Origin of the sequence: Ilumatobacter sp., assembly GCF_965215205.1 — a bacterium.
In the GTDB taxonomy this organism is placed as follows: Bacteria; Actinomycetota; Acidimicrobiia; order Acidimicrobiales; family Ilumatobacteraceae; genus Ilumatobacter_A.
The window spans coordinates 3,667,832-3,724,377 of sequence record NZ_OZ244049.1 but is presented as its reverse complement, the minus strand read 5'-3'; the positions used below and the strand labels follow the sequence as shown (position 1 = coordinate 3,724,377).

General features: G+C 72.6%; 58 protein-coding genes (2 of these 58 running past the window's edge). 33 read left to right on the top strand and 25 right to left on the bottom strand.

Annotated features, from left to right (window positions below; translation table 11 throughout):
- The 10 genes from ACOOHC_RS17415 to clpS form a co-directional block, all read right to left on the bottom strand.
- Positions 1-247: the 5' portion of a hypothetical protein gene (locus ACOOHC_RS17415; RefSeq protein WP_420451662.1), read on the bottom strand. Its footprint begins 8 nt before the window's first position; 247 of the gene's 255 nt are visible here — the first part of the coding sequence; its start codon is at positions 245-247; its stop codon lies beyond the left edge, outside the window.
- Between the two features lie 116 nt (positions 248-363).
- Positions 364-1,254: a hypothetical protein gene (locus ACOOHC_RS17410; protein ID WP_420451661.1), complete on the bottom strand. Its 891-nt coding sequence runs from the start codon at positions 1,252-1,254 to the stop codon at positions 364-366.
- On the bottom strand, positions 1,251-2,108 hold the full coding sequence (locus ACOOHC_RS17405; RefSeq protein ID WP_420451660.1) for a type II secretion system F family protein: 858 nt from the start codon (positions 2,106-2,108) through the stop codon (positions 1,251-1,253). Before ACOOHC_RS17405 ends, ACOOHC_RS17410 begins: the two co-directional genes overlap by 4 nt.
- Positions 2,108-3,445 carry an ATPase, T2SS/T4P/T4SS family gene (locus ACOOHC_RS17400; protein WP_420451659.1) on the bottom strand — a complete coding sequence of 446 codons (1,338 nt, stop codon included), beginning with the start codon at positions 3,443-3,445 and terminating at the stop codon, positions 2,108-2,110. The genes ACOOHC_RS17405 and ACOOHC_RS17400 overlap by 1 nt, the downstream gene beginning before the upstream one ends.
- On the bottom strand, positions 3,442-4,212 hold the full coding sequence (locus ACOOHC_RS17395; protein ID WP_420451658.1) for a hypothetical protein: 771 nt from the start codon (positions 4,210-4,212) through the stop codon (positions 3,442-3,444). The genes ACOOHC_RS17400 and ACOOHC_RS17395 overlap by 4 nt, the downstream gene beginning before the upstream one ends.
- Positions 4,209-4,895 carry a hypothetical protein gene (locus ACOOHC_RS17390; RefSeq protein ID WP_420451657.1) on the bottom strand — a complete coding sequence of 229 codons (687 nt, stop codon included), beginning with the start codon at positions 4,893-4,895 and terminating at the stop codon, positions 4,209-4,211. Before ACOOHC_RS17390 ends, ACOOHC_RS17395 begins: the two co-directional genes overlap by 4 nt.
- A gap of 73 nt (positions 4,896-4,968) precedes the next feature.
- Entirely contained in the window at positions 4,969-6,159 is a 1,191-nt protein-coding gene (locus ACOOHC_RS17385) for a prepilin peptidase (RefSeq protein ID WP_420451656.1), read from the bottom strand.
- A gap of 62 nt (positions 6,160-6,221) precedes the next feature.
- A complete protein-coding gene (locus ACOOHC_RS17380) occupies positions 6,222-6,821 on the bottom strand; it encodes a prepilin peptidase (RefSeq protein WP_420451655.1) in 600 nt (199 codons plus the stop codon).
- A 217-nt stretch (positions 6,822-7,038) separates the two neighbouring features.
- Entirely contained in the window at positions 7,039-7,545 is a 507-nt protein-coding gene (locus tag ACOOHC_RS17375; RefSeq protein WP_420451654.1) for a DUF2017 family protein, read from the bottom strand.
- Positions 7,542-7,838 (bottom strand): ATP-dependent Clp protease adapter ClpS, encoded by a 297-nt coding sequence (gene clpS, locus ACOOHC_RS17370; RefSeq protein WP_420451653.1) that lies wholly within the window; start codon positions 7,836-7,838, stop codon positions 7,542-7,544. The genes ACOOHC_RS17375 and clpS overlap by 4 nt, the downstream gene beginning before the upstream one ends.
- A 146-nt stretch (positions 7,839-7,984) precedes the next feature.
- On the opposite strand from clpS, the gene ACOOHC_RS17365 reads away from it, so the two are divergent.
- The 13 genes from ACOOHC_RS17365 (at position 7,985) to ACOOHC_RS17305 (ending at position 22,136) form a co-directional block, all read left to right on the top strand.
- Positions 7,985-8,938 carry a heme o synthase gene (locus tag ACOOHC_RS17365; RefSeq protein ID WP_420451652.1) on the top strand — a complete coding sequence of 318 codons (954 nt, stop codon included), beginning with the start codon at positions 7,985-7,987 and terminating at the stop codon, positions 8,936-8,938.
- Between the two features lie 229 nt (positions 8,939-9,167).
- Entirely contained in the window at positions 9,168-10,838 is a 1,671-nt protein-coding gene (locus ACOOHC_RS17360; RefSeq protein ID WP_420451651.1) for a cbb3-type cytochrome c oxidase subunit I, read from the top strand.
- Positions 10,838-11,416, top strand: a complete 579-nt coding sequence (locus tag ACOOHC_RS17355) for a cytochrome c oxidase subunit 3 (RefSeq protein WP_420451650.1) — start codon at positions 10,838-10,840, stop codon at positions 11,414-11,416. The genes ACOOHC_RS17360 and ACOOHC_RS17355 overlap by 1 nt, the downstream gene beginning before the upstream one ends.
- 13 nt (positions 11,417-11,429) lie before the next feature.
- On the top strand, positions 11,430-12,686 hold the full coding sequence (locus tag ACOOHC_RS17350) for a hypothetical protein (protein WP_420451649.1): 1,257 nt from the start codon (positions 11,430-11,432) through the stop codon (positions 12,684-12,686).
- Between the two features lie 62 nt (positions 12,687-12,748).
- The gene (gene coxB / locus ACOOHC_RS17345) at positions 12,749-13,984 is read left to right on the top strand and encodes a cytochrome c oxidase subunit II (RefSeq protein WP_420451648.1); all 1,236 of its coding nucleotides are present in this window, start codon (positions 12,749-12,751) and stop codon (positions 13,982-13,984) included.
- A gap of 34 nt (positions 13,985-14,018) precedes the next feature.
- Complete coding sequence (gene ctaD / locus ACOOHC_RS17340; RefSeq protein WP_420451647.1) at positions 14,019-16,031, top strand: cytochrome c oxidase subunit I; 2,013 nt, start codon at positions 14,019-14,021, stop codon at positions 16,029-16,031.
- Positions 16,024-16,776 carry a cytochrome c oxidase subunit 3 gene (locus tag ACOOHC_RS17335; protein WP_420451646.1) on the top strand — a complete coding sequence of 251 codons (753 nt, stop codon included), beginning with the start codon at positions 16,024-16,026 and terminating at the stop codon, positions 16,774-16,776. The genes ctaD and ACOOHC_RS17335 overlap by 8 nt, the downstream gene beginning before the upstream one ends.
- A 10-nt stretch (positions 16,777-16,786) precedes the next feature.
- A complete protein-coding gene (locus ACOOHC_RS17330; protein WP_420451645.1) occupies positions 16,787-17,236 on the top strand; it encodes a cytochrome C oxidase subunit IV family protein in 450 nt (149 codons plus the stop codon).
- A 4-nt stretch (positions 17,237-17,240) separates the two neighbouring features.
- Positions 17,241-18,173, top strand: coding sequence for a cytochrome c oxidase assembly protein (locus ACOOHC_RS17325; RefSeq protein ID WP_420451644.1), 933 nt, complete (start codon positions 17,241-17,243; stop codon positions 18,171-18,173).
- A gap of 115 nt (positions 18,174-18,288) precedes the next feature.
- Positions 18,289-19,596 (top strand): serine--tRNA ligase, encoded by a 1,308-nt coding sequence (gene serS, locus ACOOHC_RS17320; RefSeq protein ID WP_420451643.1) that lies wholly within the window; start codon positions 18,289-18,291, stop codon positions 19,594-19,596.
- 45 nt (positions 19,597-19,641) lie between these two features.
- Positions 19,642-20,316 (top strand): pyridoxamine 5'-phosphate oxidase, encoded by a 675-nt coding sequence (gene pdxH / locus ACOOHC_RS17315; protein WP_420451642.1) that lies wholly within the window; start codon positions 19,642-19,644, stop codon positions 20,314-20,316.
- 84 nt (positions 20,317-20,400) lie between these two features.
- Positions 20,401-21,090 carry a response regulator transcription factor gene (locus tag ACOOHC_RS17310; RefSeq protein WP_420451641.1) on the top strand — a complete coding sequence of 230 codons (690 nt, stop codon included), beginning with the start codon at positions 20,401-20,403 and terminating at the stop codon, positions 21,088-21,090.
- Positions 21,091-21,143: 53 nt separating this feature from the next.
- Positions 21,144-22,136: an ATP-binding protein gene (locus ACOOHC_RS17305; protein WP_420451640.1), complete on the top strand. Its 993-nt coding sequence runs from the start codon at positions 21,144-21,146 to the stop codon at positions 22,134-22,136.
- Positions 22,137-22,198: 62 nt separating this feature from the next.
- On the opposite strand, the gene ACOOHC_RS17300 is transcribed toward ACOOHC_RS17305, so the two are convergent.
- Positions 22,199-22,813: a poly-gamma-glutamate hydrolase family protein gene (locus ACOOHC_RS17300; RefSeq protein WP_420451639.1), complete on the bottom strand. Its 615-nt coding sequence runs from the start codon at positions 22,811-22,813 to the stop codon at positions 22,199-22,201.
- 81 nt (positions 22,814-22,894) lie between these two features.
- Here ACOOHC_RS17300 and orn point away from each other — a divergent pair, with 81 nt between their 5' ends.
- The gene (orn, locus tag ACOOHC_RS17295; protein ID WP_420451638.1) at positions 22,895-23,536 is read left to right on the top strand and encodes an oligoribonuclease; all 642 of its coding nucleotides are present in this window, start codon (positions 22,895-22,897) and stop codon (positions 23,534-23,536) included.
- 60 nt (positions 23,537-23,596) lie between these two features.
- Positions 23,597-24,571 carry an NAD(P)H-quinone oxidoreductase gene (locus tag ACOOHC_RS17290; protein ID WP_420451637.1) on the top strand — a complete coding sequence of 325 codons (975 nt, stop codon included), beginning with the start codon at positions 23,597-23,599 and terminating at the stop codon, positions 24,569-24,571.
- A gap of 48 nt (positions 24,572-24,619) precedes the next feature.
- Here the strand turns inward: ACOOHC_RS17290 and ACOOHC_RS17285 are convergent, their stop codons facing one another.
- Genes ACOOHC_RS17285 through ACOOHC_RS17275 form a run of 3 tightly spaced genes read right to left on the bottom strand, consistent with a single transcriptional unit; the run spans position 24,620 to position 26,456 of the window.
- Positions 24,620-25,171 carry a copper resistance protein CopC gene (locus ACOOHC_RS17285; RefSeq protein ID WP_420451636.1) on the bottom strand — a complete coding sequence of 184 codons (552 nt, stop codon included), beginning with the start codon at positions 25,169-25,171 and terminating at the stop codon, positions 24,620-24,622.
- Positions 25,172-25,184: 13 nt separating this feature from the next.
- Positions 25,185-26,267 carry a glycosyltransferase gene (locus ACOOHC_RS17280; protein WP_420451635.1) on the bottom strand — a complete coding sequence of 361 codons (1,083 nt, stop codon included), beginning with the start codon at positions 26,265-26,267 and terminating at the stop codon, positions 25,185-25,187.
- A 15-nt stretch (positions 26,268-26,282) separates the two neighbouring features.
- Positions 26,283-26,456 carry a hypothetical protein gene (locus ACOOHC_RS17275; protein WP_420451634.1) on the bottom strand — a complete coding sequence of 58 codons (174 nt, stop codon included), beginning with the start codon at positions 26,454-26,456 and terminating at the stop codon, positions 26,283-26,285.
- Between the two features lie 175 nt (positions 26,457-26,631).
- Here ACOOHC_RS17275 and ACOOHC_RS17270 point away from each other — a divergent pair, with 175 nt between their 5' ends.
- From ACOOHC_RS17270 to ACOOHC_RS17250, 5 genes are all read left to right on the top strand, one after another.
- Positions 26,632-26,892 carry a hypothetical protein gene (locus tag ACOOHC_RS17270; RefSeq protein WP_420451633.1) on the top strand — a complete coding sequence of 87 codons (261 nt, stop codon included), beginning with the start codon at positions 26,632-26,634 and terminating at the stop codon, positions 26,890-26,892.
- A gap of 278 nt (positions 26,893-27,170) precedes the next feature.
- The gene (locus ACOOHC_RS17265) at positions 27,171-27,581 is read left to right on the top strand and encodes a WhiB family transcriptional regulator (RefSeq protein ID WP_420451632.1); all 411 of its coding nucleotides are present in this window, start codon (positions 27,171-27,173) and stop codon (positions 27,579-27,581) included.
- Positions 27,582-27,696: 115 nt separating this feature from the next.
- Positions 27,697-28,308, top strand: a complete 612-nt coding sequence (locus ACOOHC_RS17260; protein ID WP_420451631.1) for a TlpA family protein disulfide reductase — start codon at positions 27,697-27,699, stop codon at positions 28,306-28,308.
- Positions 28,305-29,336, top strand: a complete 1,032-nt coding sequence (locus ACOOHC_RS17255) for a cytochrome c biogenesis CcdA family protein (RefSeq protein ID WP_420451630.1) — start codon at positions 28,305-28,307, stop codon at positions 29,334-29,336. The genes ACOOHC_RS17260 and ACOOHC_RS17255 overlap by 4 nt, the downstream gene beginning before the upstream one ends.
- A gap of 305 nt (positions 29,337-29,641) precedes the next feature.
- Entirely contained in the window at positions 29,642-30,445 is an 804-nt protein-coding gene (locus ACOOHC_RS17250) for an NUDIX hydrolase (RefSeq protein ID WP_420451629.1), read from the top strand.
- 34 nt (positions 30,446-30,479) lie between these two features.
- On the opposite strand, the gene ACOOHC_RS17245 is transcribed toward ACOOHC_RS17250, so the two are convergent.
- The gene (locus ACOOHC_RS17245; protein ID WP_420451628.1) at positions 30,480-31,757 is read right to left on the bottom strand and encodes an Mrp/NBP35 family ATP-binding protein; all 1,278 of its coding nucleotides are present in this window, start codon (positions 31,755-31,757) and stop codon (positions 30,480-30,482) included.
- Positions 31,758-31,796: 39 nt separating this feature from the next.
- Here ACOOHC_RS17245 and ACOOHC_RS17240 point away from each other — a divergent pair, with 39 nt between their 5' ends.
- Positions 31,797-32,543 carry a helix-turn-helix transcriptional regulator gene (locus ACOOHC_RS17240; protein ID WP_420451627.1) on the top strand — a complete coding sequence of 249 codons (747 nt, stop codon included), beginning with the start codon at positions 31,797-31,799 and terminating at the stop codon, positions 32,541-32,543.
- Entirely contained in the window at positions 32,540-32,941 is a 402-nt protein-coding gene (gene erpA, locus ACOOHC_RS17235; protein ID WP_420453820.1) for an iron-sulfur cluster insertion protein ErpA, read from the top strand. The genes ACOOHC_RS17240 and erpA overlap by 4 nt, the downstream gene beginning before the upstream one ends.
- A 47-nt stretch (positions 32,942-32,988) precedes the next feature.
- Here erpA and ACOOHC_RS17230 read toward each other — a convergent pair whose 3' ends face one another.
- Positions 32,989-33,888, bottom strand: a complete 900-nt coding sequence (locus ACOOHC_RS17230; RefSeq protein WP_420451626.1) for a hypothetical protein — start codon at positions 33,886-33,888, stop codon at positions 32,989-32,991.
- A gap of 107 nt (positions 33,889-33,995) precedes the next feature.
- Between ACOOHC_RS17230 and ACOOHC_RS17225 the strand changes: the two genes are divergently transcribed.
- The 5 genes from ACOOHC_RS17225 (at position 33,996) to ACOOHC_RS17205 (ending at position 37,516) form a co-directional block, all read left to right on the top strand.
- The gene (locus ACOOHC_RS17225) at positions 33,996-34,352 is read left to right on the top strand and encodes a RidA family protein (RefSeq protein ID WP_420451625.1); all 357 of its coding nucleotides are present in this window, start codon (positions 33,996-33,998) and stop codon (positions 34,350-34,352) included.
- 88 nt (positions 34,353-34,440) lie between these two features.
- Positions 34,441-34,596, top strand: coding sequence for a hypothetical protein (locus ACOOHC_RS17220; RefSeq protein ID WP_420451624.1), 156 nt, complete (start codon positions 34,441-34,443; stop codon positions 34,594-34,596).
- 7 nt (positions 34,597-34,603) lie between these two features.
- Positions 34,604-35,989 (top strand): 8-oxoguanine deaminase, encoded by a 1,386-nt coding sequence (locus ACOOHC_RS17215; protein WP_420451623.1) that lies wholly within the window; start codon positions 34,604-34,606, stop codon positions 35,987-35,989.
- Between the two features lie 120 nt (positions 35,990-36,109).
- A complete protein-coding gene (locus tag ACOOHC_RS17210; protein WP_420451622.1) occupies positions 36,110-36,844 on the top strand; it encodes a GDSL-type esterase/lipase family protein in 735 nt (244 codons plus the stop codon).
- A 111-nt stretch (positions 36,845-36,955) separates the two neighbouring features.
- On the top strand, positions 36,956-37,516 hold the full coding sequence (locus ACOOHC_RS17205; RefSeq protein ID WP_420451621.1) for a hypothetical protein: 561 nt from the start codon (positions 36,956-36,958) through the stop codon (positions 37,514-37,516).
- Positions 37,517-37,561: 45 nt separating this feature from the next.
- Here ACOOHC_RS17205 and ACOOHC_RS17200 read toward each other — a convergent pair whose 3' ends face one another.
- The 3 genes from ACOOHC_RS17200 to glnII all read right to left on the bottom strand — a co-directional run bounded on the left by ACOOHC_RS17200 (position 37,562) and on the right by glnII (position 40,735).
- The gene (locus ACOOHC_RS17200) at positions 37,562-38,257 is read right to left on the bottom strand and encodes a winged helix-turn-helix domain-containing protein (RefSeq protein ID WP_420451620.1); all 696 of its coding nucleotides are present in this window, start codon (positions 38,255-38,257) and stop codon (positions 37,562-37,564) included.
- Positions 38,254-39,591 carry a type I glutamate--ammonia ligase gene (gene glnA, locus ACOOHC_RS17195; RefSeq protein ID WP_420453819.1) on the bottom strand — a complete coding sequence of 446 codons (1,338 nt, stop codon included), beginning with the start codon at positions 39,589-39,591 and terminating at the stop codon, positions 38,254-38,256. Before glnA ends, ACOOHC_RS17200 begins: the two co-directional genes overlap by 4 nt.
- Positions 39,592-39,721: 130 nt before the next feature.
- A complete protein-coding gene (gene glnII / locus ACOOHC_RS17190; RefSeq protein WP_420451619.1) occupies positions 39,722-40,735 on the bottom strand; it encodes a glutamine synthetase GlnII in 1,014 nt (337 codons plus the stop codon).
- A 226-nt stretch (positions 40,736-40,961) separates the two neighbouring features.
- On the opposite strand from glnII, the gene ACOOHC_RS17185 reads away from it, so the two are divergent.
- Positions 40,962-43,331, top strand: a complete 2,370-nt coding sequence (locus ACOOHC_RS17185) for a PQQ-dependent sugar dehydrogenase (protein ID WP_420451618.1) — start codon at positions 40,962-40,964, stop codon at positions 43,329-43,331.
- Positions 43,332-43,391: 60 nt separating this feature from the next.
- On the opposite strand, the gene ACOOHC_RS17180 is transcribed toward ACOOHC_RS17185, so the two are convergent.
- Positions 43,392-45,935, bottom strand: coding sequence for a penicillin acylase family protein (locus tag ACOOHC_RS17180; RefSeq protein WP_420451617.1), 2,544 nt, complete (start codon positions 45,933-45,935; stop codon positions 43,392-43,394).
- Between the two features lie 109 nt (positions 45,936-46,044).
- On the opposite strand from ACOOHC_RS17180, the gene ACOOHC_RS17175 reads away from it, so the two are divergent.
- Positions 46,045-47,763 (top strand): NAD+ synthase, encoded by a 1,719-nt coding sequence (locus ACOOHC_RS17175; RefSeq protein WP_420451616.1) that lies wholly within the window; start codon positions 46,045-46,047, stop codon positions 47,761-47,763.
- Positions 47,764-47,854: 91 nt separating this feature from the next.
- Here ACOOHC_RS17175 and ACOOHC_RS17170 read toward each other — a convergent pair whose 3' ends face one another.
- Positions 47,855-48,346, bottom strand: a complete 492-nt coding sequence (locus ACOOHC_RS17170; protein WP_420451615.1) for a PaaI family thioesterase — start codon at positions 48,344-48,346, stop codon at positions 47,855-47,857.
- A gap of 98 nt (positions 48,347-48,444) precedes the next feature.
- Here ACOOHC_RS17170 and ACOOHC_RS17165 point away from each other — a divergent pair, with 98 nt between their 5' ends.
- Positions 48,445-49,182 (top strand): NUDIX hydrolase, encoded by a 738-nt coding sequence (locus ACOOHC_RS17165; RefSeq protein ID WP_420451614.1) that lies wholly within the window; start codon positions 48,445-48,447, stop codon positions 49,180-49,182.
- 38 nt (positions 49,183-49,220) lie between these two features.
- On the opposite strand, the gene dut is transcribed toward ACOOHC_RS17165, so the two are convergent.
- Positions 49,221-49,658, bottom strand: coding sequence for a dUTP diphosphatase (dut, locus tag ACOOHC_RS17160; protein ID WP_420451613.1), 438 nt, complete (start codon positions 49,656-49,658; stop codon positions 49,221-49,223).
- A gap of 205 nt (positions 49,659-49,863) precedes the next feature.
- Between dut and selA the strand changes: the two genes are divergently transcribed.
- A complete protein-coding gene (selA, locus tag ACOOHC_RS17155; protein ID WP_420451612.1) occupies positions 49,864-51,171 on the top strand; it encodes an L-seryl-tRNA(Sec) selenium transferase in 1,308 nt (435 codons plus the stop codon).
- A 13-nt stretch (positions 51,172-51,184) separates the two neighbouring features.
- The gene (gene selB / locus ACOOHC_RS17150) at positions 51,185-52,903 is read left to right on the top strand and encodes a selenocysteine-specific translation elongation factor (RefSeq protein ID WP_420451611.1); all 1,719 of its coding nucleotides are present in this window, start codon (positions 51,185-51,187) and stop codon (positions 52,901-52,903) included.
- Here the strand turns inward: selB and ACOOHC_RS17145 are convergent.
- The 3 genes from ACOOHC_RS17145 to ACOOHC_RS17135 form a co-directional block, all read right to left on the bottom strand.
- Positions 52,889-53,161, bottom strand: coding sequence for a WhiB family transcriptional regulator (locus ACOOHC_RS17145; RefSeq protein WP_420451610.1), 273 nt, complete (start codon positions 53,159-53,161; stop codon positions 52,889-52,891). The genes selB and ACOOHC_RS17145 overlap by 15 nt on opposite strands.
- Positions 53,162-53,382: 221 nt before the next feature.
- Complete coding sequence (locus ACOOHC_RS17140) at positions 53,383-54,006, bottom strand: hypothetical protein (protein ID WP_420451609.1); 624 nt, start codon at positions 54,004-54,006, stop codon at positions 53,383-53,385.
- 325 nt (positions 54,007-54,331) lie between these two features.
- A complete protein-coding gene (locus ACOOHC_RS17135) occupies positions 54,332-55,699 on the bottom strand; it encodes an NfeD family protein (RefSeq protein WP_420451608.1) in 1,368 nt (455 codons plus the stop codon).
- A gap of 2 nt (positions 55,700-55,701) precedes the next feature.
- On the opposite strand from ACOOHC_RS17135, the gene ACOOHC_RS17130 reads away from it, so the two are divergent.
- A protein-coding gene (locus ACOOHC_RS17130; RefSeq protein ID WP_420451607.1) for an ArsA-related P-loop ATPase crosses the window boundary here: on the top strand, positions 55,702-56,546 show its 5' portion. It continues 94 nt past the right edge of the window; the window shows 845 of its 939 coding nt (coding positions 1-845); its start codon is at positions 55,702-55,704; its stop codon lies off the right edge, out of view.

Genomic DNA, 56,546 nt, shown 5'->3' with positions numbered 1-56,546 from the left:
TCGGCGCGATCGGGTCGGGGACGGAGTCCCGGGCGTCGTTGAACTGCTGGATGATGAACAGACCCGCTGCGATCGCGACGGCGACGGCGACGCCGAGGTAGATCAGCTTGGACGGCGCGTCCTCGACGCCGGAGTCGTCGCTCAGTCGGTCGTACAGCGCTCGCAGGTGCGGTCCGATGTCGAGGTAGGCGTGCGACGCCGCGACGACGGCGGCGAAGACCGCCGGCTTGATCGATGAGGTGGTCATGTGCTTCTCCTGTTCCGACGGAGGTCCGTCGTGGTGGTGGTGGTGGGCGGTGGTGGCGGTGGTGGGTGGTGGCGGTGGTGGGCGGCGGCGTCGGATCGGGTGGTGCGCGACATCGATCAGAACGCCTCGGTGATCTGGGTGACCACGGGGTAGGCGAGGAAGGCGACCATCCCGAAGACCATCCCCATCGTCGGCAGCGAGAGGTTCGCGTTGGCGGCATCGGCTCGGTCCGTGAGCTCGTCGAGCTGGCGTGCGCGCATGGCGGCGGCCTCGGTGCGCACGGTCGCCGCCACCGAGACCCCGACGCCCGCCTGGCGCTGCAACGACGTGGTCAGCCCACGCAGCTCGGGGAGGTCGTAGGTCTGCGACATCGCGGCGAGGGCGTCCCACACCGTGATGCCCATCGGTCGAGCGGTCTCCACGGTGCGGCGCAGCAGGTCGAAGCCGTCCCCGTCGCCGGCGTCGGCGGCGAAGTCGATCGCGTCCTCGACCGATCGGTTCGTCGTCAGCGCCACGGCCAGCAGCTGGACGAAGTCGTTGACGACGCGCCGTAGCTCCCGACGGCGGCGTTCGGCCCGGGCGCGCACGTCGGCGACGATCCGCCACGCGAACAGCACGGTCGCGGCGATCACGAGGACGGACATCAGCGGCGACGGAGCGACGGCGCCGACGGCGACGAGCGCCGAGCACATCAGCGTCGTCGCCACCAGCGCGATCACCGCCGCCGCGACGACCTGACCGACGACGACGGGGACGGTCGTACCGAGGAGGTGCACCGACCGGCCGGCCCGGTCCTCGACGAAGCGCCCGAGCGGGCCGCTCGCGAGCAGCGACCCGAGGCGCGCGACCACCGGCCCCTCGGCACCCGATGGTGCGACCGAGCCCCGGTGCGTCCGGTGGCGCACATCGCGCAGGGTCAGGCGCGGGCGCCTCGCCGCCCGCCACCCGGCGGCCGCTGCCGTGACCACGCCGAGCGCGGCCGCGGCGGCCACGGCGGTCGGGGTCACGCCCCCACCTCCGCCGGCAGGCGCAACCGGTAGCGGGTGCCGAGGTCGTCGCGGGTGAGGCGGCGCAGCACCACGAGGCAGCCGGCCCACATCGAGCACGGCACGACCAGCCAGATCTGGCCCGCGACGGTGCGGTACGGCGCCATCAGCTCGCCGGCGAAGGCCGTGAGCCCGGCGATGAACAGGAACGTGAGGCCCACGAGGCGGCGCATCGCCCGCTGGTAGATGCGTCGCGTCCGGTCGATCTGATCCCGTGCGGCCATCTCGTCGCGAGCGGCGCGCGACAGCTCGTCGAGGGTGTCGTGGACGCGGCCCCCTCCGGCGCCGCCGCCGACCACGAGGATGATCGCCGCGATCGCGGCGTCGGCCGTGGGGTGGGCGATCTCGTCGGCCAGCCCCGCGAGGCACTCGGCGAGCCCGAGTCCCTGTCGACGTCGCAGCACGAAGCGGTCCATCGGATCCGCGAGGGTCCCCGTCGCGTCGTCGGCCACCATGACCACGGCGTCCTCGATCGTCACGCTCGACCGGCGCACGACGTCGCGCAGGTCCTCGAGCCACTGGGCCACCGCCTCGACGCGAGCTCGGTCGTCCGCGGTCTCCGACGTCGCGGACGACCAGCGCCACGACGCGACGAAGATGGCCACCGCGAGGGCGCCGACCGGCCACCGGGTGAGGAGCGCGACCAGCACGCCCGCGGCGGCGCTCGCGAGCACCCACCCCTGCGTCGAGGCCGTCGCGGACACGACCGGACGGCGGGCGGGGGCGGGTCGATCCGGGGACGTCGCCACGGCGACGCAGCCGACGGCGGCCGCGACGAGCGCCGCGGCGAGCAGGGCCACGAGGGGCGCGGGCATCACCGGCCCCCTCGCACGAGGGGCCGGTAGGTGTCGGTCGGGTCGGACCACCACCGCGCCGAGAAGCACGACGCCTGCCGGGCGAGGCGCCGCATCATCGGCGCCTGGGGCTCGTGCAGCGCCCGTGCGCGCTCGTCGGGAGCGCCGTCGACCTCGCCGAACAGCCGGTGCAGCACGTAGCGCTCGCCGGCGTTCTCGACCGATGGGGCGACGATCTCACGCACCCAGCGTCCCTGGCTGTTCGACCCGTCGAGGGCGACGACGAGGTCGATCGAGCGGTACACCTGGGTCTTCACCTGGTGGGAGTCCTGGCCGGACTCGGATGCGATCAGGCTCACCAGGTTCTCCAGCGCGTCCTCGGCGTCGCCGCCGTGGACCGTGCCCATCGCTCCCTGGCCGGTCTGCATCGCACGCACGAGCGGAGCGCCCTCGCCGCCGCGCACCTCGCCCACGATGATCCAGTCGGCGCGGGTGCGCATCGCCGGCCGCATCGCCTCGGCGGGGGTGTAGCCCGTCGAGTCGATCGTCGCGGGGAGGCGCTCCTGGTAGGCGATGACGTAGGGGTGCCTGCCCATCTGCAGCAGGTTGAGCTCGAAGTCCGATTCGATCGTGGTGATCACCATCGTCGGGTCGATCTCGGCAGCCGTCGCGCGCAGCCACGTCGTCTTGCCGGACCCCATCGAGCCGACGAACAGGATCCCCAGGCCGCACTCGACGGACGCCCGGAGGAACTCGACGATCGCTCGGTCGGCGGCGCCGCGCTCGTGGAGCTCGTCGAGCGACGAGCCGAACATGACGGCGCGGCGGATCGTGAGGTAGGGCCGCTGCACCGGATCGAAGCCGCCTCCGTGGAAGCGGACGCCCGGTTCGAGCTCGAAGTCCACCTCGTGGTTCTCGATGTTGAACGGACGGCCGTGCTGGACGGCCACGTCGTAGATGATCTTCTCGAGGTCGCGGTCGCGCCCGACGAGGGGCGGGTGGTCGGCGATCGTGCCGTCGAGCCGCTCGACGCGCACCGGTGCCGCTCCGAACACGCCGATGTCGGTCACCGTCGGATCGCGCAGCGCGCCCATCAGCTTCGGGACGGTGAACATCGCGGCGACGATGCGCTCGATCAGATCTGTCTCGTCGACCTCGCGCAGCGGGGTGAGCGAGCGTTCGCGGCGCTGGGCGGCGACGTCGGGGAGGACGTCGCGCTCGAGCACCAGGCGCGTGCGCTCCTCGCGCACCTGGGTCTCCTCGTTCGTCTCGTCGCGACCGCGCAGCGGCATCCGGTCGCCGTACTCGCGCCGGATGCGGCGGGCGAGCACCTCGAGCTCGCGGTCGTCGAGCGTCATGCCGCCGCCTCGGGGCCGCTGCGCCGTGCGCGCAGCGAGGCGACGCTGGCCGCGACCGCGCGCGGGAGGGTGGACCGGCGGACCGCACGGTGGTCCAGCGACCCGCCCCGGTGGAGGTGGTCCAGCACCTTGGGCTCCCACGGCCACCAGCCGGCGAAGCGGTCGCCCACCTCGGTGGCGACCGAGGAGGTGAACGCCTCGCCCGCCGCGACGGGGGCGTCCACCACGAGCAGGCGCGAGGTGTCGGCGGACAGCCCGGCGAGGCCGGGGGCGACCCGGCCGCGCGCGTCCATCCAGGCGACCGTCGCACCGAGCGACGCCGGCTCCGGGGTGGTGACGAGCACCACGACGTCGGCGATCTCGAGCACCTTCGCGGTGGGCGCGGCGCCGCCCCGCAACGATCCGACGTCGACCACCACGACGCCCTCCAGCCGACGGAGCGCGGCGATCCAGTCCAGGCGCGGCGACGCGACGGTCGACCAGGCGCGGAACGGCTCGAACGACCCGGTGACGACGCTCACCTGCCCGAGCCGTCGCGACGCCCCTTCCAGGTCGTCGAGCGCCCCGGCCCCCGTGGTCGAGAACGCGACCTGCTCGAGACCGGAGCCCGCCCGCAGCGACGGGGCACGTGCGGCGAGCACCCCGCCCGCCGGGTCCGCCTCGACGAGCCAGGACCGGGTGCCCTGCGCGGCGGCGCCGGCGGCGAGCAGCAGCGCCGACGCCGAGGCGCCGAGTCCGCGCCAGGTGGCGACCGCGACGACGGTCACGACCCCGACCCCAGCGGGACGACGGTGAGCACGAGCTGGTCGGTCCCGGCCCACCGGGCGACCAGGTCCGCATCGGCGGACGCGACCGCCATCGTGATCGCTGCTTCGTCGGTCTCGGAGATCGACACCGACACCAACCGGACGTCGACCGGTTCGGCTGCCGTCTCGGCACTCGGGTCGGCCGATGTGATGGCGACGCCGGTGTCGCCTCGCTGGACCTCGATCGGGTACCGGCCGGCGCGCAGGACGGCGCCGACGAGGCGCTCGCCCGGGAGGGCCGCGGGTGCGCCGGTCAGCACCGACGGTCCGATGAGATCGCCGGGGGCGAGATCGACGGCCGCGACCGAGCCGATCACGTCGTCGCGCTGCGACTCGACGTAGATGCGGCCGAACCCGTCGTCGCTCGAGACGGCGCCGACGCCCACGGCGTCGGAGGTGACCTGCTGACCGGCCGGGACGGCGCGCACGATCGTGAGGACGCGGGTGCGATCGGACGCCGAGCCGATGGCCCACAGCACCAGCACGACCGTCAGCAGGAACAGCCCGGCGGCGGCGAGCGCCCACCCGAGTCGGATCCTCGAACTGGGCGCGACCGGTCGTGGTCCGGTGGCCGCCCCCGGTCCACCCGTCGAGGTGGAGCCGGCGGGGGTGGCCGTGCGTGCTCGGTCGGTCGTGTCGATCATCGCGGGTTCCTTCCTGGGCGCGCACCCGGGGCGGGCGTCGCGCTCGTGTCGGCGTGGCTCGGCGGCGTGGCGGTCATCGGGCGGCGACCTCGATGGCGACGGCGGAGGTCGAGACGGCGGCGGAGGCGACGGCGAGCGCGACGAGGGTCGCGACGTGGATGAGGGGCCCGAACGGCAGCGGCCCGTTCCGATCCCGCCTCCGGGCGACGCAGAGCACGAGGGAGATGAGCGGCACGACGACGGCCGCCGGCCACCACACCACACCGACGAGGGCACCGGCCGCGATCGAGAACTTGACGTCGCCGAACCCCATCGCTCGCGGCTGCGCGAGGTGGACGACGAGCGACGGGGCCGATGCGACCAGGGCACCGGCGAGGCAGACCCAGGCCGAACCGATCTCGGACCGAGCCGCGACGGCGGCGACGAGGGCTCCGGCGACGGCGGAGTTCGGGATCCGCAGCGTCGCGCGGTCGACGGTCGCTCCGTGCGCGAGGAAGGCGAGCGACGACCCGACGAGGACCATCGCCGACGGGCCGGCGGCGGACGCGGCGAACGCGACGGCAGCGCCGGCCGCGACGGTCCCGGCACCGATGACGAGCACCGCTGCCCGCCGCGCCCCCGGCGCGTCCCTCACGCCCGGTGTCGGACCCCGCGTGCCGTGCGCGGGGCGCGCCATGGTGGTGCGCCACGGAGACGACGGGGTCGGGACCTCGACGAACCCGGCCCGAGCGTAGAGCCGGCGGGCGCGGGCGTCGGCGGTCGCGACCTGCAGGACCAGGCGCGCACCCTCCTGGTCGGCCATCGACGTGAGGGACCGCAGCAGGCGCGACGCCTCACCCCGCCCGGGGCGGGCGCTCGCGACGTCGGCGACGACGAGGGAGCCGGCCTCGCCGGGCCCCCAGCGGCGTGCGAGCCGCACCCGGCGCTCGGTCGTGACGACGAGCGGCGTGACGACCACGAGCGTGGCGATCGCCCGGAGGGCGACGGCGGCGATCGAGGCCCGATCCGACCCCGCGCCCGACGCGACCACGGCGGGGATGCACGCCAGCGCGAGGGTCCCGAGCGTGGCGGCGGCGACGGCCTCGGGTCGATCGGGGATCCGGGTCAGCGTGGCGACCGCACCCGCCCCGGCGGCGAGGCGGTCGGCCGTCGCCAGCTCGACGGTGGAACGTGCACGTGACCGGCCGAACGCCGGCCCGTGCGTCGACCCTGCGTGCCAGGCGGAGCGCAGCGTCATCGGGCGGGTCGCGCCCTGCGGTCCCACCGGGTCGGCGGTCGGACGCGGTGCGGTCGCGGGATCGTCGCGACGGACCGGGTCCACGAGCGTCACGACGGCCACCCCGCCGAGTGGGACGGCACGTACGGTGACGTCGCGACGGCGGCGATCGTGCCCACCGCCACCCCGGGGGCGAACGGGGCGGGCCCGCGACCGCCGACGAGCGAGCCCGCCACGTGGGCGGCGGCAGCGACGGCGATCATCACCAGGGCGGTGACGGGGGCGACCAGGCCGAGACCGGCGCCGACGCATCCGAGCAGCTTCCAGTCGCCACCTCCCAGCGCGTCGGGTCGGATGATCCACAGGGCGAGGGCGACCGGTGCGCCCCCGAGGGCGGCACCGGCGACGGCGTCGACCGCGGTCTCGCCGAGCGCGCTCCGGTGGGAGGCGGCCACGGCCGGGATCGCCGCGACGACGCAGGTCGCGCACGTCGCGTTCAGCGCGTCGGGGATCCGGCCGGTGCGCAGGTCGACCACGGCGGCGACCAGCGCCAACCCCACCAGCGCGACGCGCAACGTCGCCACGACGCCCGCCGTCGACGACGTCAGCACGAGCACCGTCGCGACGATCGCGACCAGCGCTGCGTGTGCGCGCGTGAAGTTGGTTGCACGAGGGCGACCGCCCGCCCCCGTCGAGTGCACGTCCGCCATGTGCGTGGACCTCCGGGTGTGAGCGCGCGAAGTTAGCGCGCGCTCGACCGCTCCGCTGCGCGGTCGAGGAACGCCATCGGTGGGATTCGGCCGACGCCGCGCACCGGGCTCGCCGACTCCGTGCGGATCGGGATCGGGTTCGCCTCTCTGCACACCGACCCAGTGGGTCGGCGGTCGGCCGAACCGGAAGCGTCGTGTCGGGGCGGCGCCGGGGTCGCTACGTCGTCGACTGCAGCGAGCGGACGGTCCAGTCGACCAGCCAGCTCAGGTAGCCGTAGAGCTGGCGCTCCGGCTCGTGCTCGTCACCGGGCTCGCCCACGTCGTCGTCGTCCTCGCCGACGTCGAGCATCGTGCCGAGCACGACGCGCACCGCGTTGAGCGACTGCATCAGCGCGACGACCTCGCCCTCGTCGAGCTGGTCGCCCGCGTCGGCGCCGAGGTGCCGGTCGATCGCGTCGATCCCCGCCAGCCGGCTGCTCACCAGCTCCTCGCGCATCAGGCGCTGGTACTCGGCCTCGTGCTCGTCGTGGTCGGTGTAGGCCGGGGGGAACAGCCGGCGCAGCAGCGGGGACTCCGACTCGGCGTCCGCCTCGTCGACCAGCTCGCGCAGCTCCGCGAGCAGCCGAGACACCACGGCACGCTCGTCGTCGCCGAGGTTGAGCGTCCACGTCGTCACCCCGCGCCGCGTCGACGCGTAGATCGGCGGCTTGAAGCGGCGCGTCACCCGTCGTGTTCCATCGTCGCCCACAGGCTGTGCTCGTGGAGGCGGAACACGTGCATCTCGGCCTCCTCGCGCGTCCCCGACGCGACGACGGCACGGCCCTTCTCGTGGACGTCGAGCATCAGCTCGGTCGCCTTCTCGAGGGAGTACCCGAACAGCTTCTGGAAGACCAGCGTCACGTAGCTCATGAGGTTGATCGGGTCGTTCCACACGAGCACGATCCACGGCCGGTCGGCGACGGGGTCGTCGGCGAGATCGGGTTCGGCGACCTCGACCGGCTCCAGGGTGGTGGGCATCGACGCCATCGTAGGCGACCTCGGCGCGGCGGCGACCCGCCGGTGCGACCCGCCGTCGGGCCCGGCCGCGCACGAGGTGCGGCGAGGGGCGGAAGGTGACCGACGCGTTGGGCGGCATCGTCGAGCGGGCCGTACGATGCGAGCGCATGGCTGTCGGCTCCCGCCCCCTCGTCCCGTCGCGCCTGGCGCCGGGCGCGGGCGTGGCGCACGCGAGCCGGCGCACCCCGACGACGGTGATCGGCGGCTACGTCGCGCTGACCAAGCCGCGGATCATCGAGCTGCTGCTGATCACCACGATCCCCACGATGGTCCTCGCCCAGCAGGGCTGGCCCTCGACCCGGCTCGTCGTGATCACCCTGATCGGCGGGACCCTCTCCGCCGGCGGCGCGAACGCGATCAACATGTACGTCGACCGCGACATCGACGCGCTCATGGAGCGGACCCGCAACCGGCCCCTCGTGGTCGGGCTGATGTCGCCGCGCGACGCCCTCGTGTTCGCGGTCGCGCTCGAGGTCGCCGCGTTCGCGGTGCTGTGGGCGGGCGCGAACCTGCTCTCGGCGGTGCTCGCGCTCGCCGCGGCGGCGTTCTACGTCGGCGTCTACACCCTGTGGCTCAAGCGGACCAGCCGGCAGAACATCGTCGTGGGCGGAGCCGCCGGAGCCGTCCCGGTCCTCGTCGGGTGGGCGGCGGTGCAGGATTCGCTCGGCTGGACGCCGATCGTGCTGTTCGTCGCGATGTTCCTGTGGACCCCGCCCCACTTCTGGGCGCTCGCGGTCAAGTACGCCGACGACTACAACGCCGCCGACGTGCCGATGCTCCCGGCGGTCGCGCCGATGGCCGAGGTCGTGCGCCAGATGATCGCGTACACCGTGGCGCTCGTGGCGAGCACCCTCGTGCTGTGGCCGGTGGCCGACCTCGGGTGGATCTACGGCGCCGCCGCCGTCGTGCTCGGCGCGATCTTCGTCGTCGGCACCGTCGCCCTCGGGCGCCACCCGTCCGCCGCGGCCAGCATGCGGCTCTTCGGCTACTCGATCACCTACGTCACCCTGCTGTTCGGCGCGATGATGCTCGACGTGTTCGTCGAGCACGGCGTGAGCTGAGCCGGGCCGACACCTCGCCGAACCCACGCTCCGACCGGCGCCGCGCCGACTCGTTCGCTCGTGTCGTGGCGCGCGGCACGTCGGGGTCGCGAAATGCCGGGTGATTTCGGGTGAAGCGGGACGCGGCAAGTAGTCTCGCAGCCGTCGTGCCCGGGCACGTCGGCGCACCCGTGCGCCGGCTCCCGTTCGACCTCATCAGACGACCCAGCCAAGTGAGTCCCGACACCGCATGACCACCATCGACCCCAGCCCCGCCGCCACGGGCGAGTCCCGCGTCGGCCGGCTCCTCGCGACCGACGTCGACTGGCTGACCACCACCGATCACAAGAAGACGGGACGGCTCCTCCTCGGGGCCGGGCTGCTCACCTCCCTGCTGACCGTCCTGGTCAACGTGGTCATCGCGATCGAGCGCGTCGACACCGACGGAGCGACCTTCGACCGCGGCGCGTGGGCCCAGCTCCTCGGCGCCCACCAGATCGGCCTCGTGTTCGGCACGGCGCTCCCGCTCGCCGCGGGCCTCGCCGTCGCCGTCACCCCGCTCCAGCTCGGAGCCCGGGCGCTGGCCCTGCCCCGCCTCACGGCGACCGGGGCCTACATGTGGTTCGGCGGGTTCGTCCTGTCGGTCATCGCCCTCGCCAACAACGGCGGCCCCGGCGGCGGCGACGCCGACATGGTCGACCTGTCCCTCGCCTCGCTCGGGCTGATGGCGCTCGGCTTCACCGCCATCGGCGCCTCGCTGATCACCAGCGTGCTGACCACCCGGGCCCCCGGGATGACGATGCGGCGCGTCCCCGCGTTCGCCTGGTCGTCGCTCGTGTTCGGGCTCGCCCTCGTGCTCGTCATGCCGGTCCTGCTCGGCACCGTCATCTACCTCTTCGTCGACCACCGCAGCGGGGCGCGGACGGCGTTCGGGGGCAACGAGGGCGTCGCCCGCTGGGCCGGGTGGATCTTCACCCAGCCGACCACCTTCCTCGTCGCGATCCCCGCCGTCGGGGTCCTCGCCGACGTGGTGCCGACCACCTTCCGCACGCGCACCCCGCTGCGCGGGGCCGTGTTCGCGGGGATCGCGCTCGTCGGCGTCGGGGCCCTCGCCGGGGTCACCCAGCAGGAGCGGTTCGCCGTCCCGTGGAACGGCTCGAACCTCTACATCGGCGGCGGCGACGACATCGCCACGAAGATCGGCGACCTGCTCCCGTGGGCGATCTTCCACCTCCTGCCGATCCTCGGGGTCACGATCCTGCTGGCGACGATCGCGTTCGTCGCCAAGCCGCGCAAGGACGACGACGGGGAGACGATCCGGCCCCGGATCACCGGCGCCCTCCCGTTCGCGCTCTTCGGCGTCGGCATGGTCCACGTCGGGATGCTCGGCGCGGCGATCGAGCCGATCGTCGACCTCGGCCTGATCGGCACCGTGTTCTCCGAGGGTTCGCTCGTGTACGTCACCTACGGCACGGCGCTCGCCGTGCTCGGTGGCATCGCCCGCTGGTCGCCCAAGCTGTGGGGCCCGTCGATCGAGATGAAGGCGGCCGCCCCGCTCGCCCTCGTCGGCGTCGGCGGCACCGTGCTCGCCAGCCTCCCGCTCTACGTCGCCGGGTTCCTCGACCAGGAGGCCGGGCTGTCCTCGACCGACGGCGGCCTCGGCCTGTGGAACATCCTCGTCCTCGTCGGGCACGTGCTGATGGCGCTGGCCCTGCTCGGCTTCATCGGCCTGCTCGCGTCGACCGTCCGCCGTGCGGATCCCGCCGGCGACGACCCGATCGACGGCCACACGCTGGAGTGGGCGACCACCTCGCCCGCCCCCGCCGACAACTACGTCGACACGCCGACGGTCACCTCGGCCGAGCCGATCCTCGACCGCAAGACCGCCAACGAACCCGCCACCGCAGGGAGCGCGAGCTGATGCATGCCCTGACCCCCGGCCCCGCACCGGCCCCCCGCAACCAGACGATCGTCGCCGCGTCGGTCGGCGCCGCCGCCACCTTGATGCTGATCGGCGGGATGCTCGCCGTGTGGGCGGTCAAGCGCTCGGCGATGATCGCCACCGGCGAGCCGTGGCTGCCGAGCTCGGTGACCATCCCCGAGGTCCCGACCAACGTGATGCTGATCGCGTTCGCCGCCTTGTGCTCGTTCGCCCAGTGGGCGATCTGGTCGGCGGCGCGCGACGATCGGGCGAACACGGTGTTCGCCCTCGCGGTCACGGGCTTCGTCGCGCTCCTCGTCCTCAACGCGCAGGCGTTCGTGTGGTCGCAGATGGAGATCGGCGTCTTCGAGGGTGAGTACGGCTCGATGTTCTTCGCGATCACGGGCACGTTCTTCGCGCTGATGATCGCCGGCCTGCTGATGACCGTCGTGACCTTGTTCCGCTACCTCGCCGGGCGCACCCGCGACCGTGAGCTGCTCGTCGCCCACGCCATCTACTGGTACGCCCTCACCGTCGCGTTCAGCGCGATCTGGTTCGTCGTCTACGTCACCAAGTGAGCTCCCCCCGCTGATGATCACCACCGGTTCCAAGTTCCTCATCGGCGCCGCCGTCCTCGCGACGGTCGCGGCGGTCGTCTACGGCATCTCCCAGGACGGCGTGATGGGCACGGTCGGGCTGGCCTCGGCCGCCGTCGTGCTCGCCGGCCTCGCCGTGCTCGACCTGGTCCTGCGCGACTCGAACGTCTTCGTCGACGACGACTCGCCCGCCTCGCTCGTCGAGTCGAGCGCGGCGGCGCAGCGCGCCCCCTCCGCGAGCGTCTGGCCGCTGGCGCTGGCGTTCGGCGCCGTCGTGGTGGTCGTCGGGCTGGTCTCGTACCAGCCGATCGTCGTCATCGGCCTCGTGGTGGTGTTCGCCGCCGGCGCCGAGTGGGCCGTCCAGGCCTGGTCGGAAGGCGCCTCCGGCAGCGTCGAGCGCAACGCCGAGGTCCGCAGCCGGCTGTCGAACCCGTTCGAGTACCCGGTCGGCGGAGCGGTGGCGATCGGCATCGTCGTCTACGCGTTCAGCCGGGTGATGCTGTGGCTGTCGAAGACGAACACCGTGATCGCGTTCTCGGTGCTCGCGCTGATCGTGCTGATCGTCGCGTTCGGCTTCGCCCTGCGCCCCTCGGTCAAGACCGGGGCGATGGGCGGGGTGCTGGCCATCGGCGCCGTGCTCGTGGTCGCCGCCGGCGCCGCCGCCGGCCTCGACGGGGAGCGGACCATCCCCGAGTTCGAGACGACCGCGATCTGGCAGGAGGAGGCGAACCTGCACCCCGAGGAGTACGCGGAGGGAGCCGAGGAGGGCGAGCACCCGGCGGAGCCGATCTGCGAGAGCCCCGAGGAGTTCCCCGAGGCCGACGAGGACGTCAGCCAGACGGTGGGGCTCAAGTCGAACTCGATCGAGATCGTCCTGACCTCCGAGGGCACCCTGTCGTACGACCTGCCCGGCCCGGTCCCCGACGCCGACACGGCGCTGACGCTGCAGCGGTCGAACGCGACGAACATCATCTTCCGCAACGAGTACTCCGAGCACGCCCGCCTCTCGCTCGACCTCGGCACGACCACCACCGAGGTGGAGGCCGAGGACGGCGGCGAGTCGACCGAGCTCGAGTACCGCGATCAGCTCTGCACGACGCTCATCGAGGAGGGCGGCGCCCAGCTGCTGACCATCGTCGTCGACCAGCCGAGCGCGGACTTCGCCGACGACAACCCGAACGGCGACGGTCCGGGCTACTGGTTCTTCGTCCCGGGCGTCGACTCGGCGACGCTCGAGGTGCGGGTGCCGTGAGACACCGCGATCACGAAGGAACGAGAATGCGCGACTCCGGGGCGGCGACTACCGTGACCGACGTGACCCCACCGACCGTCAGGACTCGCTCACGTCGGGTCGCGGCGGTGGCCGGGGCGGGCTTCGCGCTGCTCCTCGCCGGGTGCGCCCGCGACGCCCCGCAGGACACGTTCCAGCCCGCCGGCGAGAACGCGGAGATCATCGACGACCTCGCGGTCCCGGTGTTCGCGATCGCGGGTCTCGTCGGGATCATCGTCGCCGCCGTCATCACCTGGGTGGTCATCCGCTACCGCGATCGCGGCCAGCCGATCCCCGAGCAGACCCACGGCAAGCCGATCCTCGAGATCGGGCTCACGATCCTCCCCGCGCTGATCCTCGTCGGCGTCGCGATCCCCACGGTCGGCACGCTGATGGCGCTGAACGACACCGAGGACACGGAGTGCATCGTCAACGTCACCGGCCAGCAGTGGTGGTGGGAGTTCGACTACCCCGTACAGGACGGGTGCGGCGGCATCGAGACGCCGATCGTGACCTCCGGTCAGATGGTCATCCCCGCCGAGACCAACGTGCTCATCCGCGGCACCAGCCGCGACGTCATCCACTCGTTCTGGATCCCGCGCCTCAACGGCAAGCGCGACATGGTCCCCGGACGCATCCACACGCTGCGCATGCAGGCCTACGAGCCGGGCATCTACGCCGGCCAGTGCGCGGAGTTCTGCGGCCTCAGCCACGCGAACATGCGCATGGAGGTCGTCTCGCTCGACGGCGGCGACTTCGAGACGTGGAAGGCGAACCAGCTCGCCGAGTACGAGGCCCCCGAGGCCGACTCGCTCGCCGCCGAGGGCGAGACGTCGTTCATCGCCAACTGCTCGCGGTGCCACCAGGTCGACGGGCTGCTCGACGCCGACGGCAACCCCGTCGTGTCCCGCCCCGACCAGCAGGTGTACCCCGGCGCGGCGCCGAACCTGACCAACCTGATGACCCGCAACACGTTCGCCGGTGCCTCGTGGGACCTGCTCAGCGAGTCGGGCCGCGAGGGCGTCGTGGGCTGCCGCGAGCGGGTGTGGGAAGCGGAGCCGGAGGACTTCGGCGAGCTCTACCTGCAGGGCGTGAGCGAGGACTGCCTCAACGAGGTCGACCTGCGCGAGTGGCTGCGCAACGCCCCCGCGAAGAAGCCGATGTACGCCGATCCCGAGCAGCTCGAGCAGACCGACGGGCTGTACCGCGGCATGCCCTACCTGGCCCTCAGCGAGGACCAGATCGACCAGCTGATCGCCTACCTGCTCGAGCGCAAGTGAGGTTCCGGATGCCCCGGAGGGGAGACCGATAGCCATGGCCATCATCGAACGGCCCGACACCGACACGACGATCGTCGTCGACGACGAGCGTGGTCGCGGCGACGCGGTCACCGCGACCTCGTCGTTCGGCTACCTGCGCCGCCCCGTCGAGACCACGGGGTGGAGGTCGTGGGCCTTCTCCGTCGACCACAAGAAGATCGGCATCATGTACGGCGTCACGGCGATGGCGTTCTTCGTGATGGGCGGTCTCGAGGCGGGCCTGATCCGCCTCCAGCTCGCGCAGCCGGAGGGGACGATCCTCTCCGCCGACAAGTACAACCAGATGTTCACGATGCACGCCACCACGATGGTGTTCCTGTTCGTGATGCCGATGGCGGCGGCGTTCGCCAACTACTTCATCCCGCTGCAGATCGGAGCGCGCGACGTCGCGTTCCCGCGCCTGAACGCCCTGTCGTTCTGGGTCTTCCTGTTCGGTGGGCTGTTCATCTCCTCGTCGTGGCTGCTCGGCGGAGGCGCCGACGGCGGCTGGTTCATGTACGCCCCGAACTCCGACACCCCGTTCTCGCCCGGTGACGGCGTCGACTTCTGGGTGCTCGGGCTGCAGATCACCGGCATCGCGTCGCTGGTCGGCGCGATCAACCTGATCGTGACCGTGCTCAACATGCGCGCCCCGGGGATGTCGCTGATGCGCATGCCGATCTTCACCTGGATGGCGTTCGTCGTGCAGTTCCTGCTGCTCTTCGCGATCCCCGTGATCACCGTGGCGCTCTTCCTGCTGATGTTCCAGCGCCAGTACGGGGCGACGTTCTTCTCCGTCGAGGAGGGCGCCGACCCGCTCCTGTGGCAGCACCTGTTCTGGATCTTCGGGCACCCCGAGGTGTACATCCTCGTGCTGCCGAGCTTCGGCATCATCTCCGAGGTGCTCCCGGTCTTCTCCAAGAAGCCGCTGTTCGGCTACCCCTTCGTCGTCTTCTCCGGCGCCGCCATCGGCTTCGTCGGCTGGGGCGTGTGGGCCCACCACATGTTCGCCTCCGGTCTCGGCCCCATCTCGGTGGCGGTGTTCTCGGTCGCGACGATGGCGATCGCGGTGCCGACCGGGGTGAAGATCATCAACTGGACGCTGACCATGTGGGGCGGCAAGCTGAAGTTCACCACCGCGATGCTGTTCGCGATCGGCCTGATCGTGGAGTTCACGATCGGCGGCCTCTCGGGCGTCACCCACTCGGTCGCCCCGTCCGACACCCAGCAGACCGACACGTACTACATCGTCGCCCACTTCCACTACGTGATCTTCGGCGGCGCCGTGCTCGGGCTCTTCTCCGGGATGTACTACTGGTGGCCGAAGGTGTTCGGCAAGATGCTGAACGAGACCCTCGGCAAGTGGAACTTCTGGACGATGATCGTCGGGATGAACATGGCGTTCGGACCGATGCACATCATCGGTCTGCAGGGCCAGCCCCGCCGCATGTACCAGTGGACGGAGAACCGGGCCGGCGAGGGGTTCTTCAACCTCGGCTTCTGGAACCTGATCGCGACCATCGGCACCGGGATCCTGATCATCGGCGTTCTGCTGTTCTTCATCAACGCGTTCATGAGCATCAAGAGCCCGCCCGCCCCGCTCGACCCGTGGGACGCGCGCTCGCTCGAGTGGATGACCACCAACCCCCCGAAGCCGCACAACTTCGACCGCACTCCCACGGTCCACTCCCTCGACGAGGTGTTCCACCGCAAGTACGAGGACATCGGCGAGGACGGGAACCACGACTACGTCCGACGGTCGTCGCTCGAGGAGATCGTGCTGGCCGAGGAGGCCGCCGGCGACGAGCACATCCACCTGCCGGCGCCCTCGTACTGGCCGATCGTGCTCGCGTTCGCCCTGCCGATCATGTCCTACGGCGTGATCTACTCGACCTGGCTGATCGCGATCGGCGGCGCCGTCGCGATCGCCGCGATGTTCGGCTGGGCGCTCGAGCCGGCGGACGCCGATCCGTCCGACTTCGACCCGCCCACGAACGACGAGACCAGCAAGGAGCTGGCCAATGTCTGACACCCGGGACGACACCGACACCCGGCCGGGGGAGAAGGACGACGTCGTCTCCGACACGGTCCGCGAGGGTGTCGAGATCATCGAGGACCACCTCCGCGACGATCACACCCACGACGAGGCCCGCGCCGAGCACGGTCACACCCCGATCGAGGAGGTCGAGGGCCACCCCGGTGGCGGACACCACACCTCGCTGGGGCTCTCCAACACCAAGCTGGCGATGTGGCTGTTCCTGGGCTCGGAGTGCCTCCTGTTCGGCGGGCTGATCTCGACCTACATGCTGTATCGCAACCGGCACAGCAACGACGTCGGCCCCGACCAGCTCTGGGACATCCCGTTCACCTCGGCGTCGAGCTTCGTGCTGCTGATGTCATCGCTCACGATGGTGCTCGCCGTGTCCGCCGCGAACCGCAAGGACGATCGCAACACCAAGCTGTGGCTGCTCGTCACCGCCACCCTCGGCGGGTTGTTCGTCGCCGGGCAGGTGTACGAGTTCACCACGTTCTACCGCGAGGGCCTCGGCTACACCGAGAGCCTGTTCGCGTCGAGCTTCTACACCCTGACCGGGTTCCACGGGGTCCACGTGTCGGTCGGCATCGTCATGCTGATCGCGCTGACCGGGATGGTCGCCAAGGGCCGCATCGCCGGCGACAAGGCCGAGACCGTCGAGATGATCGGCCTCTACTGGCACTTCGTCGACGTCGTGTGGATCATCATCTTCACCCTCGTGTACCTGATCCCGGCCTGACGGAGACCCGATGAGCACCGACGCCACCACCACCGACACGACGACCACCGATCCGTCCACGGATCCGGCGGGTGACGCGACCCCCACCGGGGACGCGACGGCCGCGGGCGGCGAGTCGCGCACCGTCGGTCAGACGTCGAGCGACCGCGACTCGGGCCACCGGACCGGTCAGCACGACGACGAGGCCGAGCACCTCTCCGACAACCGCTACATCGTCATCGCGCTGATCCTCGCGGTGATCACGGCCGCCGAGGTCGCCGCCAGCTACATCGACCTCGGCCCGGTGTTCATCCCGCTGCTGCTGATCATGATGGCGGTGAAGTTCCTGACGGTGGTGCTGTACTTCATGCACCTGAAGTTCGACAACAAGCTCTTCAAGCGCCTCTTCTACACCGGGCTGATCCTGGCGGTGTTCGTGTACTGCGCCGCCCTGCTGACGTTCCGCTTCTTCGATTCCTGAGCCGATGATCGCCCAGGTCGCCGCCGACGCCGCCCCGTGGGCGTTCCGCTGGCACCCGGAGGTCTGGGCGCTGGTCGCGTTCCTCATCGGCGCCTACGTGTACATGGTCCGCGTGATCGGACCGCGGGCGGTGCCGGAGGGCACGCCGGCGGTGACTCGGGCGAACAAGATCGCGTTCGCCGCGGCGATGGGGATGCTGTGGGTCGCGTCCGACTGGCCGATGCACGACATCGGCGAGCAGTACCTGTACTCGGCGCACATGCTGCAGCACATGATGCTCAGCTACTTCCTGCCGCCGCTGGCGCTGCTCGCGACGCCGACGTGGCTGATGCGCGTGCTGATCGGCGAGGGTCGCCTGCGCGACGTGGTCGGCTTCCTCGCCAAGCCGGTGATCGCCGGGGTGCTGTTCAACCTCGTGGTGATCGTCACCCACGTCCCCCAGATCGTGTCGGCCTCGGTCGACTCCGGCCCGCTGCACTACACGGTCCACGTGGCCGTCGTGCTGCTCTCGCTGCTGATGTGGATGCCGGTCGTCGGGCCGCTGCCGGAGCTGCGGATCGGCCCGCTCGGCAAGTGCATCTACCTGTTCCTGCAGTCGGTCGTGCCGACGGTGCCGGCCGCCTGGCTGACCTTCGCCGAGGGCGTGGTGTACAAGAGCTACGACATCCCGGTCCGCGTGTTCGGGTGGAGCGTCACGGTCGACCAGCAGCTCGCCGGCGCGATCATGAAGACCGGCGGCGGGATCTTCCTGTGGTCGATCGTGGTGTTCATCTTCTTCCGCCGCTTCGCCCACGACTACGCGAGCGAGCACGACTACCGGCGCTCGCCCGGCACGTCGATCCCCGACGCGGAGATCGTCGGCTCCAGCGACGCCCCGCTGACGACCGAGGACGTCGAGAAGGCGTTCGCGTCGAGCCGCGCCCGCACCGGCGACTGATCGCATCGCTCGCGGCTGCTCGTCTCGCCGCACGGGAGCGGTGAGGACGCAGCGACGGAACCGACCGGCGAACCACCGGACCGGCCGCTGGAGCCGCGCAGTAGCCTCGCTGCTCGTGATCGATCAACGGCTGCTGCGCTCCGACCTCGACGGCGTCAAGGCCGCGATGTCGCGCCGCCACCGCCCGGAGCTGCTCGACGACCTCGACCGGGCAGCCGGCCTCGACGCACGCCTGCTCGACATCGGGCGCGAGCGCGACGGCATCCGCGCTCGGGTGAACTCGATCTCCAAGGAGGTCGGCGGGCTGCGTCGCGACGGGCGCGTCGAGGAGGCCGAGGAGCTGCAGACCTCGAGCCGGGAGCTGGGCGCCGACGAGAAGCGCCTCGCGACCGAGCACGACGAGGTGTCCGCCGAGCTGCGCGACGTCCTGCTCGGGATCCCCAACGTGCCCGACGACGACGCCCCCGACGGGGCCGGCGAGGAGGACAACCCGATCGTCACCGGTCCCGTCGATCTGCCCGACGCGTTCCCGGCGCACCGCCGCGTCCCCCACTGGGAGGTCGCCGACGAGCTGGGGATCCTCGACAACCGACGAGCCGCGAAGATCTCGGGCGCGATGTTCACCCTCCAGCGCGGCGCCGGCGCGACGCTCGCCCGAGCGCTGTGCCAGTACGGCCTCGACCTCAACGCCGACGTCCACGAGGAGGTGCGCGCGCCGTCGCTGGTCAGCACGGCGACGCTCACCGCCACCGGCCAGCTCCCCAAGTTCGCCGACGACGCCTACGCCATCGAGCGCGACGACCTGTGGGCGAGCCCGACCGCCGAGGCGCCGCTCACGTCGCTGTACGCGGGCGAGACCCTCGACGACACCGCGCTCCCGATCCGGTTGATGGCGCACAGCTCGTCGTTCCGCCGCGAGTCGGGATCGGCCGGTCGCGACACCCGGGGGATGCTGCGCTCCCACGAGTTCGACAAGGTCGAGCTGATGGCCTACTCGACCCCGGAGGCGGCGCCCGGCCTGCTCGACGACATGGTCGAGCGAGCACGGCGGGCGATCGAGGGGCTCGGCCTGCCGTACCGGGTGATCGACATCTGCACCGGCGACATGGGCCAGAGCCACCACCGCAGCTTCGACGTCGAGGTCTACGCACCCGGAGCGGACGCGTGGCTCGAGGTGTCGTCGGTGAGCTGGCTCGGGGACTACCAGGCGCGCCGGGCGCAGATCCGCTTCCGCCGCCACGACGCGGACGGATCGCCGGTGAAGGGGTCCGACTTCGCCCACACCCTCAACGGCTCCGCGCTCGCCGTGCCGCGCGTGTGGGCCGCGATCATCGAGAACTTCCGCGAGGAGGACGGCTCGGTCACGGTTCCCGAGGTGCTCCACCCGTACATGCGCGGGATCACCTCGATCCGCGCCAGCTGATCGGTCGGCGCGGTCGACTCCGTGCCGCCGTGCGAGACTCGGCGAGTGGGCGACTCGATCCGGGACCGCAGGACGCGCTACGAGACGGCCGGCCTCGACGTCGGCGACCTCGACGCCGATCCGGTCGCGCAGTGGCGTCGGTGGTACGAGCAGGCGGAGGATGCCGCGATCGCCGAGCCGAACGCGATGACGCTGGGGACCGTCGGACGCGACGGGCTGCCCGACGCCCGGGTCGTGCTGTGCCGCGGGGCCGACGAGGCCGGCCTCGCGTTCTACACGAACTACGAGGGAGCCAAGAGCCGCCAGCTCGACGCGGCTCCGGCGGCATCGGTGGTGTTCGCCTGGCTCGATCTGCACCGCCAGGTCCGTGCGCGCGGCGCCGTGGAGCAGATGTCGGGCACCGAGTCCGACGACTACTTCCGTTCGCGCCCGCGCGAGAGCCAGATCGGGGCGTGGGCGTCCCCGCAGAGCCGGGTGATCGCCGATCGAGCGACCCTGGAGGTTCGCGTCGCCGAGGTCGAGGAGCGCTTCGACGGCCGCGAGGTCGACCGACCGGGCTTCTGGGGAGGGTGGCGCGTGGTGCCGACCGAGTGGGAGTTCTGGCAGGGGCGCCCGGGGCGGCTGCACGACCGGCTGCGCTACCGGCGTGCCGGCCCGGACGATCGCGTCGGCGACGGGCAGGTGCGCGACGGCTGGATCGTCGAGCGGTTGGCGCCGTGAGGCGGATCGTGGAGCGATGGAGCCATCCCGGAAACTGGACGCCGGCTGGTTGGTCGTGCCCCACCCATCGGCGAAGCTGGCGCGATGACGGCGACCAAGGTGCTGGTGGTGGACGACGAGCCCACGGTCCGCGAGGTGGTGGCCGGGTACCTGCGCCGTGACGGCCACGAGGTCGCCGAGGCCGCCGACGGGACCACCGCGCTCGCGCTGCTCGAGTCCGAGCCCCCCGACCTCGTCGTTCTCGACATGATGCTCCCGGGGGTCAACGGCCTCGACATCCTGCGTCGCGTCCGCTCGACGAGCGACATCCCGGTGATCATGCTGACGGCGCGCGCCGAGGAGACCGACCGGGTGTCGGGCCTCGAGCTCGGTGCCGACGACTACGTGGTCAAGCCGTTCTCGCCGCGCGAGCTCGCGGCGCGCGTCAACGGGGTGCTGCGGCGCACGGTCGGGCGTGCCGCCGCCTCGCCCCAGCGGCTCGAGTTCGACGGCCTCGTCATCGATCCGCTCGCTCGCGAGGTCGTCCTCGGCGACCGGGTGGTCGAGCTCACGCCGAAGGAGTTCGACGTGCTGGCGTTCCTCGCCGCCTCGCCACGGCAGGTCTTCTCGCGCGCGCAGCTGCTCGAGCAGGTGTGGATGTCGTCGCCCGACTGGCAGGACCCGGCCACCGTGACCGTCCACGTGCGTCGCATCCGGAACAAGATCGAAGCCGACCCCGAGCACCCCCGGTGGATCACCACCGTGTGGGGCGTCGGGTACCGGTTCGAGCCGTGACGGGCGCCGCCCCGCCGCAGCTGCCGTCGACGGCGCGACGACGGATCCTCGGGGTGAGCCGCCTGGGGCGCCGCTTCCTCGGGGCGAACCTGGTGGTTCTCGGAGTCGCGATGCTGATGATCGCGATCGCCGCGCAGACGATGTTCATCAGCGGTCACGACCAGGAGTTCCTGATGTGGGCGCTGATCCCGGCGGTCCTCGCCGCGACCGTGGTCGCGCTGCTGCTCGCTCGGCCGGTGGCGCGCGACGCGAACCGCATCTGCGACGCGGCGATGCGAGTCGCGACGGGCGACCTCACCGCCCGCTCGGGGGTGCGGCGCCAGGACGAGCTCGGCGATGCCGCCGCGATGTTCGACGTGATGGTCGTGCGCCTCGACGTGGTCGAGAAGGAGCGCGCCCTGATGCTGTCGTCGATCTCCCACGACCTGCGGACCCCGCTCGCCGCGCTGCGCGCCGCGGTCGAGGCGATCCGCGACGGGGTGGCGCCCGACCCCGACATGTACCTCGTGGGGATGGAGCGCCAGGTCCGGGCCCTGTCGTCGCTGGTCGACGACCTCCAGCTCCACAGCCGGCTCGTCAGCGGCACGCTCGAGCTCGACCGCGGGGCGCTCGATCTGATGGAGCTGGCCGACGAGGCGATGGAGACGCTGCGCCCGCTCGCCGAGATCCGCGACGTCAAGCTGCTGCTCGAGGCGGGGGCGCGCGTCACGATCGACGCCGACGGGTCGCAGCTCGCCCGGGTCGTGCGGAACCTGCTCGACAACGCGATCCGCCACGCCCCGGCCGACTCGGTCGTCCTAGTGCAGATCGCTCGCGACGGCGAGGACGCGCTGCTGCGCGTGATCGACGAGGGCGCCGGGTTCCCCGCCGACTTCCGGTCCCGGGCGTTCGAGCCGTTCACCCGCGCCGACGAGGCGCGCGACGTGCGCACGGGGACGGCCGGCCTCGGCCTGTCGATCGCGCGCGGGATCGTGACCGCTCACCGCGGCACCGTCGGCCTCGGCGACGGACCGGGCGGTGTCGTCGAGGTGCGGCTCCCGCTCTGAGCGAGCGCGACGCCGATCGGCGCGTCGCCGGATCGCCGGGGCCGACCCGTCCCGAGACCGGGTCAGGTCGAGCCGTCGGAGCCCCACGTCGACACCGCGTCGACGAGCCCGGCGATGAGCGACTCCGTGTGGGGGACGAGGCCCGGCCCCTCCCAGTCCCACCACAGCGGGCTCGACCCGCGCACCCGCGGCGGCAGCTCGATCTGGACGCCCTGGCGGAGCGCGAGGTTCACCGGGTTGCGCGGGTGCAGACCGCGCAGCTTCTCGGGGATCGAGTCGAGGTCGGTGAGCACGTCGTAGGCCGGCAGGTGGGTGCGCAGCGCCTCCCCCACGTGCTCGGCGAACTCGCGGTTGCGCCCGCCGAGCAGGAGGGAGCCGAATAGCCCCCGGCGCCCGAACCCGTGGATCGTCACCACGATCTCGACGTGGTCGAGGAAGGCGGCCAGGGCGGGGGAGTCGTCGGGGTCGACCTTCGTCGACGACAGGTGCTCGCGCATCGTCGGCGGCTGGATCACGGCGTACAGCGACGCCCCCGACGCGTCGGCGGCCCGGCGCGCGATCACGTCGGTGAGCCACTCGAGGTTGCCGCCGTGGTACGCCATGAACCCGATCGGGCTGCGCAGCTCGCACACCTCCTCGACCCCCGGCGCGTCGAGGATCGTGGCGAAGTCTCCCATCGGACCCCCATGATGCACCCGGGGCGCCGGAACCGTCGGGGCGGGGCCGGTGGGACCCTCTCCGGCCGTACGCTGGTGCCGATGCTGGTGTGGATGGACCTCGAGATGACCGGCCTCGACCACACCCGCGACGTCATCGTCGAGATCGCCACGCTGATCACCGACGACGACCTCGAGATCGTCGCCGAGGGCCCCGACCTGGTGGTCGCCGCCCCCGACGAGGCGATCGCCCAGATGGATCCGTTCGTGGTGGCGATGCACACGCGGTCGGGGTTGCTCGACCAGATCACCGCCGCGACGCTGAGCCTGGCCGACGCCGGCGAGCAGACGCTCGCGTTCATCCGCGAGCACGTCCCCGTCGAGCGCACCGTGCCGCTGTGCGGCAACTCGATCGGGACCGACCGTCGCTTCCTCGCCGCCTACCTGCCCGAGATCGAGGAGTACCTGCACTACCGATCGATCGACGTCTCGAGCGTCAAGGAGCTGGTCAAGCGGTGGTACCCCGAGCTCGACGCGAAGCGCCCCCGGGGGGAGGGGACCCACCGGGCGCTCGACGACATCCGCGCCTCGGTGCGCGAGCTCGCGTACTACCGCGACCACGTGTTCGCCGAGCGGACCCCGGCGGCCCCCGACGACGCGGACGGCACCGCCGACGCCGACGTCGACGCGCCCGACGCGGCCGCTGCGGGCGACGCGCCCGGTGCCGCGAGCGCGCCCGCCTGAGCCCGAGAGGTCGGCGGGACCCGGGCGGGCCGTCGTCACCCGAACCGGTACCGTTCTCGCATGCGCGCAGTCGTCCTTCACGAGCACGGTGGACCCGAGGTCCTGACGATCGAGGAGGTCGAGGACCCGGTGGCCGGTCCGGGCCAGATCCTCGTCGACGTCGCCCACACCGCCCTGAACCGCGCCGACACCCTGCAGCGTCAGGGCGGGTACCCCGACCCGCGCGACCGTGACGTCGAGATCCCCGGGCTGGAGTACGCGGGGACCGTCGCGGCCCTCGGCGACGACGTCACCGAGTGGTCGGTCGGCGATCGGGTGATGGGGATCGAGGCGGGGGGCTGCTACGCCGAGAAGGTCGTCACCCACGCCCGCCAGGCCCTGCCGGTGCCCGACGGCGTGGAGCTGTCCGACGCCGCCGCGATCTCCGAGGTGTTCCTCACCGCGTGGGACGCCCTCGTGGTGCAGGGGGGCCTGACCAGCGGCCGGTGGGCCCTCGTGCACGCCGGCGCCTCGGGCGTCGGGACCGCGTCGATCCAGATCGCGAAGGCGATCGGGGCGCGGATCGCGGTCACCTGCTCGGAGGGGAAGATGGAGGCGTGCCGCGAGCTGGGTGCCGACCTCGTCCTCGAGCGCAGCCCGTCGGACTGGGCCTCCGAGCTGGCCGAGGCGGTGCCCGACGGCGTCGACGTCGTGCTCGACGTCGTGGGCGGCGAGGAGGCCGAGCGCAACCTGCGCGCCGTGGCCGTCGACGGCACGATCGTGCAGGTCGGGTTGATGGGGGGCGCGAGCGCGCCGATCACGATCGGGCTGCTCCTCGCGAAGCGGATCACCTGGATCGGGACCACGCTCCGCGCGCGGCCGCTCGAGCGCAAGCTCGTGCTGTGCCGCCGGTTCCTCGCCGAGGTCGTGCCGTTGTTCGAGTCGGGAGCTCTGCGCCCGGTGATCGATTCGCGCTACGCGCTCGACGACATCGCCGATGCGCACCGCCACATGGAGTCGAACGCGTCGATCGGCAAGATCCTGATCGACCTCTGAGCACGGTGCCCGGGGCGTGGCTCGGCGGGGCGACGCGACGCGGGTCGCTCAGGCCGGGTCGGCGGTCTCGACCGCGTCGTCGGCGTCGTCGGGGACGAGCATCCGCCGGTAGCTGAACCAGGCGCCGATCGCCAGCACGACGAGCGCGAGGAGCGCGAACGGCAGGATCGGGAAGCCGTCGGTGGGGATCTCGCCCCAGATGAACGAGACCGAGCCGGCGATCACGTGACCGTCGGCGGGCACCGGCGCCAGGTAGCGGACGAAGTACCGCCCCTCGCGATCGATCCGGTCGAAGTCGATCCGGGCGGTGGTGTCGCCGGTGACCACGGTCGTGCCGCCGAGGTTCTCGACGTCCCCGCCCCCGATGTCGTAGGTGAGGAACATCTGGGAGTCCTCGCTGATCGTCTCGCCGAAGTCGATCTCGACGCTCGAGATGGGCTCGTCGACGGTCTCACCGGCCGCCGGCGTCGACGACGCGATGTCGTCGTGAGCGGACCCGACGGCGGCCCAGCCGAGGACGACGGATGACGTCGCGGCGAGAAGCGCGACGAGCAGCGCGAGGAGCCGCGCCGTGATCGAGCTCGACGTCCGCGCACCCACGGTCACCATTCAATCACCGGCTGCGGGTGCCGACTCGGCGCCCCTTCCACGTCACGTCACGCCCGAGCACGAGCGCGACGGCGCTGCTCGCCACGACGACGACGAGCGCGGCCACGAGCAGGGGGTAGGCGGCGGCGGCCCACCACCGGACGCTGCCGGCGCGACGTCCGAGCACCCACACCTGGATCGCGGACACCGGGTAGACGAGCGGCGCGGCGATCCACCCGCCGGCGAGCGAGGCGACCCACGCGACCGTGGCCAGCGCCACCCACCACGGCGTCGAGGAGGCCCCCGCCGCGATGCTGCGCGTCCAGCCCTCGACGAGCTGGGGCACCCCTCGGGGGTACATCCGGAACGTCGTCGAGTCGGGTGAGCCGACGTGGAGCATCGAGCGCCCGACGTTGCGGGCGAGCGCGACGTCCTCGACGTGGGCGGCGCGCACCTCCGCCGCGGCGTGACCGCCCGAGCGCAGGTAGGCGCTCCGATCGAGCGCGACGACGGGCCCGAACGCGGCGCTGGTGCTCGGGCGGTGCCCCCACGGCCCGAACGCGGCGCACCCCATCAGCGCGACCACGTTCACGAGCGCGCTCGGCTGCTCGGAGGCCGTCTCCATGCGGTGCCACGGTTGCACCGACACGATCGCACCCGGGTGGGCGGCGACCTGCGCGGCGAGGTCGTCCAGGAGGGTCGGCGACGGACGGACGTCCGCGTCGACGAAGACGAGCACGTCCGCCTCGACGGCGCTCGCCCCGTGCCAGCACGCGTGGGACTTCCCCGCCCACCCCGCCGGGAGCTCCGGGGGGACGAGCACCTCGGCGCCGAGCTCGCGCGCGATGCGCCCGGTCGCGTCCGTCGAGTGGTCGTCGACGACCACGATCCGGTCACCGGGGCGCCGTTGGTCGACGAGCGGTCGCACGAGCTGCGCGATCGAGGCCTCCTCGTCGCGGGCGGGGATCACCACGGCGACCGTCGCCCGCTCGGCGACGTGCGACGACGGGAGCTGTCGAGGGGACCACAGCAGGAGCCACCCGAGGGCCCACCCGACGGCGAACACGGCGACCTCGACGGCGCCGTGCTCGATCCCGGCGATGCGCACCCCGACCGCCTCCACCTAGTCGGGCGGCCCGGCGGATCCCGGGGCGGCGTCGACGAGGCGCTCGACGGAGCCGGGCTCGTCGATCGGATCGACGTGCACCGGCACGCCGAGCTCGAGGCGTCGCCTCCGGGGGATCTCGCTCGTCCTCGGCGCACGGGTGCGCGTCGTCGCCGCAGCGACGTCGGCCATCAGTTCGTCTCCCCAGCCGGTCCGAGCACGCCGGCCATCATCGCACGAGGGCCGCGAACCCGCCGATCGCGGTCCCGCCCGAAACCTCCTTGACCCGGCAGGTGCGGTCGTGGTTGCCTGGACTCCGACGCCGAACGACGGCGATCGGCCCGAGCACGACGGAAGGGGGCGCACCATGACGACGACCACCGACCTCCACGTCTCCGGTCGTGCGCGCCCCGAGGCCGTCGCGACGCTCCCGCTCTCGATCTGCGCCGCCGGAAGCGCGACCGGCGCTGCTCGTTCGATCGCACCCGTCGCATCGGACGGGCACGGGACCGGTGGGTTCCGGATCACGTTCGTCGACGGCATCGCCATCGTCGCAGACCGCGCGATGACGTCCTGGAACGAGTCCGACGTGCGCCCGACCCCCGGCCGCCTCGAGGCCGTGACGTAGCTCCGCTCCGTCACCATCCTCCTCGAGGCCGCCGGGTTCACCAGAACCCGGCGGCCTTCGTCGTTTTCCGGCCCGAACCCGCCCCGCACCGGTCCCGTCCGACACCGATCACACCATCCATCCCACCATCCATCCCACCACCCATCCCCCGACAAGGAGACCCGATGACCACCTCGACGATGCCCGCCCGGGCCACCCGCACCACCCGGCGTCCGACGCCGCGGACCGCACCGATCCCACGACCCGACACCACCGACCCCCGACCCGAGGACCACGCCGTGACCATCCTGGACGACCTGCTCGACCGCAGCGGGCGCGAACCCGAACCCCTGCCACCCGACCGCCCACCTCCCGAACCGGCCGAGCTCGAGCTCGAGGAGGTGCCCGGCGCCTCGACGCGGGCGCCCGCCGCGCGCTGCGCCGACGGGAACGGGACCCTGTCGGGGCTGTTCTTCTCCGACGACCTCGTCGACGTCGCGCGGGCGAAGGCGATGTGCTCGCTGTGCCCGCTGTCGACCGAGTGCCTCGCCGGCGCCCTCGAGCGAGAGGAGCCGTGGGGCGTGTGGGGCGGTGAGCTGCTGTCCGGTGGTCGGATCGTGGCCAACAAGCGACCCTGCGGGCGCCCGCCGAAGGTCCCGCGACCCGAGATCACCTACGACGAGATGGGTCCCGTCGGGGTCGTCGCGTGACCCCTCGACGGACACGGCCCCGGGAGCGCCCGTCGCCCCCGGGGCCGGTCGGGTTCGCGGAACGTTCCCGCCCGACCCGGCGATCGCGTCGAGAACGATCACTACCCTCGGTGGTGTGAACGTCCCTCGCCCGCGCCTGCTCGTCGCGTCGCTGCTCGCGGCCGTCGTCGTCGGGGTGCTCGGCGGGATCGTGTGGGCGCGCACGGTCGCCGAGGACGGCCCGGCGGTCGACGCGGAGCTGACCGACGCCCGTGACCGCACGCTCCCCACGACCGTGGGCGAGCTCACCCCCAACGGCCGGCCCGACGCCCTCCCGGCGGCGGCGATGTCGGACGTCGACGGTCGGTCGGTGTCCACGTCCGACCTGCTCGGCGGCGACCCGTTGGTGATCAACCTCTGGTTCTCCACGTGCGCGCCGTGCGCGAAGGAGCTCCCCGACTTCGCCGAGGTCCACGCCGAGGTCGGCGACCGGGTGCGCTTCGTGGGCGTCAACACGCTCGACTCGGTGCCGGTCATGCAGCGCTTCGCCTCCGAGCGCGGCGTCGACTACGAGTTGCTGCGCGACGACCTCGCCGAGTTCACCGACGGGATCGAGGCGTCCAACTTCCCGATCACGGTGTTCGCGACCTCCGACGGGACGGTGGTCGACCAGAGCGGGGTGCTCGACGCCGACGGACTGCGGGAGCGCGTCGACCGCCTCCTCGCGGCCGAGGAGGACGTGGGGTGAGCCTGTCGTTCATCCGGGGACTCGTCGCAGCCGTGAACCCCTGCGGGTTCATCCTGCTGCCGACCTACCTGATGTACTTCCTCGGGATCTCGACCGGCGCCGTGGGCACCCAGCGCGCGACGATCCGCCGGGCGCTGCTCGTCAGCGCCGCCGTCTCGGCCGGGTTCCTCTCGGTGTTCGCCGTCGCCGGCGTCGTGGCGTACAACTTCACCAGCTGGATCAACGAGAACGCGAAGTACGCCACCGTGGGGATCGCCGCCGGGCTGCTCGCGCTCGGGATCGCGATGCTGCTCGGGTACGAGCCGTCGTTCCTCACCCCCTCGATCGACGTCGGCGAGAAGGACCGCACGATCGCGTCGATGTTCGTCTACGGCGTGGCCTACGCCGTCGCGTCGATCGGATGCACGATCGGTCTGTTCATCGCGACGGTCTTCTCCTCGACGGCGCGCGACGGCCTCGTGTCGGGGGTGGCGAACTTCGTGGTCTACGGGGCGGGGATGGCGCTGCTCGTGAGCGCGCTCACGATCGCCATCGCGTTCGCGAACACCAGCCTGCTGAACCTGCTGCGATCGAGCCTGGCCCACGTCGACCGGGTCGCGGCGGCCTTCGTGGTGCTGTCGTCGCTCTACCTCTTCTGGTACTTCTACTGGGTCGACCTGCGCGAGGAGGGAGACCCGATCACCCTGTGGGTCGAGGGTCGCCAGGCGGCGATCGCCAGCTTCCTCGACGGCAACTGGCCGACGGTCGCGATCGTGATCCTGTCGGTGGTCGTGGCGGCGATCGGCTACGTCACGTCCACCCGTCGCCGCGACGTCGTCGCGGTCGCCGCCGTCGGCGTGGCCGTCACCGTCGGGGTGTGGGCCACGGTCGGGACCGAGCCGTGGAGGGTGGGCCTGATCGCCGCCGCCGCCGTGGTCGGCGCGGCGCTCGGCGCCGGCGCCGGGCGCGAGACGAGCGGTCCCGACGTCGGCGATCGCGCGCGCGGTTCCGATCCCTCGCCCGTCGCGAGCCGACCGACGCCTCGCTGACCCGCTCCGCCGGGCGATCGCGCCCCTCGGTGTCGACGTCGACGCGGGCCGGGTGCGGCCGGTGCCCAGGGGTCCCGCCGCTGTGGGTCGCCCGCGCCCTCCACCCGTGCGCGCGAGCTCGCGGACGATGCCGAGGCGGCGCACGGGCCCGAGCACGCCGCACCGCTCGCACGTGGCCTCTCGGATCGACGGGTCGCCGCGCCGCCGTGATCGGGAGCCCCCCGCCGTCCGCCACGGTCGGCCCCCCCGCCCCGTGCCGGAGTCGCGGATGCGTGCGCGCGGGTCGGGCCGCGTAGGTTGCTCGCATGGCCGACGACTTCGACCCGACGACCGTCCCGATCCGCACCGCCGCGACGGTGATGCTCGTGCGCGACGCCCACGACGGCGAGCCCGGCGTCGAGGTGTTCATGCTCCGCCGCACCGGCGACGCGGCGTTCGGCGCGGGGATGTACGTGTTCCCCGGCGGTCGGGTGGACGACGTCGACCGCGCGGACGAGATCGAGCCCTTCTGCCGTGGGCTCGACGACGCGGACGCGTCGCGCCAGCTCGGCATCGACGCCGGCGGGCTCGCGTACTGGATGGCGGCGATCCGCGAGTGCTTCGAGGAAGCCGGCATCCTCCTCGCCGAGCGACGCGACGGCGGCACCCTCGACCTCGCCGACGACGACCGCCACGCCGTCCACGACGGGACCCTGTCGATGGTCGAGCTGTGCCGCCGCGACGACCTGGTGATGGAGCTCGCGACGACCCAGTACGTCGACCACTGGATCACCCCGGCCGGCGAGGCGCGCCGCTTCGACACGCGCTTCTTCGTCACCGAGGCCCCCGAGGGCCAGGACGGCCTGCACGACGAGAAGGAGACCGTCGACAGCCTGTGGATCCGCCCCGAGACCGCGCTGCGGCGGGCGGATGACGGTGAGCTGATGATGATGCCGCCGACGTTGAAGAACCTGCGCTGGCTCGCCGAGCACGACACGGCGGGCGCCGCCGTCGAGGCGGGCGTCGCGATCGAGCGGCCCGCGGTCGTGCTGCCCAAGCTGCGCGTCGACGACGACGGCCGGGTGCTCGGCGTCGCGATGCCGGGCGACGACGACTACGACTCGCTCTGAGCGGGCGCGGCGCCGTCGCTCGTCGGACCGGCGCTCAGGTCCCCTGGGCGTCGAGCTCGGCGAACGCCGCGTCGACGTTCTCGAACATCCGCGCCGTGCACCCGGCCATGTCGACCTGCTCGGGGTCGACGAGCGGGGCGAGGTCGTCGACGATCGTCCGGGCGATGGCGCGGAACACCTCGGAGGCGGGGCCGTCTCCGTCGAGCACGACCGGTCGGCCCGCGTCGCCCCCGGCCGAGACGGCCGTCTCGATCGGGATCCGGCCCAGCAGCGGGGCGTCGATCGCCGCCGCCAACGCCTCGCCACCTCCCGAACCGAACAGCGCGTGCTCGTCGCCGTGGGGATCGGTGAAGGTGGACATGTTCTCGATCACCCCGACGACGCGCAGGAAGCTGCGCTTGGCCATGTCGGCGGCGCGCTGGGCGACCTTCTGCGCGGCGAGCGCCGGGGTGGTGACGACGATCAGGTCGGTCGCCGGGAGCAACCGGGCGAGGCCCATCTGCACGTCGCCGGTGCCGGGCGGCATGTCGATCAGGAGGTAGTCGAGCTCGCCCCAGCGCACGTCGCGGAGGAACTGCTCGACGGCCTTGGTGAGCATCAGGCCGCGCCACATCAGCGCCGTGTCCTCGTCGACGAGGAACCCGGTCGAGACGACCTTCAGCAGCCCGTCGCCGACGCGGCGCTCGTTCGGCACGATCAGCGGCTTGTCGGAGCCCTCGACGCGCTCGGCCTCCATCCGGTCGCCGATCCCGAGCAGGCGGGGGACGGAGAACCCCCAGATGTCGGCGTCGAGCACGCCGACGGTGTGCCCGCTCGCGGCGAGCGCGGCGGCGAGGTTGACGGTCACCGAGCTCTTGCCGACGCCGCCCTTGCCGGAGGCGATGGCGATCACGTTGCACGACTCGGGGACCATCGTGTCCGCGGCGGTGCCCCGGGCGTTCCAGCGGGCCTTGGTCATCACCTCGCTGCGCTCCTCGGCGGTCATCTCGCCCCACACGATCACCGTGTCGGAGACGCCCGGGTGGAGCCCGACGCGCGTCTCCACCTCGTCGCGGATCTCGGCGCGCATCGGGCAGCCGCTGATCGTCAGCTTGATCTTCACCGTGACCACGCCGTCGTCGGACACCTCGACCGACGGGACCATGCCGAGCGAGACGATGTCGGACCCGAGCTCGGGGTCGATCACGTTGCCCAGCACCTCGATGACCTCGTCGGCCGTCGGGGGGTCGCCGATCGCGGGTGCGTCGACCGTGCCGACGGTGGAGGGTGGCGCATCGCCGGAGGCGTCGCGGAGTTCGTTCGACGAGCTCATCGACTCATTTTACCGGCGCATCCCGTGTAATCTCGATCCGTGGCCGAGACCCCACCGAACCTCGACGTGCTCAAGGCGCTCGGCGACAACACGCGCTACGCGATCTACCTCGAGCTCGCGCGCTCGCCGCGGCCGCTCGCGACGGCCGACGTCGCGGACGTCCTCGGGCTCCACGCCAACACCGTGCGCCCCCACCTCGAGCGGATGCGCGAGGTCGGCCTGCTCGACCTCGAGGTCGGTGCCCGTGGCGACGTCGGTCGGCCCCAGCACCGCTACTCGGTGGCGGCCGACGCCCCGTCGCTCGGTCTCGAGCCCCCGACGATGCCGGTGCTGGCGCGCATGGTGCTCGCCATGGCGCGCCGCATCGGGGCCGACCCCGACGACGCGTTCGCCGTCGGTGACGAGGAGGGCCGGACGCGCGCTCGACCCCACGAGAGCGCACCGTCGACGCTCGAGGCGCTCGTCGACGACCTCGACCGCCTCGGGTTCGACCCGATCGTCGCCGCGGCCGACGCCGGAGGGGACGCGCTCGTCGACGACCGGGCAGCCGCGGATCGCTGGACCCGACCCGACGGCCGGCTGGGGCCGGGCGGCGACGACGCCGCGGTCGTCGCGTTCGCGAACTGCCCGTTCTCCGACCTCGCCCGCGAGCACCCCGACCTCGTGTGCAGCCTCCACCGGGGACTGGTCACCGGCTTCGTCGAGCAGGTGGGCGACGCCCGGGTCGCCGACTTCCGCTCGATCACCAGCCGCACGCCGTGCCGGATGACGGTGTCGGCCCCCTGAGGACGACCGGGGCCGCGAGGCAGTACGCTGACGGCCCAGGATCCGATGCTCGATCCCACCAGGAGGAATCGCCCATGATCACGCTCACCGATCCCGCCGCCCACAAGGTGCGCCAGCTGCTCGACGCCGAAGGCGCCGAGGACCTCGCGCTGCGCGTCGCCGTGCGACCCGGCGGCTGCTCCGGCTTCTCGTACGAGATGTTCTTCGACGGCGACGTCGCCGCCGACGACACCACGGCCGAGTACCCCGACCACGTCAAGGTCGTCGTCGATCCCGCCTCCGCCCAGCTGCTCGAAGGAGCGACGCTGGACTACAAGGACGGGCTCGACCAGTCCGGGTTCGCGATCACGAACCCCAACGCGAGCCGCACCTGCGGCTGCGGCCAGTCGTTCTCCTGACGCGCTCGACGCCGAGCGCGTGACGCTCTCGGCGTCGGTCGGATCGCTCAGCCGACGGCGTCGAGCCGCTCGCGCAGCTCGGTCGCGTCCCACAGCCCGTCGAGTCGCTCGACGATCGCCCCCGTCGCGTCGGTGATGAACACCGCCGGTTCGTAGGTCATCTCGACCGCGTCGACGGCGGGCGCGACGGTCGTCGCGGTCCCGTCGGTGAACACCTCGGCGTGGACGAAGGCGAAGCGGTCCGCGTACTCCTCGGAGACCTCGATCGTCGCCTCGAGCGCCGGGGTGCACGATCCCGTCTGGCAGAACGCGGGCGTACCGACCAGGTAGACGACGCCACGATCGAGCTCCAGCGCCTCGGTGAGGGTGATCGCGTGGAACGGGCACGCCGGATCGCGGGTGCAGATCGGATCGACCCCGCGGGCGTCGCCGACCGTCGGGGTGTCGAAGGCCGCCAGCTGCTGGCCCGGGTGGGGCACCGCGACCTCGTCGGAGGCGAACACCTGGAACGCCGCGCCGGTCGGGGGGCCGCCGTCGATCACGAGCGTGTAGACGCCGGGGGCCTCGACCACCGGTCGGAACGCGTAGTACGGCGCCGGCGCGACGTCACGGCGCACCGCCTCGATGCGGGGGCCGAGCGGAGCGGAGTCGGCGTCGAGGACCTGCGCGCCGAGCGTCGAGGGGCCGTCGACGACGAACTGGGCGTCGGTCCCCGCGAGGCTGAACGGCAGGCGCACCTCCCCGGGCACGGCGACGCTCTGGGGGAACCGCTGCACCACCGTGTAGGTGTCGGGCGCCAACCCGTCGCCGCTCGCAGCGGAGCCGCCTCCGTCGTCGCCTCCGTCCGAGCCGCACGCCGCCAGCACCCCGGTCGTGGCCGCTCCGATCAGGAACGCGCGCCGACCGAGCGCAGCGGCGGATCCGGGTGGGTCGGACGGGGTTCGCATGGGCGGAGGGAGGCGCGGATCGAGCCGAGCGCGACCACGTCCTCCGGATCGAGACGATATCGCTCCGGGTCGCACGACGGATCGCGCCCGAGCAATAGCCTGGCGCGATGAGCACCCCCCTCGGCCCCTACACCCCGGTGGTCCGCTCCGGCGACCTCGTCTTCGTCTCCGGTCAGGGCGGCCTGCTCGACGGGAGCGTCGTCGACGGCGGGGTGGCCGCGGAGACGGCGCAGGCGATGACGAACCTGCGCGACCTGCTCGCCGAGGTCGGCGCATCGCTCGACGACGTCGTCAAGACGACGTGCTTCCTGACCGACATGGAGAACTACGCCAAGTTCAACCGCGAGTACTCCGCGGCGTTCGGTGACCACCGCCCGGCGCGGTCGTGCGTGGCGGTCCGGTCGCTGCCCGCCGGGTTCCTCGTGGAGATCGAGGCGATCGCCCACCTCGCCGGCGGCGACTGAGTGGTCCGCCCGGCGCACGGGCTCCTCGAGATCCGCACGACCCCTCGACGTTCGGTGGCACCCGCACGCCGCGGGTAGGATCGGGCCCGTGCTCGGAGCGATCATCCTCATCGTCGCGATGCTCGCGATCCCCGTCGCGGTCCTGATGACCGGTGCCGCGGCGTCGGCCGGTCTCGGCGAGGCGATGCGGCGCGACGGGGTCGCGCGCCACCCCGACAGCGAGCTGCTCGAGCTCGAAGACTGACCGGTCGGTGAGCGATCCGCCGCCGACCGCCGGCACCGCCGACGTCGTGGTCGCGCACTCCCGCTGCGTCGCCACCGTCGACGACGAGCGGCGCGAGATCGACGACGGGTGGGTGGCGATCGCCGACGGCCTGGTGACCGCGATCGGTTCGGGTGAGCCCCCGGACGCGGTGACCACGATCGATGCGTCCGGGTGCCTCGTCACGCCGGGGCTGGTGAACACCCACCACCACCTGTTCCAGAACCTGACGCGGGCGTACCCGCCGATGATCGACAAGCCGCTGTTCGGGTGGCTGCGCTCGCTCTACCCGTTGTGGCGCACGATCGACGCCGAGTCGGTGCACGTCTCGGCCTGGGTCGGCCTGGCCGAGCTCGCGCTGTCGGGGTGCACCACCTCCACCGACCACCTCTACCTGCACCCCCACGGCGCCGGCGACCTGCTGACGGCCGAGATCGACGCGGCGCGCGACCTGGGGGTGCGGTTCCACCCCACCCGGGGGTCGATGTCGCTGTCGGTCAAGGACGGAGGGCTGCCCCCCGACGACGTCGTCGCCGACGACGACGAGATCCTCGCGGCCTGCGAGGAGGCCGTCGCCCGGCACCACGACCGGTCGTTCGCGGCGATGACCCGCATCGCCCTCGCGCCCTGCTCGCCGTTCTCGGTGACCGAGGAGCTGATGGTGCGCACCGCCGAGCTGGCCGAGCGCCTCGACGTCCGGCTGCACACCCACTTCGCCGAGAACGCCGAGGACGACGCGTTCAGCCTCGAGACGTTCGGCTGCCGCCCGACCGAGTACCTCGAGCGCACCGGCTGGTGCACCGACCGCACCTGGGTCGCGCACTGCGTGACCCCCGACGCCGACGAGATCGCCCGACTCGGCGCCGCCGGGGTGTCGGCGGCGCACTGCCCCTCGAGCAACATGATCCTGGCGTCGGGGATCTCACCGGTGGTCGACCTGCGCGCCGCCGGTGTCGACGTCGGTCTCGGCGTCGACGGATCGTCGTCGGCGGACAGCGCGTCGCTGTGGCTCGAGGCCCGTCAGGCGATGCTGCTCGCGAAGCTGCGCGACGGGGCGGACGCCGGATCGGCGCGGATGGCGCTCGAGATCGCGACCCTCGGCGGCGCTCGGTGCCTGGGGCGCGAGGGCGAGATCGGATCGCTCCGCGTCGGCGGGGTCGGTGATCTCGCCGTGTGGGACCTCACCGGGCCGGTCCACGCCGGCGCGGTGTCGGACCCCGTGGAGGCGTGGCTGCGCTGCGGACCGGTGTCCGCGCGCGACACCCTCGTGGCCGGGCGTGCGATCGTGCGCGACTCGCGGTTGGTGAGCGAGCGCGTCGCGGAGTTCCTCGTCGAGCACGACCGCCTCGCGCGCCGCGTCCAGCAGGCGATCTGACGCGCCGCGACCGGGTGCGGGCGCGCCAGGGGACCGGCCCCGAGGTCGCGGCGGACCCGACGAGGCGCCGGCGGGGACCGGTGACGTGGCGTGGCTGCGGCGACTCGCCAGACTGTCGAGATGCGCGCCGGCCCGATCGCTCTGATGTGGTTCGCCGCGCTCGCGCCCGTCGCGTGCTCGACGACGGAGGCGTCGTCGGGCACCGCCGCCACGACGACGTCCAGCGCCGCCGCGACGACCGCTGCCACGACGACGACCACGACCGAGCCGAGCGGACCGCGCGCCGAGCGCCCCGCCGCGGTCGCCGAGATCGTCGTGATCGGCGACTCGATCACCGTCGGCGCCACCCCGTCGCTCGAGGAGCAGCTCGCGCTCGCGGGCTACCCGGTCACGATCCTGGCCCAGGAAGGCAAGCGGATGGACGCCGACCCGGGCGGGAACACGAGCGGGACCGACCTCGCGACGTCGCTGGCCTCCGAACCCGACCCCGAGCTCGCCGCCGACCCGGCCGAGCGGTTGTGGGTGGTCGCCCTCGGAACCAACGACATCGGCAACTCGACCGAGGTCGACGACATCGTGGCGGTCGTCGACGAGGTGCTCGAGCCGATCCCCGACGACGCGCCGCTGATCTGGATCGACACGTGGATCGCGCACCGCGCCGAGGGCAGCGAGCTGATGAACGCAGCGATCGAGCGAGCGCTCGACGAACGGGGCAACGCGACGGTCGGCCGGTGGAGCGAGCTCGCGACGGACCCCGGCGTGCTCAGCGGCGACGGGGTGCACCCGAGCGATCGCGGCTCGATCGAGTTCGCCACCCTCGTCGCCGAGACGGTCGAGGACTTCGTCGGCGCCTGAGGGCCGCGCTCCGATGGTCGCGCGCCGTCGGTGCACCGCGAAGCTGCGTCCTCGACCGACGTTCGGCCGACCCCTCGGGAGACCGGGGGGATCCGTCCACCGAGGAGACCGATGGATCGCACGCCCCCCGCCCCCGCTGACACGACCTCCCCTCGCCGACGGGCGCCGAGTCGGGTCGGGCTCGCAGCGCTCGCGTCGGTGACGATGGCCGTCGCCGGCGGCTTCGTCGGAGCGCGGGTCGCCGCGCAGAGCGCCCCCTCCGCGTCGGCACCGTCGCACTACGTCGCGATCGACGGCTTCCGGGCGTACGACTCGCGCACGATCGACGATCGCGAGCGGATCGATTCCCAGCGGATCATCGGTCTTCAGAGGTACGACGGCGTCGAGCCGAGGATCCCGACCGAGGCCGTCGCCGTCGCGTACACGGTCACCGCGACCGCCACCGAGGGCAGCGGGTACGCGGCTCTGCAGGGTCTCGAGGACGAGCGAACGGAGATCATCTCGAACCTCGCGTGGACCGGCTCCGGCCAGCGCGAGGTGAACAGCGGGATCGTGCCGACGTTCCGCGGCGACAACCCGAACGACCAGCTCGCACGGCTGACGGTCGGCGGGACCGGCGCCGCCGCTCACGTCGTCATCGACGTGGTCGGCTACCTGCTGCCCGCCGACTGACGTGGTCGGACGACCCGTCGGGCCGCTCCGACGGACGCACGTGGGTCAGGTCTCCCAGCGGGACTGGCCGAAGCGGTAGCCGACCGAGCGCACCGTCTGGATCAGCCCGGCGTGCTGCTCGCCGAGCTTGGCGCGCAGGCGCCGGACGTGGACGTCGACGGTGCGGGCGCCCCCGTAGTACTCGTAGCCCCACACGCGGCTCAGCAGGATCTCACGCGTGAACACCTTCCCCGGGTTCTGCGCCAGGAACTTGAGGAGCTCGTACTCCATGTAGGTCATGTCGAGCGGTCGGCCGGCGATCGACGCCTGGTAGGTCTCGAGGTTGAGGATCAGCTCCCCGTACTCGACGAGATCGGCGGAGGTGACCTCGACCTCGGCGGTCAGCATGTGCCGGAGCCGGGCCTCGAGCTCCGCGGGGTGGAACGGCGAGAGGCAGAAGTCGTCGAACAGGTCGTCACGGTGCTGCAGCTCGCCGATCTGGGCGCCGGTGACCAGGACCAGCGCGCGCGCCGGGTCGGAGTTCTGCTTGCGCGCCGAGCGCAGGAACGCCCACGCGCCGTCGAGGTCGGCGGAGGCGTCGACGACGATGCCGGCCCAGCCGCCGTCGGGCTCGGCCTCGTTCGCGGCCGAGATCGTCGCGACGGCCTTCCATGAGTAGCCGGCGAGATCGAGGGTGCGCGCGAGCTCCGGCGGCGCGGGGTCGGCGAGCACCACGAGCATCCGCGCGCCGTCCCCGCTCACAGCGCCCTCAGGTAGCGATCGCGCTCGAACGGCGTGACCTGGGTCTTGTAGGCGCGCCACTCGGAGCGCTTGTTGCGCAGGAACCACTCGAAGATGTGCTCGCCGAGGGCCTCGCGCACCAGGCTCGACTCCTCCATCACGACGAGCGCGTCGTGGAGCGACTGGGGGAGCTTGTCGATCCCGCGCTGGCCGAGCTCGTCGTCGTCGATCTCGAACAGGTTGGCGTCGGCCTCGACCGGCAGCTCGTAGCCGCCCTCGATCCCGCGCATCCCGGCCGCGAGGATGACGCTGAACGCGAGGTACGGGTTGCAGGCCGGATCGGCGGAGCGGTACTCGATGCGGGTGGCGAGCGGGTTCGAGCTCTTCGCGATCGGGACGCGGATCAGGCCGCTGCGGTTGTTGCGCGCCCAGCTGATGTGCACGGGGGCCTCGAAGTCGGGGACGAGGCGCTTGTAGCTGTTGACGGTCTGGTTGGTGACCGCCGTGATCTCCTTCGCGTGCCGCAGGAGGCCGGCCATGAAGCACTTCGCCGTCTCGCTCAGGCGGTAGCGGTCGTCGCCGTCGTAGAAGGCGTTCTCGTCGCCGCGGAACAGCGACATGTGCAGGTGCATCCCCGAGCCCTGCATCCCCTCGACGGGCTTGGGCATGAAGGTCGCGTGCACCCCGCTGCGGGCCGCGATCTCGCGCACCGCGAGGCGCAGCGTCATCACCGAGTCGGCCATCGTCATCGCATCGGTGTGGCGCAGGTCGATCTCCTGCTGGCCCGGCGCGTCCTCGTGGAAGCTGTACTCGACGGGGATCCCCATCGTCTCGATCGTGCGGATCGTCTGCTTGCGCAGCTCGCCGGTGAGGTCGTTGGTGGTGTGGTCGAAGAAGCCGCCCTGATCGATGGGGACCGGCTCGGCGCCCGGCACCGGGGGCTCGAAGTAGAAGAACTCGACGTCGGGAGCCATGTAGAAGGTGAGGCCGGCCTCGTGGGCGGCGCGCACGTGGCGGCGCAGCACCTGGCGGGGATCGCCCTCGAAGGGGGTGCCGTCGAGGTGGTGGACGTCGCAGAAGATGCGCGCCTCGGGGGCGAGGGGGTCGCCCCACGGCAGCAGCTCGTAGGTGTCGGGGTCGGGGATCGCGAGGACGTCGGACTCCTGCACGCGGCTGAAGCCGTCGATCGAGGACCCGTCGAAGGTCATCCCGTCCGAGAGCGCGTTGTCGAGCTCGGGCGGGGTGATCGCGAGGCTCTTGAGGTTCCCGAGCACGTCGGTGAACCAGAGCCGGATCAGGCGCACGCCGCGCTCCTCCACGGATCGCAGGACGTAGTCGCGCTGCTGCTCGAGCATGCTCACCCCACCAGCCTTCCAGGTTCGATCGGGGACGGAAGAAGAGGACGACGAGGGGCGAGAGATCGCTCCCTCGCCCCTGTCGCCCGTCGGTGCTCTCGGCCGCCCGCCGGCGGCCGGAGCGCTCAGCTCAGCTCGGCATCGCCGAGCAGACGGTGTCCGTCATCAGCCGGGCGACGACGTAGGGGTCCATGTTGCCGTTCGGGCGACGATCCTCGAGGTAGCCCTTGCCGTCCTGGTCGACCTGCCACGGGATGCGGATCGAGGCGCCGCGATCGGACACGCCGAAGCTGAACTGGTCGAAGCGCTGCGTCTCGTGGGCGCCCGTGAGGCGGTCCTCGACGCCGGCGCCGTAGTTCTTGATGTGCAGGGCGGCCTTCTCGCCGAGTGCCTTGCACCCCTCCTCGATGAACCTGAGGCCGTCGTCGTCGCGCATCTCGGCGGTGGAGAAGTTGGTGTGCGCACCCGCGCCGTTCCAGTCGCCCTTGACCGGCTTCGCGTCGATGCTGATCACCACGCCGTACTCCTCGGCGATGCGGTGGAGCAGCCAGCGCGCGACCCACAGCTCATCGCCGACCTCGAGCAGGCCGCGCGGTCCGACCTGGAACTCCCACTGACCGGGCATGACCTCGGCGTTGATCCCCGACAGGCCGACGCCGGCCCTGAGGCACGCGTCCATGTGCTCCTCGGCGATGGTGCGACCGGTGATCGCGTACTCGCCGACGCCGCAGTAGTACGGGCCCTGCGGAGCGGGGTAGCCGCCCTCGGGGAACCCGAGCGGGCTGAGATCGGACTTGAGCATCGTGTACTCCTGCTCGATCCCGAACAGCGGCTCGTGCTTCTTGTACTTCTTCGCCGTCTTCGCGGCGGCGGCGCGCGTGTTGGTCGGGTGCGGCTTGCCGTTCACGAGCATCACCTCGCACATCACGAGCACGTCGTCCCCGCCGCGGATCGGGTCGGGGAACGCCCGGACGGGCTTGAGCACGCAGTCGCTCTTGTCGCCGGTCGCCTGGTTCGTCGAGGAACCGTCGAAGCCCCAGATCGGGTAGTCGTCCGTCGGCTCGTCGAGGATCTTCGTCTTCGAGCGCAGCGACGGGGTCGGTTCCGTCCCGTCGATCCAGATGTACTCGGCCTTGATTGCCACGTGTCTGTCCTCGTTCTCTCGCTGTCGGTGGTGGTCTCGTCGGCCCCTGCGGGACCCGGCGGACCCTATCGTGGGGCCCGAGACCGAGTTCGAAGGGTGCCCCACGCGTGGTTTCCGACCCGTTGCCCGTCCGTGAACGGAATGTGAAAGGGGGTCCCGGCGCTGGTCGGAGGGGGTCGCGGCCTGCCGAGTCGACCGCCCGGCGCCGAGGTCGTAGCGTGCGGTGATGCGTCGTGCGCTGTCCGTGCTGTCGATCGTCGTCGCCGCCGTGGTGGTGTCCCAGGGTGCCGGTGGCGAGCACCTCGGGGCCGCGCCGCCCGGGTTCGTCGACGAGGTCGTCGCCGACGTCGCGACGCTCACCACGGTCGAGGGCCTCCCCGACGGTCGGGTGGTGGTGCTCGAGCAGACGGGGCGGGTCCTGCGCGTCGACGACCGCGGCCCGGCCACCGAGGTGGTGACGCTGGCCGACTTCGCCGTGTGCTCGAACTCCGAGCGCGGCCTGCTCGGCTTCGCCACCGACCCGGCCTTCGTCACGGCGGGGTTCGTGTACGTCTACCGCACCGTCGCGGCGAACGCCCCGGGCGGGTGCGTGAACCGCGTCAGCCGGTTCTTCATGGACGAGGGCGGGATCGACACCGCCAGCGAGGTGGTGCTGATCGACCGCATCTCGGCGGTCAACGGCAACCACAACGGCGGCGACGTCGAGGTCGGCAACGACGGGTTCCTCTACGTGGCCACGGGAGACGCCGGGCGCGACCCGCGCGGCGACTCCGGCACGGCGGGAGCGAACGACGCCGCCCAGGACCTGTCGCTGCTGAACGGCAAGATCCTGCGCGTCGACCGGGTGACCGGGCGGGCGCCGTCGTCCAACCCGTTCACCGGCCCGGGGACCGCGGAGTGCCGGCTGCGCGGCAACACCGCCGCGACCCCCACCACGACGTGCCGGGAGATCTTCGCGTCGGGCCTGCGCAACCCGTACCGGTTCGCGTTCGACCCGAACACCGACGACACCCGGTTCCGGATCAACGACGTCGGCCAGGGGGCGCGCGAGGAGGTCGACGAGGGCGTTCCCGGGGCGAACTACGGCTGGCCGATCCGGGAGGGCCGTTGCCCGCAGGGCGAGAACCCGCCCTGCGCCGGACCTCCGAGCGGCCTGGTCGACCCGATCGCCGACTACGGCCACGACGACGGCCTGTTCGTCACCGGAGGGGCGTACGTGCCCGACGGCGCCTGGCCCGCCGCGTACGACGGGACCTACCTCGTCGCCGACGGGGCGCTGGGCACCGTGTGGGCGTACCGCGGCGGCAGCGACGTCGCGAGCTCGGAGGTGTTCGACACCGTGTCGCGACCGACCGACCTGGCGTTCACGACCGGACCCGACGGCGCCGAGCTGTGGTACGTCCAGCAGAACGGCGAGATCCACGTCGTGCGGCCCCCGCTCGCGCCGGCTGCCGCCGACAGCGGCCCGCAGCGCTACGAGGCGCTGCCGGCGCTCGATCGGCGCTTCGACTCGCGCGCCACGTCGTCGGGCTCGCCGCTGCGTGCCGGGCAGACGCGCCTGGTCGACCTCGACGCTCCCGCCGAGGCGACGGCCGCCGTGGCCAACGTGGCCCTCGTCCAGCCGCGCTCGCAGTCGGCGTTCGCCACGGCGTGGGCGCCTCGCACGGCACGACCGGCCACCTCCAACGTCAACGCTCCGCCGGCCGACAACGTCTCGAACCTGACGGTCGTCCCGCTCGACTCCGAGGGCCGTGCCCTCGTCTTCACCCAGGCGACGGCGCACGTCCTGATCGACGTCGCCGGCTTCTACGTCGACGAGCCGGGGGCGGTCGCGGCCGGGCGCTTCACGGCGACCGACCCCTACCGCCTGGTCGACACCCGCCGGCCGTTCGCCGACCTCAACGTGTACGCGCGTCGCCCCGCGGGTCGCGGCGAGCGGGTCGAGGTGCTCGTCGCCGGCGAGGGCGGGGTGCCGCTCGACGTCGATCGGGTCGACGCGGTCGCGGTCACGATCACCGCGATCAACTCGACGTCGCCGACCCCCGGCTTCGCGACGGCGGTCAGCCAGGGTTCGCCGCTCCCCGTCGCCTCGAACGTGAACGTGAACAGCGCTCCCGACGTCCGGGCCAACCTCGCGCTCGTCGCGCTCGACGACCGGTCGCGGATCGACGTGTACCTGGAGCGCGTCGACGAGGTCGTGGTCGACGTGGTCGGCTACGTCACCGGCGATGCGTCGGCGCCGGCCACCGGCGGCCGCTTCCACCTCGTCGCCCCGAGCCGAGAGGTCGACACGCGCGTCGGCCTCGGCTTCGGGCGGCTCCGCGCCGGCGCCCGAGCGGGGATCGACCCGAGCGCCGCGCCGGCCTCGGCGTCGGCGGTCGCCCAGAACCTCACGTTGGCCCGGACGGCCGGTCGGGGCTACCTGACGGCCTTCTCCGGTGGCGCGGTGCCCGAGGTCTCCAACGTCAACGCGAGCGGACCCGGCCAGATCCGGGCGGCGTTCGCCCTGACCCGCCTCGACGCCGGCGGCGAGGTGCTCTTCGCCGGCGAGTCGTCCACCGACCTCACGGTCGACGTGCTCGGCTGGTTCGAGTAGTCGTCTCACGGCGGGCCTCGCCACGGCGGAGCCCGCCGGGCGCGGTCGTCGCCGGTCCCGTCAGGGCTCGACGACGGTGGTCTCGTCGAGCTCGGGGTCGGCGGCGATCTCGTCGGGCGTCCAGGCGACCTGGCGCCACTCCTTCTCGCTGAACCGGATCGTCGGGGCGGCGAAGCCCTCGGAGTCGCGCAGCCCCGTCTGGCCGTAGGTGAGCATCGCCGACGCGCTCGGGTCGCCGGCGGTGTAGTCGACCACGAGCAGGAAGCTGGCCCCGTAGTTGATCGGGTACCCGTCGCCGCGCAGCTCGCCACCCGGGACGACGAGGTCGCCGCGGGTCGGCGCCTCCTCGCCCGAGGTGCCCCGCGACGACCACGACACGACGTTGGTCACCCCCTCGAGGTCGGTCCCGCCGTGGATCGGGATCCTGTCGCCCGTGCGCGACGTGAACTGCGCGGAGCCCAGCGTCGAGCCGACGTCGAAGCCCCCGGCGCGCAGGGTCTGCACGGCGCGCGCCATCGCCTGCAGGACCGGAGCCGGGTCGGCGGTGAACCCCGCCGGCGTGGTCGTCGGCCGCTCCGGATCGAACGGCTCGGAGAAGAGGGTCCCGGCCTCGGTGAGATCACCCCGATCGAAGCGGGCCAACGTCTCGCGCCACAGCGTCGCGCCGGAGCTGTCGAGGTCGAAGCGGCCGTCCCACCCGGCGAGCACGTCGCACGCGGGAGTCAGGTCGACGGTCTGGGCCGGGAGCGCGACGGCACCGTCGTCGTCGATCAGCTCGGGCACCTCGACGATCGGGGCCGCCCGGCAGGCCTCGACGACGGGGGCGCGCAGCAGGCGCGCCGTCGACGCCGCGTTGTCGAGCACCGCGCCGCGCAGCTCGGCGGGGCTGAACAGGCCGTCGTCCCCGGCCAGCCCCTCGCGGTTCGTCGACGACAGGACCGCTGCGTTCTGGCGCGTGCGCATCGACTGGGCGATCCCCTGGCGACCGAACATCACCGAGTGGTCGCCCGACAGGGTGAACTCGTCGCTGGGGACCCAGAAGCTGTCGTTCGCGTTGAACACGTAGTCGTCGCGCTCGACCTTCGGGAACTCCTCGTACGCGACGAGCCCGGGGTCGCGCGATCCCTCGACCTCCTCCCACCGGAACCGGCTGTCCGAGCCGTCGAGCAGGATCACACCCGACGCCGCGGCGAGGCTCGTCAGGCCCTCCCCCGAGTCGCGCTCGGCGATGTAGAGCAGCTCCGCCTCGGCCGACAGGTTCGGGGTGGCGGAGGTGTCGGCGTACCAGGTGCGACCGTCGGCCCCGACCGCGATCGTGTTGAACAGCGGCACCCCCTGGTGGCGCCGGTGGGCCTCGACGACGTCGTCCAGGCTCGACACGTCGAGCAGGTCGGCGTAGAGCTCGACGAACTCGTCGTTGTCGATGTTGGCGTCGCGGTAGGTCACCACGCGCTCGGAGCTCCAGCCGACGCCGGGGAAGTCGAGGATCGGGCCGTACTCGCTGCGGTGCAGCGTGCGCGCCTCGCGATCGAACGACCCGTCGGGCCGCAGGATCTCGACGGTGTGCTCGACGGCGGTCATCTCCCGCGGTTCGCCGTCGACGAGGTAGGTGGTCGCCGAGCCGGGAGCGAGGTCGAGCGTGTAGGCCGTGAACCGGTGGCCCGCCGACACCGTGTGCGTCCAGGCGGCGCCGGCGGTGAACCCGATCCCGACGCCGGGGAGCCCGACGAGCTGCGCCCCGTAGACGTCGATCTCGCCGGGGACCGTGAGGTGGACCTCGGCGAAGCGCAGCTCGCCCTCCCACGGGAAGTGCGGGTTCGCGACGAGCATCCCGCCCGAGCCGCCCTCGGTCCGCTCCGCGCCGATCGCCCACCCGTTGGACCCCACGTCGACGGGGGGCGCCAGCGCGGCGAAGCCCTCGGCGGTCGCGTCGTCGGACGGCGGTGCGCCACCGGGGGGCGCCGCGTCCGGCGCCGCGGGGGGTCGCGCCGAGGCGATGAAGTCGGTGAGGTTCGCGCTGCTGGCGAGCAGCGCGACGGAGCGGGCGTAGGCGTAGACGTCGAGCGCCTCGACCGGCGCGATCCAGTCGTCGCCGGCGCACCACCCGTCGAGGTCGCCGTCGCCGTCGTCGAGTCGTCGGTTCCACCCGGCGGCGAACGCCTCGAACTCGGAGCGCACGTCCTGCGACGCCGCGGCGAAGTCGTCGGCGGCGACGCCGACGACGTCGATCGCCCGCCACGCGAAGTCGCTCTCGACGTTCTGGCCGTCGGCGCCGGGGCCCTGGTGGGCCGAGCGCTCCCCCCGGATCTTGAGGATCTGGTCGACGAGGGTGCACCCGTGGTCCTGCGCGCTGACGTAGCCCTGCCCGAACGCGAGGTCGTCGACGTCGCGTCCCTCGATGTGCGGGACCGAGCCCGTCGTGCGGCGGATCGTCGCCTCGTACGCGGGAGGCTCGGGCGCGGACGTCGTCGTGGTCTCGGACACCGTCGCGGCGGTCGTGGTCGTCGTGGTGTCGGGCGAGGTCGGCAGCGGGATCGACTCGGGACCGTCACCGGGCGTGCAGGCGGCGGCGACGAGCGCGACGGCGCCCAGCGCGGCGGCCACCGTCCTCCTCGATCCCGACCGCTGGCGCACGACCCCCCATGTTGCCAGACCTCGAGGCGGCGGACGGCTCGACGGAGGGGTCGATCGGGCCGGGGCTAGGGTCGGCCCGGTGACGGTGCTCCGAGTCGCGCTCGCCCAGCTCAACCCCACCGTCGGCGCGCTCGAGGCCAACCTCGCCAAGTTGGTCGCGGCCTACGACGAAGCCGAGTCCGCCGGCTGCGACATCGTCGCCTTCCCCGAGCTCTCGACGACGGGGTACCCGCCGGAGGACCTCGTGCTCAAGCCGGGGTTCGTGGAGGACAACCTCGAGGTGCTCGAGCGCTTCGCGGCGCGCACCGGTCGCTGCGCCGCCGTGGTCGGCTTCGTCGACCAGGACCGCGACCTGTACAACGCGGCGGCGGTGTGCGTCGGCGGGGCCGTCGTCGGGCGGTACCACAAGCGGCTCCTGCCGAACTCGACGGTCTTCGACGAGCAGCGCTACTTCACCGCCGGCGACCTGTCCGACCCGCTCGAGCTGTACTTGATCGGTGGCGTGAAGGTCGGCATCTCGATCTGCGAGGACATCTGGAGCCCGTCCGGCCCGGTCGCCGAGCAGGCGGCCGCGGGTGCCGAGCTGAACGTGAACATCAACGGGTCGCCGTACGCGGTGGACAAGGACGCGGTGCGCGAGCGACTGCTCGCCACGCGCGCGACCGACTCGAGCTGCGCGATCGTCTACGTCAACCAGGTCGGTGGCCAGGACGAGCTGGTGTTCGACGGCGGGTCGGTCGCCCTCGACCACGAGGGCGCGCTGCTCGGGCGCGCCGAGCAGTTCCGCGAGCAGCTTCTCGTCGTCGACGTGCCGGTCCCGCCGGTGTACCGCAAGCGGCTGCTCGACCCGCGCGGCCGGGCGACCGAGGCGCTGCTCCCCGTGGTCGAGGTGTCGACCGCACCGGTGGGCGCCGCGTCGCCGCCGGCCTCGCCGATCGCCGAGCCGTTCGACGCCGATCGCGAGCTCTACGACGCCCTCGTGCTCGGCACCGGCGACTACTGCCGCAAGAACGGCTTCGACGACGTCGTGATCGGTCTGTCGGGCGGGATCGACTCGACGATCGTCGCGACGATCGCGGTCGACGCCCTCGGCGCGGACCACGTGCACGGGGTGTCGATGCCGTCGCGCCACTCCTCGGACCACTCGCGCTCGGACGCCCAGCTGCTCGCCGAGAACCTCGGCATCGACTACCGGACGATCTCGATCGAGCCGGCCTTCGAGGCGTTCGAGGAGATGCTCGCGGAGTCGTTCGCGGGGCGCGAACCCGGTCTCACGCTCGAGAACATCCAGTCGCGCTGCCGGGGGCAGACCCTGATGGCGCTGTCCAACGAGTTCGGGTGGATGGTGCTGACGACGGGGAACAAGAGCGAGCTCGCGGTCGGGTACTTCACGATCTACGGCGACTCGGTGGGCGGGTACGCGGCGATCAAGGACGTGCTCAAGACCCGGGTGTACGACCTGTGCCGCTACGTCAACCGGCGCGACGGCCGCGAGGTGATCCCCGAGGGGGTGATCACCAAGGCGCCGTCGGCCGAGCTGCGACCCGATCAGCGCGACGACGACAGCCTGCCCCCGTACGAGGTCCTCGACCCGATCCTGCAGCTCTACGTCGAGGACGACCGCACCGCCGGCGAGATCGTCGAGCTCGGCCACGACCCCGACCTCGTGCAGCGGGTGACGCGCCTCGTCGACGTCGCGGAGTACAAGCGGCGTCAGAGCCCGCCCGGGGTGCGCGTCAGCCGCAAGGCGTTCGGCAAGGACCGCCGCCTGCCGATCACGTCGCACTACCGCGGTTGATCGCGACGGCCCCACCACGACCACCCCACCACGACCGCTCCACCACGACGTCTCCACCACGACGTCGGGCGCGCCGGAGCGGCGGCGGAGCTCAGTCGAGGCGCATCGAGGCGTCGATCGTCTCGCCGCTCTCGCCGACCGCCCGCTTGAGCTGGGCCTCGCCCAGGGCGGTGAAGGTGGCCGTCGCCTCGGCGCGCACGACGCCCTTCAGGTTGGAGATGCGCGCCGCGGTCCGGATCTCGCTGTCGGTCTGCTCGACGACCTCGGCGACGACGACGTGGGGCTTGTCGACGTAGATCGCCCGGTGGAAGTCGGTCGACGTGGTCGAGGTGACGGCCCACTGCCGGCCGATCGCGATGCACGCCCACGCCATCGCCTCGTCGAGGACGGCGAGCACGACGCCGCCGTGGAGCATCGTCGGCGCGCCGCTGAACGCATCGGGGAGGGAGAACTCCGCCGTGACGACGTCGCGATCGTCGTCGTGGAAGAACGGGATCTTCAGCCCTGCGGCGTTCGACTGCTCGCACACGAAGCAGTTGGTGTCGTAGCCGAGGTCGTCGTTGTGCAGCCTGATGCGCGTCACACCCGTGACGCTACGCGATCGCAGGGCCACGAGCGGTCGCGGAGACGTGGTCGGACGCCGCTGCGGGGGCGACGCGGCGGCTGGACCACACTGGGGCGGTGACCGCCCCGATCCGCTACGACGACGACCTGCGGGAGGCGATCGAGCAGCGCCTGGCGCGCCACGACCGCGTCGAGCTCGAGCTCGAGGGACGTCGACACGCAGCCGTCGCGATCGTGCTGGTCGACTCCCGGGTCGGCGACGACGTGGACGACCCCCACGAGTTCTCCGACGCCGACATGCGCGTGATCCCCGGGTACGAGGGCGGCCTCGACGGGGCCATGTCCGGGGTGGCCGGCGGGGCGTCGTTCGTGCTCTGCCGGCGCAGCGCCGGGTTGAGCACCCACGCCTCGCAGTGGGCGCTGCCCGGTGGGCGCGTCGACGACGGCGAGACGGTGGTCGAGGCGGCGTTGCGCGAGACGTGGGAGGAGGTCGGCGCACGCATCCCGCCGGACCGCGTGCTCGGGCTGCTCGACGACTACGCGACCCGCTCCGGCTACGTGATGACCCCGGTCGTGGTGTGGGCGGGCAGCGACGTGGAGCTCGACCCGAACCCCGACGAGGTGCTCGCCGCGTACCGCATCGGGCTCCACGAGCTGGCCCGCGACGACTCGCCGCGCTTCGTCGAGATCCCCGAGAGCGATCGGCCGGTGGTGCAGGTCCCGCTCGGCGGCGACCTGATCCACGCCCCGACCGGGGCGGTCCTCGTCGGCTTCCGGTGGGTGTGCATCGACGGTCGGGTGGGCGACGACGCCCGCGTCGGCGAGTTCGAGCAGCCCGTCTTCGCCTGGGGCTGACGGCGCGGCGGGCCGCGTCGTGTCGCCGGCGGATCGGGTCAGCGACCGGAGTGACCGAACCCGCCGCCGCGATCGGCACCGTCGAGCTCGTCGGTCACCGACCACGTGACGGTCTCGACGGCCTGGACGACGAGCTGGGCGATGCGGTCGCCGCGCTCGACGGCGTAGTCGTCGGTGGGATCGGTGTTGATCAGCACGACCTTGATCTCACCTCGGTAGGCGGCGTCGATCAGCCCGGGGGCGTTGACGACGCCGACTCCGTGGCGCATCGCCAGACCGCTGCGCGGGAGGACGAACCCCGCGTGGCCCGGTGGGATCGCGATCGCGATCCCGGTGGGGACGAGCGCCCGGCCGCCGCCCGCGGCGAGGACGACGTCGGTGCGCGCGCGCAGGTCGAGCCCGGCGTCGCCCTCGTGCGCGTACTCCGGGAGCGGGAGGTCGGGGTCGAGGCGGACGACGGGGACGCTCGTGCTCATCGCGCCCGACCGTACCGGGGTGGACCACGCCGCCGACCCCGAGACGGCGGCCGCGAGCGCCGCTGCGGGTGGGCGGCGGTCGTACACTCGGCTCGATGACGACGATCCCGGGCTCGGAGCGCGTCGGCGCGGAGGGCGGGGTCGTGGCGTGGGCGTGCGACGTGGGGTCGGGCTTCGCGTGAACGCGCCGCGTCGTCCACCGTCGGTGGACTCCCTGGCCCGGTCGCTGAGGGGGCACGGTCTCCCGCACCCGATCTGCGTCGACATCGCTCGCGAGGCGATCGAGGCCGACGACGTCGAGGGCGCCCACGAGCGCGCCGAGGGGTTCCGCCGCTCCCTGCTGACCGACGTCGTCAACGCCACCGGGGTCCTGCTGCACACCAACCTGGGTCGCGCCCCCGTCGCCCACCGCCAGGCGGCGACGGCGCAGACCGTCGAGTTCGACCTCCGCTCGGGAGCGCGCGGGTCGCGCCAGAGCGCGGTCGGGCGCCTCTTCGCCCGGCTCTGCGGCGCGCAGTCGGCGATGGTGGTGAACAACAACGCCGCCGCGGTGCTGCTCGTCCTCGCGGCGCTGGCCGAGGGGCGCGACGTGCCGGTGAGCCGCGGCGAGAGCGTCGAGATCGGCGGGTCGTTCCGCGTGCCGGAGGTGATGGAGCGCTCCGGGTGCCGCCTGGTCGACGTCGGCACGACGAACCGCACCCGCCTCGCCGACTACGAGCGGGCGGTCTCGAGCCCCGACACCGACGTGGCCCTGGTGATGAAGGTGCACCCGAGCAACTACCGGGTGGACGGCTTCGTCGAGGAGACGTCGATCGCCGAGCTCGCCACCCTCGACGTCGACGTGATGGCCGACATCGGCAGCGGGCTGCTCGACGCGAACGTCCCCTGGCTCCCCGGTGCCCCGCCCGCCTGGTCGGCGGGGGAGCCGGCGGCGGTGCAGGCGATCGCCGACGGCGCGGACGTGATCACCTTCTCGGGCGACAAGCTGCTCGGCGGCCCCCAGGCCGGGATCATCGCGGGGCGAGCCGACCTCGTCGAGCGCTGCGCCCGTCACCCGCTGGCCCGCGCCCTGCGCCCGGGCGGTCTCGTGCTGCGAGCGCTGCAGGACACGGCGCTCACGTACCTCGACGGTCGCGCGGCGACCGACATCGCGTTCTGGAGGATGGTGGCGCGGCCGCTCGACGAGCTCGAGGCGAGCGCGACCGCGATGCGCGAGCGGCTCGTCGACGAGCACGGGGTCGACGCCGCCGACCTCGCGGTCGAGGCCACGGAGGCGCTCCCGGGAGCCGGATCGGCCCCCGGGATCACGATGCCCTCGTTCGCGCTCGTCGTGCGCGGCGACCACCTCGCCGCCCTGCGCGAGCGGCCGACGCCGGTGATCGCGCGCACGCGCGACGATCGCACGATCCTCGACCTGCGGTCGGTGGATCCCACCGACGAGGCCCATCTGACCGCTGCGCTGGCGGCGATCGTCGGGACCGACGGCGACGGCGCGACGGCGCCCCGCTCGTGACGGGGGAGCGCTCGTGACGGTCGTGGCGACCGCCGGTCACGTCGATCACGGCAAGTCGTCGCTCGTGCTCGCGCTCACCGGGACCGACCCCGACCGGTTCGCCGAGGAGAAGCGCCGCGGCCTGACGATCGACCTCGGCTTCGCGCACACCACGCTCGGGTCGGGGACGGAGGTCAGCTTCGTCGACGTGCCCGGCCACGTCCGGTTCCTGCGCAACATGCTCGCCGGCGTCGGCGGCATCGACGCCTGCGTGTTCGTCGTCGCGGCGACGGAGGGGTGGAAGCCGCAGTCCGAGGAGCACCTGCGGATCCTCGAGCTCCTCGGGATCTCGCACGGGATCGTCGCGCTCACGAAGGTCGATCTCGTCGACGACGACCTGCTCGAGCTCGCCCACCTCGACGTGGCCGACCACGTCGCCGGCACCTTCCTCGAGGACGCGCCGGTGGTCGCCGTGTCGTCGACCACCGGGGCAGGCGTGGACGAGGTGCGCGACGCGATCGACGACCTGGTGAGCCGGGCCGGGTCGGCGATCGACCGGGGCCGCCCGCGGCTGTGGATCGACCGGGTGTTCGCCGCGAAGGGGAGCGGCACGGTGGTCACCGGGACGCTCGTCGGCGGTCGGCTGTCGACGACGTCGGACGTCCACGTCGCCCCGGGTGACCGAGCGGTCCGGATCCGCTCGGTGCAGAGCGCGGGCCGCGCGCTGGACGACATCGGCCCGGGCAACCGCGTCGCGGTCAACCTGTCGGGGGTCGACCACGGCGAGCTCCGACGCGGGCACGCCGTGATCGAGACGCACCGGTGGCACCTGTCGGACCGCGTCGACGCCTCGCTCGAGGTGCTCCCGTCGCTCGACCACGACGTGTCGCGGCGCGGCGCGTACGTGGCCTACGTCGGGTCGGGGGAGCACCCGGTCCGGATGCGCGTGCTCGGGTCCGAGGCGCTCGCTCCCGGGACCCGGGGTTCGGTGCGGATGTTCCTGCCGGTCGCGCTGCCGGTGCTCCCCGGCGACCGCTACGTGCTGCGCGAGTCGGGTCGCGACGAGACGGTCGGCGGCGGCGAGATCCTCGACATCGCCCCGGTGCTGCGCGCCTCGCGGGCCGCTCCCGACCGGAGCGTGGAACGGGTGGTGCGCGAGCGGGAGTGGGTCGGGGTCGACGAGCTCGAGCGGCTGACGGGGGAGGCGGTCCCGCCGACCCTGGGGGAGTGGGTCACCACCGACGAGGCGCTGGCGGCGACGATCGAGTCGGTGGTCGAGCGGGTGCGCGGGGCCGGACCGGCGGGGATCGACCTCGCGGCGTTCGACGAGCGCGAGCGCGCCGCAGCGGAGGCGACCGACGAGGTGGTCGTCGACGCGGGTCTCGTCCGCCCGGCCGATTCGATCGACCCCTACGTCGACCACCCCTTCCTCGACGAGCTGCTCCGGGGCGGCTTCGCGCCCCCGTCGGCGGACGGGGTGGACCGCAACGACGTGCGCGAGCTCGCCCGCCGGGGTCACGTCGTCGAGCGGGACGGGATCGTGTTCCACGCGCGGACCCTCGACGACGCCGCCGACGTGGCGGCCGAGCTGCTCGCACGGACCCCCGACGGCTTCACCGTCGCCGACTTCCGCGACGCGACCGGTGCGAGCCGCAAGTACGTCCTGCCGCTCGTCGGCGAGCTCGACGCCCGTGGCGTGACCCGCCGTCGCGGCGACGTGCGGATCGGCGGACCGCGCCTACCCGGCCAGTGAGACGGCGACGAGGCGGCGACGCTCGCGGCCGTTCAGCCCGCCCCAGATCCCGTAGCGCTCGTCGTTGCTGATCGCGTGGTCGAGGCAGTCGTCGCGGACCGCGCAGGTCGCGCAGACCGCCTTGGCGCGCGATTCACGCTGGCGCCGGGTGAACTTGTCCTCCGAGCGCGGCGGGGGGTAGAAGGTCGAGCTGAGTCGCCCAGCGCAGGCCGCCGAGTCGCGCCAGTCCCCGGATCGCCGCTGCTGAGAGTTGTCCATCGCTGTCTCCCGTTCGTCCGTCTGAAAGCCTCACGGTAGGTGGTCAAGACATCACTCGTCAATGTGTTCTGTGAAGAACTGGTCACGGAACGTGTCGCGGCGGTCGCCTCACGACGTCGTGATCACTCGGATGGGTGAGGCGACGGGCGACACCGCGTCGAACGGGCGGTGACCGGCATCGGCGCGGCCGTCGTCCGGTGCGCGACCGGGCCGGGACGACCTCACGGCGATGCGTTCGAGAACGAGAAGCCGCACGTCGGGATGGTGAACCCGTCCAGTCTCAGCGACGCCTGCCCTGCCTCGACCGCGGCGTCCGCCATCTCCGGTGTCGCGAGCGCCCGGTCGATCGCGCCGAGGCCGTCGAGGGACCGGACCGCTCGCATCGTGTCGACGATCGTCGGCGCGAGGAGCGCGGTGCCGTCCTCGACGGCCCCGAGGTCCGCCGCGACCTCGGCGGGCGCCATCCGGGCCGCGGACTCGTACGCGTCCAGCAGATCAGGCAGGGAGCGGTCGATCAGATCGGCGGCGTCGCGGAACCGGGCGAGCACGAGGGCCTCGTCCATCTCGCCCGGCGGGGCGGTCATCTCCTCGAGCGCGTCACCGATGATGACCGACACCTCGTCGGAGAGGGCGCGCACCTGCTGCAGCTCGACGCAGATCGGTGATGCGAGATCCGTCGGGTCGTCGACGGCAGGTGGCGAGGGCGTCGTGGAGCCCACGGACACGACGAGCTCGTCGATGTCGGGAGTCGATCCGATCCCGCCGACCGGACCACGAGATCCGCTTGCGAGACCCGCCATCGCGAGCAGGGCGACGAGCCCGATCGAGGAGGCCAGCAGCCTCATCGGCCATCGCCGCCCGGTCGTCGCCGCCGCGACGTGCGGTGCGAAGCCGACCGGCGTGCCGGGCCCGGACGAGGACACGACCGGCCCGGACGGCGGCGGTGGCATCGGCGCCGTGGCCGGGGCGGGTGCCGACGGCGGGGGCAGCGAGGGTGCGGGCGACTCGTCCGAGCAGCCGGCGACCCGATCGATCGGCGCGTCGGGACGGGGAGGTTCGGTCACACGACGACGTCGGCACGATCGTCGACGAACTTGACGACCTCCCGTGCGTCGACGGCCGTGGGGCGAGGAACCGACGTCGCGGTCGGCGGCGGGAGCCCCGCCCGCCTCAGGCGGAGGCGTCGTCGGCGGGCCGGTCGACCGGCGGCGTCGAGGCCCCCCGCGGTTCGCGGTAGTCGCGCGCCGCGCCCTCGAGCGGCTCGATCTCGAGGGTGACCCCGTCGATCGAGGCGACGCGCACGGGGTCGCCCGCCCGGACCGGGGTCGCTCGGTTGGTCAGCGCTCGCCAACGGCCCTCGCCCACCTCGACGACGCCGTCGGGGTCGACGTCGGTGACCGCCGTCCCCTCCTCGCCGATCATCCACTCCCGCCCGATCGTGGGAGTCGCGAACCGGGTGCGGACCATGTTGGGCATGCCGACGACGAAGGTCAGCGCGATCCCTCCGATGCCCGTGAGCAGAGCGATCCACGAGGGACGCAGCGAGGTCCCCGGGAGGTCCTCGAACAACGCCGCGCTCGCCACGATCGTGCCGACGATCCCGACACCGGTCCAGAAGCGCGGGATCCCGACCTGGACGTCCACCGCGAACGCGGCCATCGACGCGACGACGAGCGCGACCGCCCACCACCGCGTCGGCAGGACGGAGAGCCCGGACGTGGCCAGGATCAGGCACGCGGCGCCGACCACGGCGGCGACGCCCACCCCCGCGGTGTAGAACTCGAACACCATCAGCGCCAGCCCGGTCAGCAGCAGCAGGTACGCCACCGGCGGGCTGGCGACCGTGTGGAACAGCTGGTCGACGAGCGACAGCTTGGAGAAGCGGACGGGTGACGTCGTCTCCCGGCGGAGCTGTCCGCTGTCGGTCACGGCGTCCTCGGTGACCTCGAGGGTGCGGCCGTCGACCTCGCGACCGTCGAGCACCTCGACCATGTTCTTGATCGTCGGGACCCCGACGTCTCGGATCTCGGTGAACACCCCCAGCTCGCGGGCGTCGTCGAGGCCGACCGAGCCGGCGCGCAACCGGTCCTGGGCGGCGCCGTCGAAGCCGATGGTCTCGGATCCGGCCGAGAGCGGCGCTCCGACGTGGCCGACGCGCGCCCCGGGCGCCATGCCGGTGATGTCCGCGACGGTCAGGATCTGCGCAGCGGGGCCGTAGAGGCGCGCGCCGTTCGGACCGACCCACACGGCGATCGGGACCTCGGCGTCGGCGACCTCGGCGAGCAGGTCGGACAGCACCTCGTCGTCGACGACGGTGCCGCGGGAGTTGACCTGCAGGACGAGCGCTTGGGCGCGGCCCTCGACCGCTCGGTCGATCGCGTCGCGGATCGACTCGACGAGGATCGGGTCGACGAACCCGCTGACCTGCAGCACGTCGACGGCGGGGGTCTCGGCGGGGTCGTCCTGAGCGCCGGCGGGGCCACCGACCAGGGCGAGGGTGGCCAGGGTGACGAGCAGGCCGATCGCTAGTCTGCGCACGGATGCCTCCGGTGGGTGAAGCGCCTCTTCGGTCACTGACCGCCGCGAACGTCGTGGTGGTCGCGGGCAAGGGCGGGGTGGGGAAGACAACGGTAACGGCCGTCATCGCCCGTGCGGCCGCTCGTTCGGGGCGTCGTGTGCTCGTGCTCGAGCTCGACGGCAAGTCGGCGCTCGCCGGCCTGCTCCCGCCCCGTGACGGGGAGACGCTGGAGGTGCGGCACCTCTCGGCGTCCGAGCTGCTCGAGGAGTACCTGGACGAGCACGGCTTCAAGCGGATTGCGAAGCGACTGAACCGCACGGGGGTGATCGACATGATCGCGACGGCCGCCCCGGGCATCGACGACGTCGTGGTGCTCGGCAAGGTGAAGCACCACGAGCGCAGCGGCCACCACGACCTGATCGTCGTCGACGGGCCGGCGGCGGGTCACGCGGTGACCTTCCTCACCTCGGCCACCGGGCTCGCCGACGCCGTGCGCGGGGGTCCGATCCGTGCCCAGTCCGACGACGTGCTCGAGCTGCTCACCGACCCCGACCGCTGCCTCGCCGTGCTCGTCACCCTGCCGGAGACGACCCCGGTCAACGAGACGATCGAGACCGCGTACGCGCTCGAGGAGCAGGTCGGGATCCGCCTCGGGCCGGTCGTGGTGAACGGGGTCGACCGCGGGGTGGAGCTCCCCGATGCCGGCACCACCGACGACCTCGTCTCCGAGCTCGACGCGTCGACCGCGCAGACGCTGCGCGCCGCCGTCGACTTCCGTCGCGCTCGACGGTCGATGGAGAGCGACGCGCTCGACCGCCTCTCGGCGCGCCTCCCCCTCGGCCGCGTCGTCGTGCCGTCGCTCCCGGC

Coding starts and splice junctions, on each gene's coding strand:
- ACOOHC_RS17405 (WP_420451660.1), bottom strand. CDS start 2,108: ATGCCCGCGCCCCTCGTGGCCCTGCTCGCCGCGGCGCTCGTCGCGGCC.
- ACOOHC_RS17400 (WP_420451659.1), bottom strand. CDS start 3,445: ATGACGCTCGACGACCGCGAGCTCGAGGTGCTCGCCCGCCGCATCCGG.
- ACOOHC_RS17390 (WP_420451657.1), bottom strand. CDS start 4,895: ATGATCGACACGACCGACCGAGCACGCACGGCCACCCCCGCCGGCTCC.
- ACOOHC_RS17380 (WP_420451655.1), bottom strand. CDS start 6,821: ATGGCGGACGTGCACTCGACGGGGGCGGGCGGTCGCCCTCGTGCAACC.
- clpS (WP_420451653.1), bottom strand. CDS start 7,838: ATGCCCACCACCCTGGAGCCGGTCGAGGTCGCCGAACCCGATCTCGCC.
- ACOOHC_RS17365 (WP_420451652.1), top strand. CDS start 7,985: ATGGCTGTCGGCTCCCGCCCCCTCGTCCCGTCGCGCCTGGCGCCGGGC.
- ACOOHC_RS17360 (WP_420451651.1), top strand. CDS start 9,168: ATGACCACCATCGACCCCAGCCCCGCCGCCACGGGCGAGTCCCGCGTC.
- ACOOHC_RS17355 (WP_420451650.1), top strand. CDS start 10,838: ATGCATGCCCTGACCCCCGGCCCCGCACCGGCCCCCCGCAACCAGACG.
- ACOOHC_RS17350 (WP_420451649.1), top strand. CDS start 11,430: ATGATCACCACCGGTTCCAAGTTCCTCATCGGCGCCGCCGTCCTCGCG.
- ctaD (WP_420451647.1), top strand. CDS start 14,019: ATGGCCATCATCGAACGGCCCGACACCGACACGACGATCGTCGTCGAC.
- ACOOHC_RS17335 (WP_420451646.1), top strand. CDS start 16,024: ATGTCTGACACCCGGGACGACACCGACACCCGGCCGGGGGAGAAGGAC.
- ACOOHC_RS17330 (WP_420451645.1), top strand. CDS start 16,787: ATGAGCACCGACGCCACCACCACCGACACGACGACCACCGATCCGTCC.
- ACOOHC_RS17325 (WP_420451644.1), top strand. CDS start 17,241: ATGATCGCCCAGGTCGCCGCCGACGCCGCCCCGTGGGCGTTCCGCTGG.
- ACOOHC_RS17310 (WP_420451641.1), top strand. CDS start 20,401: ATGACGGCGACCAAGGTGCTGGTGGTGGACGACGAGCCCACGGTCCGC.
- ACOOHC_RS17300 (WP_420451639.1), bottom strand. CDS start 22,813: ATGGGAGACTTCGCCACGATCCTCGACGCGCCGGGGGTCGAGGAGGTG.
- orn (WP_420451638.1), top strand. CDS start 22,895: ATGCTGGTGTGGATGGACCTCGAGATGACCGGCCTCGACCACACCCGC.
- ACOOHC_RS17290 (WP_420451637.1), top strand. CDS start 23,597: ATGCGCGCAGTCGTCCTTCACGAGCACGGTGGACCCGAGGTCCTGACG.
- ACOOHC_RS17275 (WP_420451634.1), bottom strand. CDS start 26,456: ATGGCCGACGTCGCTGCGGCGACGACGCGCACCCGTGCGCCGAGGACG.
- ACOOHC_RS17270 (WP_420451633.1), top strand. CDS start 26,632: ATGACGACGACCACCGACCTCCACGTCTCCGGTCGTGCGCGCCCCGAG.
- ACOOHC_RS17250 (WP_420451629.1), top strand. CDS start 29,642: ATGGCCGACGACTTCGACCCGACGACCGTCCCGATCCGCACCGCCGCG.
- ACOOHC_RS17245 (WP_420451628.1), bottom strand. CDS start 31,757: ATGAGCTCGTCGAACGAACTCCGCGACGCCTCCGGCGATGCGCCACCC.
- ACOOHC_RS17230 (WP_420451626.1), bottom strand. CDS start 33,888: ATGCGAACCCCGTCCGACCCACCCGGATCCGCCGCTGCGCTCGGTCGG.
- ACOOHC_RS17225 (WP_420451625.1), top strand. CDS start 33,996: ATGAGCACCCCCCTCGGCCCCTACACCCCGGTGGTCCGCTCCGGCGAC.
- ACOOHC_RS17210 (WP_420451622.1), top strand. CDS start 36,110: ATGCGCGCCGGCCCGATCGCTCTGATGTGGTTCGCCGCGCTCGCGCCC.
- ACOOHC_RS17205 (WP_420451621.1), top strand. CDS start 36,956: ATGGATCGCACGCCCCCCGCCCCCGCTGACACGACCTCCCCTCGCCGA.
- glnA (WP_420453819.1), bottom strand. CDS start 39,591: ATGCTCGAGCAGCAGCGCGACTACGTCCTGCGATCCGTGGAGGAGCGC.
- ACOOHC_RS17185 (WP_420451618.1), top strand. CDS start 40,962: ATGCGTCGTGCGCTGTCCGTGCTGTCGATCGTCGTCGCCGCCGTGGTG.
- dut (WP_420451613.1), bottom strand. CDS start 49,658: ATGAGCACGAGCGTCCCCGTCGTCCGCCTCGACCCCGACCTCCCGCTC.
- ACOOHC_RS17145 (WP_420451610.1), bottom strand. CDS start 53,161: ATGGACAACTCTCAGCAGCGGCGATCCGGGGACTGGCGCGACTCGGCG.
- ACOOHC_RS17140 (WP_420451609.1), bottom strand. CDS start 54,006: ATGAGGCTGCTGGCCTCCTCGATCGGGCTCGTCGCCCTGCTCGCGATG.